This is a genomic window from Ruegeria lacuscaerulensis (assembly GCF_013034745.1).
GTDB classification, from domain to species: Bacteria; Pseudomonadota; Alphaproteobacteria; order Rhodobacterales; family Rhodobacteraceae; genus Ruegeria; species Ruegeria lacuscaerulensis_B.
The window spans coordinates 56,479-112,924 of record NZ_WQGP01000010.1; the positions used below are offsets into that span (position 1 = coordinate 56,479).

57 protein-coding genes (2 of these 57 running past the window's edge) are annotated in these 56,446 nt (G+C 60.5%); 22 read left to right on the forward strand and 35 right to left on the reverse strand.

Features of this window, described 5'->3' with window-relative positions; genetic code table 11:
• Positions 1-219 carry the 3' end of a hypothetical protein gene (locus GOV79_RS18665; protein ID WP_170791145.1) on the forward strand. 270 nt of this gene lie to the left of the window's left edge, so 219 of the gene's 489 nt are visible here — the last part of the coding sequence; the start codon falls outside the window, past its left edge; the stop codon is at positions 217-219.
• On the opposite strand, the gene GOV79_RS18670 is transcribed toward GOV79_RS18665, so the two are convergent.
• Positions 216-857, reverse strand: coding sequence for a ribonuclease T2 family protein (locus tag GOV79_RS18670; protein ID WP_170791147.1), 642 nt, complete (start codon positions 855-857; stop codon positions 216-218). The two genes, GOV79_RS18665 and GOV79_RS18670, sit on opposite strands and share 4 nt — an antisense overlap.
• Before the next feature lie 131 nt (positions 858-988).
• On the opposite strand from GOV79_RS18670, the gene GOV79_RS18675 reads away from it, so the two are divergent.
• Together GOV79_RS18675 and GOV79_RS18680 are read left to right on the forward strand one after the other, a co-directional pair.
• Positions 989-1,750 (forward strand): DUF1013 domain-containing protein, encoded by a 762-nt coding sequence (locus GOV79_RS18675; RefSeq protein WP_170774713.1) that lies wholly within the window; start codon positions 989-991, stop codon positions 1,748-1,750.
• A 53-nt stretch (positions 1,751-1,803) separates the two neighbouring features.
• Positions 1,804-2,196 carry a hypothetical protein gene (locus GOV79_RS18680; RefSeq protein ID WP_170783039.1) on the forward strand — a complete coding sequence of 131 codons (393 nt, stop codon included), beginning with the start codon at positions 1,804-1,806 and terminating at the stop codon, positions 2,194-2,196.
• A 38-nt stretch (positions 2,197-2,234) separates the two neighbouring features.
• Here the strand turns inward: GOV79_RS18680 and GOV79_RS18685 are convergent, their stop codons facing one another.
• Both GOV79_RS18685 and GOV79_RS18690 read right to left on the reverse strand, forming a co-directional pair.
• Positions 2,235-3,266 carry a permease gene (locus tag GOV79_RS18685; protein WP_170791149.1) on the reverse strand — a complete coding sequence of 344 codons (1,032 nt, stop codon included), beginning with the start codon at positions 3,264-3,266 and terminating at the stop codon, positions 2,235-2,237.
• Positions 3,259-3,567, reverse strand: a complete 309-nt coding sequence (locus GOV79_RS18690) for an ArsR/SmtB family transcription factor (protein WP_170791151.1) — start codon at positions 3,565-3,567, stop codon at positions 3,259-3,261. The genes GOV79_RS18685 and GOV79_RS18690 overlap by 8 nt, the downstream gene beginning before the upstream one ends.
• A 118-nt stretch (positions 3,568-3,685) precedes the next feature.
• Here GOV79_RS18690 and pdxR point away from each other — a divergent pair, with 118 nt between their 5' ends.
• The 6 genes from pdxR to GOV79_RS18720 all read left to right on the forward strand — a co-directional run bounded on the left by pdxR (position 3,686) and on the right by GOV79_RS18720 (position 12,692).
• Positions 3,686-5,146, forward strand: a complete 1,461-nt coding sequence (pdxR, locus tag GOV79_RS18695; RefSeq protein ID WP_170774722.1) for a MocR-like pyridoxine biosynthesis transcription factor PdxR — start codon at positions 3,686-3,688, stop codon at positions 5,144-5,146.
• A 126-nt stretch (positions 5,147-5,272) separates the two neighbouring features.
• On the forward strand, positions 5,273-7,051 hold the full coding sequence (gene xsc / locus GOV79_RS18700) for a sulfoacetaldehyde acetyltransferase (RefSeq protein ID WP_170355344.1): 1,779 nt from the start codon (positions 5,273-5,275) through the stop codon (positions 7,049-7,051).
• A 5-nt stretch (positions 7,052-7,056) separates the two neighbouring features.
• The gene (gene pta, locus GOV79_RS18705; RefSeq protein WP_170791153.1) at positions 7,057-8,070 is read left to right on the forward strand and encodes a phosphate acetyltransferase; all 1,014 of its coding nucleotides are present in this window, start codon (positions 7,057-7,059) and stop codon (positions 8,068-8,070) included.
• Between the two features lie 56 nt (positions 8,071-8,126).
• On the forward strand, positions 8,127-10,973 hold the full coding sequence (locus GOV79_RS18710; protein ID WP_170791154.1) for a molybdopterin oxidoreductase family protein: 2,847 nt from the start codon (positions 8,127-8,129) through the stop codon (positions 10,971-10,973).
• Positions 10,974-11,070: 97 nt separating this feature from the next.
• Complete coding sequence (locus GOV79_RS18715) at positions 11,071-11,820, forward strand: 4Fe-4S dicluster domain-containing protein (protein ID WP_170783045.1); 750 nt, start codon at positions 11,071-11,073, stop codon at positions 11,818-11,820.
• Positions 11,820-12,692, forward strand: a complete 873-nt coding sequence (locus GOV79_RS18720; protein ID WP_170791156.1) for a dimethyl sulfoxide reductase anchor subunit family protein — start codon at positions 11,820-11,822, stop codon at positions 12,690-12,692. The genes GOV79_RS18715 and GOV79_RS18720 overlap by 1 nt, the downstream gene beginning before the upstream one ends.
• Positions 12,693-12,789: 97 nt before the next feature.
• On the opposite strand, the gene dapA is transcribed toward GOV79_RS18720, so the two are convergent.
• Positions 12,790-13,662 (reverse strand): 4-hydroxy-tetrahydrodipicolinate synthase, encoded by an 873-nt coding sequence (gene dapA, locus GOV79_RS18725; protein WP_170791158.1) that lies wholly within the window; start codon positions 13,660-13,662, stop codon positions 12,790-12,792.
• A gap of 134 nt (positions 13,663-13,796) precedes the next feature.
• Here dapA and GOV79_RS18730 point away from each other — a divergent pair, with 134 nt between their 5' ends.
• On the forward strand, positions 13,797-15,761 hold the full coding sequence (locus GOV79_RS18730) for a lytic transglycosylase domain-containing protein (RefSeq protein ID WP_170791160.1): 1,965 nt from the start codon (positions 13,797-13,799) through the stop codon (positions 15,759-15,761).
• Here the strand turns inward: GOV79_RS18730 and GOV79_RS18735 are convergent.
• A complete protein-coding gene (locus tag GOV79_RS18735) occupies positions 15,735-16,604 on the reverse strand; it encodes a DMT family transporter (protein ID WP_170791162.1) in 870 nt (289 codons plus the stop codon). The genes GOV79_RS18730 and GOV79_RS18735 overlap by 27 nt on opposite strands.
• Positions 16,601-17,266 (reverse strand): tRNA (5-methylaminomethyl-2-thiouridine)(34)-methyltransferase MnmC2, encoded by a 666-nt coding sequence (gene mnmD, locus GOV79_RS18740; RefSeq protein ID WP_170791163.1) that lies wholly within the window; start codon positions 17,264-17,266, stop codon positions 16,601-16,603. The genes GOV79_RS18735 and mnmD overlap by 4 nt, the downstream gene beginning before the upstream one ends.
• 55 nt (positions 17,267-17,321) lie before the next feature.
• Here mnmD and GOV79_RS18745 point away from each other — a divergent pair, with 55 nt between their 5' ends.
• Complete coding sequence (locus GOV79_RS18745) at positions 17,322-18,356, forward strand: NAD(P)/FAD-dependent oxidoreductase (RefSeq protein ID WP_170791166.1); 1,035 nt, start codon at positions 17,322-17,324, stop codon at positions 18,354-18,356.
• Here GOV79_RS18745 and GOV79_RS18750 read toward each other — a convergent pair.
• The 5 genes from GOV79_RS18750 to GOV79_RS18770 form a co-directional block, all read right to left on the reverse strand.
• On the reverse strand, positions 18,348-19,139 hold the full coding sequence (locus GOV79_RS18750; protein ID WP_170791168.1) for an HTD2 family dehydratase: 792 nt from the start codon (positions 19,137-19,139) through the stop codon (positions 18,348-18,350). The genes GOV79_RS18745 and GOV79_RS18750 overlap by 9 nt on opposite strands.
• Positions 19,140-19,178: 39 nt before the next feature.
• Entirely contained in the window at positions 19,179-19,721 is a 543-nt protein-coding gene (locus GOV79_RS18755; RefSeq protein WP_170791169.1) for an NADPH-dependent FMN reductase, read from the reverse strand.
• Positions 19,722-19,833: 112 nt separating this feature from the next.
• A complete protein-coding gene (locus tag GOV79_RS18760; RefSeq protein WP_170791170.1) occupies positions 19,834-20,496 on the reverse strand; it encodes a YiaD family glycine zipper/OmpA-like lipoprotein in 663 nt (220 codons plus the stop codon).
• A 118-nt stretch (positions 20,497-20,614) separates the two neighbouring features.
• Positions 20,615-21,307: a helix-turn-helix transcriptional regulator gene (locus tag GOV79_RS18765; RefSeq protein WP_170791172.1), complete on the reverse strand. Its 693-nt coding sequence runs from the start codon at positions 21,305-21,307 to the stop codon at positions 20,615-20,617.
• Positions 21,308-21,591: 284 nt separating this feature from the next.
• Positions 21,592-22,239 carry an RluA family pseudouridine synthase gene (locus GOV79_RS18770; protein ID WP_170791174.1) on the reverse strand — a complete coding sequence of 216 codons (648 nt, stop codon included), beginning with the start codon at positions 22,237-22,239 and terminating at the stop codon, positions 21,592-21,594.
• 95 nt (positions 22,240-22,334) lie between these two features.
• Here GOV79_RS18770 and GOV79_RS18775 point away from each other — a divergent pair, with 95 nt between their 5' ends.
• Positions 22,335-22,745: a nuclear transport factor 2 family protein gene (locus tag GOV79_RS18775; protein ID WP_170774756.1), complete on the forward strand. Its 411-nt coding sequence runs from the start codon at positions 22,335-22,337 to the stop codon at positions 22,743-22,745.
• Position 22,746: 1 nt separating this feature from the next.
• On the forward strand, positions 22,747-23,451 hold the full coding sequence (locus GOV79_RS18780) for an SGNH/GDSL hydrolase family protein (RefSeq protein ID WP_170791176.1): 705 nt from the start codon (positions 22,747-22,749) through the stop codon (positions 23,449-23,451).
• Here the strand turns inward: GOV79_RS18780 and rarD are convergent.
• The 9 genes from rarD to GOV79_RS18825 all read right to left on the reverse strand — a co-directional run bounded on the left by rarD (position 23,442) and on the right by GOV79_RS18825 (position 34,125).
• Positions 23,442-24,326 (reverse strand): EamA family transporter RarD, encoded by an 885-nt coding sequence (gene rarD / locus GOV79_RS18785; RefSeq protein WP_237218069.1) that lies wholly within the window; start codon positions 24,324-24,326, stop codon positions 23,442-23,444. The two genes, GOV79_RS18780 and rarD, sit on opposite strands and share 10 nt — an antisense overlap.
• A 273-nt stretch (positions 24,327-24,599) precedes the next feature.
• On the reverse strand, positions 24,600-27,053 hold the full coding sequence (locus GOV79_RS18790) for a GcvT family protein (RefSeq protein WP_170791180.1): 2,454 nt from the start codon (positions 27,051-27,053) through the stop codon (positions 24,600-24,602).
• A gap of 88 nt (positions 27,054-27,141) precedes the next feature.
• Complete coding sequence (locus GOV79_RS18795) at positions 27,142-28,086, reverse strand: GlxA family transcriptional regulator (protein ID WP_170791183.1); 945 nt, start codon at positions 28,084-28,086, stop codon at positions 27,142-27,144.
• A gap of 4 nt (positions 28,087-28,090) precedes the next feature.
• Complete coding sequence (locus GOV79_RS18800) at positions 28,091-28,984, reverse strand: homocysteine S-methyltransferase family protein (RefSeq protein ID WP_170774764.1); 894 nt, start codon at positions 28,982-28,984, stop codon at positions 28,091-28,093.
• 14 nt (positions 28,985-28,998) lie between these two features.
• Positions 28,999-30,051, reverse strand: a complete 1,053-nt coding sequence (locus GOV79_RS18805; protein WP_170791185.1) for an alcohol dehydrogenase family protein — start codon at positions 30,049-30,051, stop codon at positions 28,999-29,001.
• A 2-nt stretch (positions 30,052-30,053) separates the two neighbouring features.
• Positions 30,054-32,501, reverse strand: coding sequence for a GcvT family protein (locus tag GOV79_RS18810; protein ID WP_170791187.1), 2,448 nt, complete (start codon positions 32,499-32,501; stop codon positions 30,054-30,056).
• A 15-nt stretch (positions 32,502-32,516) separates the two neighbouring features.
• Entirely contained in the window at positions 32,517-32,897 is a 381-nt protein-coding gene (locus GOV79_RS18815) for a GFA family protein (RefSeq protein ID WP_170791189.1), read from the reverse strand.
• Between the two features lie 4 nt (positions 32,898-32,901).
• Positions 32,902-33,525 (reverse strand): LysE family translocator, encoded by a 624-nt coding sequence (locus GOV79_RS18820; protein WP_170791191.1) that lies wholly within the window; start codon positions 33,523-33,525, stop codon positions 32,902-32,904.
• Positions 33,526-34,125: a helix-turn-helix domain-containing protein gene (locus GOV79_RS18825; RefSeq protein ID WP_237218064.1), complete on the reverse strand. Its 600-nt coding sequence runs from the start codon at positions 34,123-34,125 to the stop codon at positions 33,526-33,528.
• 102 nt (positions 34,126-34,227) lie between these two features.
• Here GOV79_RS18825 and GOV79_RS18830 point away from each other — a divergent pair, with 102 nt between their 5' ends.
• A complete protein-coding gene (locus GOV79_RS18830) occupies positions 34,228-34,494 on the forward strand; it encodes a DUF1294 domain-containing protein (protein ID WP_237215654.1) in 267 nt (88 codons plus the stop codon).
• Between the two features lie 6 nt (positions 34,495-34,500).
• On the opposite strand, the gene GOV79_RS18835 is transcribed toward GOV79_RS18830, so the two are convergent.
• Complete coding sequence (locus tag GOV79_RS18835; protein WP_170774774.1) at positions 34,501-34,953, reverse strand: free L-methionine (R)-S-oxide reductase MsrC; 453 nt, start codon at positions 34,951-34,953, stop codon at positions 34,501-34,503.
• Positions 34,954-35,047: 94 nt separating this feature from the next.
• A complete protein-coding gene (locus tag GOV79_RS18840) occupies positions 35,048-36,220 on the reverse strand; it encodes an acetyl-CoA C-acyltransferase (protein ID WP_170791194.1) in 1,173 nt (390 codons plus the stop codon).
• A 105-nt stretch (positions 36,221-36,325) separates the two neighbouring features.
• Here GOV79_RS18840 and GOV79_RS18845 point away from each other — a divergent pair, with 105 nt between their 5' ends.
• From GOV79_RS18845 to ggt, 3 genes are all read left to right on the forward strand, one after another.
• Positions 36,326-36,664, forward strand: coding sequence for an STAS domain-containing protein (locus GOV79_RS18845; protein WP_170791196.1), 339 nt, complete (start codon positions 36,326-36,328; stop codon positions 36,662-36,664).
• 32 nt (positions 36,665-36,696) lie between these two features.
• A complete protein-coding gene (locus tag GOV79_RS18850; protein WP_170791198.1) occupies positions 36,697-37,137 on the forward strand; it encodes an ATP-binding protein in 441 nt (146 codons plus the stop codon).
• 209 nt (positions 37,138-37,346) lie between these two features.
• A complete protein-coding gene (gene ggt / locus GOV79_RS18855) occupies positions 37,347-38,924 on the forward strand; it encodes a gamma-glutamyltransferase (protein WP_170791200.1) in 1,578 nt (525 codons plus the stop codon).
• Between the two features lie 24 nt (positions 38,925-38,948).
• Here the strand turns inward: ggt and hspQ are convergent, their stop codons facing one another.
• Positions 38,949-39,275 (reverse strand): heat shock protein HspQ, encoded by a 327-nt coding sequence (gene hspQ, locus GOV79_RS18860; protein WP_170774786.1) that lies wholly within the window; start codon positions 39,273-39,275, stop codon positions 38,949-38,951.
• Positions 39,276-39,355: 80 nt separating this feature from the next.
• On the opposite strand from hspQ, the gene GOV79_RS18865 reads away from it, so the two are divergent.
• Together GOV79_RS18865 and GOV79_RS18870 are read left to right on the forward strand one after the other, a co-directional pair.
• Positions 39,356-40,237, forward strand: coding sequence for an AEC family transporter (locus tag GOV79_RS18865; protein ID WP_170791202.1), 882 nt, complete (start codon positions 39,356-39,358; stop codon positions 40,235-40,237).
• Positions 40,238-40,297: 60 nt separating this feature from the next.
• On the forward strand, positions 40,298-40,879 hold the full coding sequence (locus tag GOV79_RS18870) for a transglycosylase SLT domain-containing protein (protein ID WP_170774790.1): 582 nt from the start codon (positions 40,298-40,300) through the stop codon (positions 40,877-40,879).
• Between the two features lie 12 nt (positions 40,880-40,891).
• On the opposite strand, the gene GOV79_RS18875 is transcribed toward GOV79_RS18870, so the two are convergent.
• The 4 genes from GOV79_RS18875 to GOV79_RS18890 form a co-directional block, all read right to left on the reverse strand.
• Positions 40,892-41,488 (reverse strand): LolA family protein, encoded by a 597-nt coding sequence (locus GOV79_RS18875; RefSeq protein WP_170791204.1) that lies wholly within the window; start codon positions 41,486-41,488, stop codon positions 40,892-40,894.
• Positions 41,489-41,527: 39 nt separating this feature from the next.
• On the reverse strand, positions 41,528-44,413 hold the full coding sequence (locus tag GOV79_RS18880) for a DNA translocase FtsK (RefSeq protein ID WP_170791213.1): 2,886 nt from the start codon (positions 44,411-44,413) through the stop codon (positions 41,528-41,530).
• Between the two features lie 14 nt (positions 44,414-44,427).
• A complete protein-coding gene (locus tag GOV79_RS18885; RefSeq protein ID WP_170791215.1) occupies positions 44,428-45,609 on the reverse strand; it encodes an aminotransferase class I/II-fold pyridoxal phosphate-dependent enzyme in 1,182 nt (393 codons plus the stop codon).
• A 107-nt stretch (positions 45,610-45,716) separates the two neighbouring features.
• Positions 45,717-47,045 (reverse strand): amidase, encoded by a 1,329-nt coding sequence (locus tag GOV79_RS18890; RefSeq protein WP_170791217.1) that lies wholly within the window; start codon positions 47,043-47,045, stop codon positions 45,717-45,719.
• A 53-nt stretch (positions 47,046-47,098) separates the two neighbouring features.
• Between GOV79_RS18890 and GOV79_RS18895 the strand changes: the two genes are divergently transcribed.
• Positions 47,099-48,361, forward strand: a complete 1,263-nt coding sequence (locus GOV79_RS18895; protein ID WP_237218065.1) for an FAD-dependent monooxygenase — start codon at positions 47,099-47,101, stop codon at positions 48,359-48,361.
• Here the strand turns inward: GOV79_RS18895 and GOV79_RS18900 are convergent.
• The 6 genes from GOV79_RS18900 to GOV79_RS18925 form a co-directional block, all read right to left on the reverse strand.
• Positions 48,358-48,537 carry a Trm112 family protein gene (locus GOV79_RS18900; protein ID WP_170355381.1) on the reverse strand — a complete coding sequence of 60 codons (180 nt, stop codon included), beginning with the start codon at positions 48,535-48,537 and terminating at the stop codon, positions 48,358-48,360. The genes GOV79_RS18895 and GOV79_RS18900 overlap by 4 nt on opposite strands.
• The gene (locus GOV79_RS18905; protein WP_170783076.1) at positions 48,534-49,175 is read right to left on the reverse strand and encodes an LON peptidase substrate-binding domain-containing protein; all 642 of its coding nucleotides are present in this window, start codon (positions 49,173-49,175) and stop codon (positions 48,534-48,536) included. The genes GOV79_RS18900 and GOV79_RS18905 overlap by 4 nt, the downstream gene beginning before the upstream one ends.
• 27 nt (positions 49,176-49,202) lie before the next feature.
• Positions 49,203-50,120 carry a thioredoxin gene (gene trxA, locus GOV79_RS18910; RefSeq protein WP_170791219.1) on the reverse strand — a complete coding sequence of 306 codons (918 nt, stop codon included), beginning with the start codon at positions 50,118-50,120 and terminating at the stop codon, positions 49,203-49,205.
• Between the two features lie 76 nt (positions 50,121-50,196).
• The gene (locus tag GOV79_RS18915; protein ID WP_170791220.1) at positions 50,197-50,985 is read right to left on the reverse strand and encodes an exodeoxyribonuclease III; all 789 of its coding nucleotides are present in this window, start codon (positions 50,983-50,985) and stop codon (positions 50,197-50,199) included.
• A gap of 75 nt (positions 50,986-51,060) precedes the next feature.
• A complete protein-coding gene (locus GOV79_RS18920) occupies positions 51,061-52,053 on the reverse strand; it encodes an NAD(P)H-dependent flavin oxidoreductase (protein WP_170791223.1) in 993 nt (330 codons plus the stop codon).
• Positions 52,054-52,303: 250 nt separating this feature from the next.
• Positions 52,304-52,990 (reverse strand): response regulator transcription factor, encoded by a 687-nt coding sequence (locus GOV79_RS18925; RefSeq protein ID WP_170355386.1) that lies wholly within the window; start codon positions 52,988-52,990, stop codon positions 52,304-52,306.
• Positions 52,991-53,152: 162 nt separating this feature from the next.
• Here GOV79_RS18925 and ribA point away from each other — a divergent pair, with 162 nt between their 5' ends.
• Both ribA and GOV79_RS18935 read left to right on the forward strand, forming a co-directional pair.
• A complete protein-coding gene (ribA, locus tag GOV79_RS18930; RefSeq protein WP_170774805.1) occupies positions 53,153-54,247 on the forward strand; it encodes a GTP cyclohydrolase II in 1,095 nt (364 codons plus the stop codon).
• A complete protein-coding gene (locus GOV79_RS18935; RefSeq protein WP_170791226.1) occupies positions 54,244-54,744 on the forward strand; it encodes a L,D-transpeptidase family protein in 501 nt (166 codons plus the stop codon). Before ribA ends, GOV79_RS18935 begins: the two co-directional genes overlap by 4 nt.
• On the opposite strand, the gene GOV79_RS18940 is transcribed toward GOV79_RS18935, so the two are convergent.
• Together GOV79_RS18940 and GOV79_RS18945 are read right to left on the reverse strand one after the other, a co-directional pair.
• Positions 54,728-55,387: a YggS family pyridoxal phosphate-dependent enzyme gene (locus GOV79_RS18940; protein ID WP_170791227.1), complete on the reverse strand. Its 660-nt coding sequence runs from the start codon at positions 55,385-55,387 to the stop codon at positions 54,728-54,730. The genes GOV79_RS18935 and GOV79_RS18940 overlap by 17 nt on opposite strands.
• A 102-nt stretch (positions 55,388-55,489) precedes the next feature.
• Positions 55,490-56,446, reverse strand: partial view of a porin gene (locus tag GOV79_RS18945; protein WP_170774811.1) — the 3' portion only. Its footprint extends 78 nt past the window's final position; 957 of the gene's 1,035 nt are visible here — the last part of the coding sequence; its start codon lies off the right edge, out of view — the gene reads right to left on this strand; the stop codon is at positions 55,490-55,492.

Here is a 56,446-nt window from a genome sequence, read left to right on the forward strand (position 1 = left end):
GACGGCCAGAGCTTTGATGCCACTGCCATCGGGTTCAACCAGCGCGATGTGCCCGGTGCCACCGTCTTTTTCACCGACCGCAGCTTTGTGGACGCTATCGCCAGAAACAAGACGATGACCGTCTACAACCCTGTAGGCGAAGTGGTTATGGCGATTGACCTTAAAGGCACGGCCAAAGCGCTGGACTATGCGCGGGATTGCCAGAACCGTAAGCTTTAGCGAATCGGATCGAACAACGCATCCTTGGCCGCGCAGTCGCGGATCACGTCCAGTCCACAGGGCACAGGCGACAGATCGCGGGACAGGCACAGGCGGACCTCTTCGATATAGCCCTGTTTGCAGGTGACGGTGATCATGTCGCGCTCTAGCGCGGGGTTGGCCTTGAGAAACGCCTCTTCCACCACCGAGGCAGGCAGCTTGACCGAAGCGTCCAATTGACGGAACACCTGTGGACGGGCGACGCCCTCATAAGCCCGCCGCGACAAGGCGTAGTAGTCCAATGCAGACAGGCCCGAACAGGTTCCGTGCTTTTTCCACTGGTGCCACGCCAGCCCAGAGGTGCCTTGAATATCCGCCATCTCGCGCGTCATCGCGCGCGACGGCGGCGCCTTGACCGTCGGGCAATAAGACGGCCAGCCTTGATGAAACTGCGGCCAAAGCCCGTGCAGGATCCACCCATGATCATGCCGCGCATCGCATTGATCAGAGCCGCGCGCATCACCTTCGCGGGCACACCAGTTGGGCGACCAGCTCAGCGACAGGACGTAATAGTCGAAAACGCCCGCCTTCTCTCCATCGGCCAGTGCGACCAGCCCGCTGAACGCCCACATGACCAGCGCTAGAATCCCGTGACGCATTCGCCTCTTCCCTTCTTGCCTTTGCGCGACTATATAGGCCCGAAGTTCCCCGACAACGGAAACCTGCCCCAAGACCACGGGGCCGCCGAATTCCGGCGACGGGACAGATGTATGCATTAGGAGGCAGGCTGATGGCAAAACCGCTTATGGCCAAAGCAACCGCCGTTTGGCTGGTGGACAACACCACGATCAGTTTCAAGCAGATCGCGGATTTCGTAGGAATGCACGAGCTTGAAGTGCAGGGCATCGCAGACGGCGACGTGGCTGCTGGCGTCAAGGGTTTCGACCCCATCGCCAACAACCAGCTGACCCAGGACGAGATTGACTCGGCCCAGAACAACCCGCTGCACAAGCTGAAGCTCAAGTTCAACGCCGCTGCGGCAGGTGAGGAAAAGCGCCGTGGCCCGCGCTATACCCCGCTGTCCAAACGTCAGGACCGTCCGAACTCGATCCTGTGGCTGGTTAAGTTCCACCCCGAGCTGAGCGATGGACAGATCGCCAAGCTGGTCGGCACCACCAAGCCCACCATCCAGTCGATCCGCGAGCGCACGCATTGGAACATCGCCAACATGCAGCCGATCGACCCGGTTGCGTTGGGCCTGTGCAAACAGTCCGAGCTGGACGCGATTGTCCAGAAAGCGGCCGCGAAGAAAGCCGCCGAAGGTGGCGTCATGAGCGATGATGAGCGCCGCAAGCTGGTTTCGACCGAACAGTCGCTGGAAATGGACGCCGCACCGAAAATCCCGACCGCCATCGAGGGGCTGGAAACCTTCTCGCTGTCCGATGACCCGGTCGAGGAAAAAGACGATGAGCCGATCATCGACGCCGACAGCTTCTTCAACCTGCCCAAAGGCGGCGGTAACGAGGAAGAAGACGAAGATCCGCGCTTCTGATACTTAATCAGCCCCGGTCCGAAACGGCCGGGGCTTTTTTGCACGAGATACCTATGCTGAATGCTTTGTCCTCTGTCTTCGGCCCGCACCGTGCGGTGTCGATCTATGCATTTCTGAAAACATGGGGCCTGCTGATGGTGGCGATCGTCGGCACAGTCTCGGTCGCAGCAGCGCTGCTGATACTCAACGATGACGGCGCGCATGAACACGACTCGTACCTGACGGTTGCGGTTCTGACGGCGACCCCGATGAATGGAGACTTGAAACACGGCGTCATCGCGTCGGTTCAACTGCCCGACGGGTCCACCATCTCGATCGACGAATCCAAGGAACACGTAGCTCGCACCGTCGGCGATACCGCCTGCGTCGAAAAACGCGTCTACGTTAAAAGCCAAGAGCCCCGGTACCGGTTCAAAATGCCGAGCCTCTGCGAGGCCAACCAATAAGCAATACCGCCCGGAGGCATCTCCGGGCGGTTTTTCCTTTAGATCATCTGAAAGATAACCCCTGCGATGATCGCCCCGGTGATCCCCAGCCCAAGGTAGGTCGCAAAGACCCGTGGCTTGACCAGCGACCACACTGCCGCCATCGCCGGGATCGAGCTGACCGCGCCTGCGATCATGAACGACATGGCAGCGCCTGCGCTCATGCCCTGCTCGGTCAGCCCCGCCAGCAACGGCGGTGCGACGTAAGAGTTCAGATAGGCAGGCATTCCGACCAGCGCCGCGATGACAATCGGCACAATGCCTTCGCCCCCAACCACACGCGCGATCAGGTCGGCGGGCACATAGCTAACTAGAAGCGCCTCGAGTACATAGGCCAAAGCCAGCCACTTCAGCAGGAACATCCCGTTCTGGACAAATTCTACTCGGAACCGCGTGCGGCGTTCCGGTTCCTGCCAGAATTTCCAGACCGGCTTGTCGTCCTGTTTCGGACCACAGCCGCAGCACCCGGCGGGTTTGTAAACGCGCAGAGGCTCCGCGAACGTTCCGCTACGCATCAGCGCGCGCACCACGAAGCCTCCGAACAGGCCCAAAGCAACGGCGGCGACGGCCTTGCCTATGGCAAACGGCCAACCCAGCGCGCCCGCCGTGATCAGCAGGGTCGGCGGGTCGATCAGCGGTGAGCTCAACCAAAACGCCATCACCGCCGACAAAGGCGCGCCCAGCGCCAGCAGACCGGCGATGAAGGGGATCACCTCGCATGAACAGAACGGGGCAAGGCCACCGAACAAAGCGGCGAGGAAAATCATCCGCGTCTCGCGCCCCTCAAAGGCACGCGCGACCATGACCTCGGCCCCGGTGGCTTTGAGGTAAGACAGTAACAACACGGCAAAGAGGATATACTGCCCGGTATGCGCCAGAGCCTTGCCTGCAAACGTCACCACTTCGGTCCAATTGGCCGGGTCCAGAACGGCGACCCCAATCAGAATGACCACGATCACCGCCCAAGGCGTCTTGATCAGGTCCAGCGTAACTTTCGCCGGAATCTTCGGGTTTTGTGTTAGCTCAGCCATCGTTTGCGGCCTTTCCCACTTCGTCGGCGCAGCACTCGGACAGGATAAACTGCGCCAGTTTCCTCAACTCGTCATAGTTCGCGCGGTTGATCGTGGTTCGGCCGATCTTCTCCTGCTGCACCACCCCTCCGGCGGCCAGAAACCGCAGGTGATGTGCCAGCGTTGACGGTGCAATCCCGGTTCGGTCCTGGATCTCTCCAACCGTCAGACCGACCTCACCGGCGCGGACCAGCGTTTTTAGAACCTTCAACCGGGCCTCGGACCCCATGGCAGAAAATCCCGCAGCGGCGGCTTCCCACATTTTGCAACTCCATTAAACTAGATTTATAGTTATTTAGGTTATTCGTATCGCCCCGTCAACAGTCAAAAATGCGTAAGTCCAGATTGCTCCCTCCATAAGTCCACCCTATAAGATACGCATGGGGATATCGGTCGACACTTTCTTTCTGGAACTCAACGGTCAGGGCACTCTGCAAGCGCAGATCCAGCAGATGATTGCCGAAGGTATCCTGTCGGGCCGTTTTCATGTGGGTGAGAAACTGCCCTCATCCCGCAAACTGGCTGCCCATCTGGGCGTCAGCCGGATCACGGTGACGTTGGCCTATACGGAACTTCTGGCCAATGACTATCTAACAGCCAAGGGGCGGTCGGGGTACTATGTGTCGGAAAACGCGCCGGTTCCCCCGAAATACACGCCCACCCCGCGCGGCGACGAGACTGTGGATTGGAGCACCGCCCTGGCACGCAAATTTTCGGACGGGGACACTCTGACAAAGCCCAGCGACTGGCGCGATTACCGCTATCCGTTCATCTACGGTCAGGCCGACCGGTCGCTGTTCGATCATGCCAATTGGCGCCTGTGTGCGGTGCGGGCGCTGGGGCACAAGGATTTCGATTCCCTGACAGGGGATTATGTGGATCAGGACGACCCTCTTCTGGTCGAATTCATCGCCCGCCATACCCTACCCCGCCGCGGGATCGCCGCAAGACCCGAAGAGATTCTGATCACGCTGGGCGCGCAGAACGCATTGTGGTTGGCCTCGCGCATCTTATTGAACCGCAACCGAACGGCGGTGATCGAGGACCCTTGCTATTATGCTCTGCGCGATCTGCTGAACCATTCCGACTGCAAAGTGGCGCCGGTCGCCGTGGACCGTGACGGGCTGCCACCGGATGCGCTGCCCGAGCAGACCGATGTGATCTTTACCACCCCCAGCCACCAAAGCCCCACCACCGCGACCATGCCGATCGAACGCCGCACTGCGTTGCTGGAGCGCGCCCGCGCTTTGGATGCGATGGTGGTCGAAGATGACTATGAATTCGAGATGGCCTTTTTGGGTGCACCCTCTCCGGCGCTGAAATCCATGGATCAGGACGGGCGGGTGATCTATGTAGGCAGCTTCTCTAAGTCGCTGTTTCCCGGACTGCGCCTTGGCTACATGGTCGGGTCCGCGCCGTTCATCCGCGAAGCCCGTGCCCTTCGGTCGCTGGTTCTGCGCCACCCGCCGGGGCATGTCCAGCGCACGGCGGCTTATTTCCTGTCGCTTGGCCACTACGATGCACAGATCAGGCGCATGTCCAAAGCGCTGGCGTATCGACGCGCAGCGATGGACAAGGCGGTTGAACTCCATGGTCTGACCGTCGCCGGTCGGGGGATCATGGGTGGCTCATCTCTGTGGATGTCAGCCCCCGAGCATATAGACACGACCGATCTGGCCCGAGCCTTACAAGACCAGAGCGTGCATATCGAGCCCGGCGCGCCCTTCTTTTCTGGCGCAAACCGGCCGCGGAATTTCTATCGTCTGGGTTATTCTTCGATCCCACAGGACCGAATTGATCCAGGCGTGAAACGGATCGCCGAGACGATCCGCAAAGCTTGACTTCGATCTGGACCTAACCCGCCCTGACTTCTGGCCCTAACGCGACCCTGTCCCTTGCGCCAAAACCATATCTAAAGGCGGGGCTGCCTGCCCGGCCAAACTCATATATGCGCGGAGATCAACCAGATGAAAATGACCACCGAAGAGGCCTTTGTTAAGGTTCTGCAAATGCACGGGATCGAACATGCGTTCGGGATCATCGGCTCGGCCATGATGCCGATCTCAGACCTGTTCCCCAAAGCGGGGATCATGTTCTGGGACTGCGCACACGAAGGCAGCGCCGGTATGATGGCCGACGGCTATACCCGCGCCACCGGCAAGATGTCGATGATGATCGCGCAGAACGGCCCCGGTATCACCAACTTTGTCACCGCCGTCAAAACCGCCTATTGGAACCACACCCCGCTGCTGCTGGTCACGCCGCAGGCCGCGAACAAGACCATCGGTCAGGGTGGTTTCCAGGAAGTCGAGCAGATGAAACTGTTCGAAGACATGGTCGCCTATCAGGAAGAGGTCCGCGATCCGACCCGCGTGTGCGAGGTTCTGAACCGCGTGATCATGCAGGCCAAACGCGCCAGCGCCCCTGCGCAGTTGAACATCCCGCGCGATATGTGGACTCAAGTTATCGACGTCGACCTACCCGCGATTGTGGAATTCGAGCGTCCCTCGGGCGGCGAAAGCGCCGTGGCGCAGGCGGCCGAGCTGCTGTCGAACGCCAAGAATCCAGTGATCCTGAACGGTGCGGGCGTGGTTCTGTCCGAAGGCGGCATCGAAGCGTCGAAAGACCTGGCCGAGCGTCTGGATGCGCCGGTATGTGTCGGCTACCAGCACAATGACGCCTTCCCCGGCTCGCACCCGCTGTTCGCTGGCCCGCTGGGCTATAACGGTTCAAAGGCGGGTATGGAGCTGATTAGCGAGGCCGATGTGGTTCTGTGCCTCGGCACCCGTTTGAACCCATTCTCGACACTGCCGGGCTACGGCATGGAATACTGGCCGGCGGATGCCAAGATCATTCAGGTCGACATCAACCCGGATAGGATCGGCCTGACCAAAAAGGTCTCGGTTGGCATCATCGGCGATGCGGCCAAGGTGGCCAATGGCATTCTGGCAAATCTCAGCGACACAGCTGGCGACGCCGGTCGCGATGAGCGCAAGGCGAAAATCGCTCAGAAGAAATCCGCTTGGGCGCAGCAACTGTCCAGCATGGACCACGAGGATGACGATCCAGGCACCACATGGAACCAGCGCGCTCGCGCAGCCAAGCCCGACTGGATGAGCCCCCGCATGGCGTGGCGCGCGATCCAGTCCGCCCTGCCGAAAGAGGCGATCATCTCGTCCGATATCGGCAATAACTGCGCCATCGGCAACGCTTATCCGTCCTTCGAAGATGGCCGCAAATATCTGGCCCCGGGCCTGTTCGGGCCCTGCGGCTATGGCCTGCCCTCGATCATGGGGGCTAAGATCGGCTGCCCCGACGTGCCGGTTGTGGGCTTTGCGGGTGACGGTGCCTTTGGCATCGCGGTCAACGAACTGACCGCCATTGGGCGCGAAGAATGGCCCGCGATTACGCAGATCGTCTTCCGCAACTATCAGTGGGGGGCGGAGAAACGTAACTCGACCCTGTGGTTCGACGACAACTTTGTGGGCACCGAGCTGGACACCAAGGTCTCTTACGCCGGTATCGCGCAGGCGTGCGGTCTGAAAGGCGTGGTGGCACGCACCATGGACGAGCTGACAGCGGCCCTGAATCAGGCCATCGAGGACCAGAAGAACGGCATCACTACCCTGATCGAAGCCATGATCAACCAAGAACTGGGTGAACCCTTCCGCCGCGACGCGATGAAGAAACCAGTGGCCGTTGCAGGCGTCACCGCCGATGACATGACCCCGCAGGCCGGGGCGTAATCCGCGTGAAGCCTCTGCGCGCCATTCTCGGGACAGCAAGCGCGTCGGACAAGATCATCGCCCTGTCCGAGGGCGACGATCCCCGCGTTGTCGAAGGGGCCGTCAAGGCCGTGAAAGAGAATGTTGCGCGGATCATACTGATCGGAGACAGGGCCGAGGTTTCGGCCCTTCTCAGCGCACACGAGGGATATGACCCGGATTGGATCGACATTCATGACCCGGCCACCTCTGACCTGACGCGCGGCCTTGCACAGGCCCTGCATGAGCGGCGCAAGCACAAGGGCCTGACGCTGGATGAGGCGCGCCAGCAAATCACCAACCGCCTGACCTATGCTGCCATGCTGGTGCAACAGGATGTCGCCGACGGCACGGTCGGCGGAGCGGTCGAAACCACCTCGGACACCGTGCGCGCCGCGTTGCAGATCATCGGCACCGCGCCCGAGGCCGCGATGGTGTCCAGCTTCTTCCTGATGCTGTTCTGTCAGGACCATCACGACGTCAAAGGCGCCCGCATCTTCGCCGATTGCGGTCTGGTCGTGGACCCTGACGCGCAAGAGATGGCGGAAATCGCCCGTGCCTCGGCTGACTCCTACACCACCCTGACTGGCGACACAGCGCGGGTTGCGATGCTGTCCTTTTCGACCTCGGGCAGCGCGGACCACCCCAAAGTTTCCAAAGTGGTCGAGGCCACACAGATTGCACGCGCCAAGGACCCAACCCTGCTGATCGACGGAGAGCTGCAATTCGACGCTGCCTTCGTTCCCGAAGTCGCCGCCACCAAGGCCACGGACTCACCGCTCAAGGGTGAGGCAAATGTCTTTGTCTTCCCCAGCCTGAATGCTGGGAACCTCGGCTATAAAATCGCCCAGCGCATCGGTGGGGTCGAGGCCATCGGCCCAGTACTGCAAGGGCTGGCGAAACCCGCGAACGACCTGTCGCGCGGCTGTTCGTCCGAAGACATCCTGCACATGATCGCTGTCACCGCCGTTCAGGCGCAACACAATGATGCCGGGACATAAGTCGTCTTAAGGTATGAAAACGAAAAAATTATTCCGATTTTTCGCAAAACGTGGGAATGATCGGGTCGCAAGCTGAAAAGGGGGCGCATTTGAACCAGCCAGTGATCGACACCTCGCCCAAGGTTTCCGACGAGGTCCGCAAGACCACCTGCTACATGTGCGCCTGTCGCTGCGGCATCAATGTCCACATGAAGGACGGCAAGGTTGCCTATATCGAAGGCAACCGCGACCACCCTGTAAACAAGGGCGTTCTGTGCGCAAAAGGCAGCGCCGGGATCATGCAGGTCAACGCGCCCTCACGCCTGCGCAAACCGCTGCGCCGAGTTGGCCCACGCGGCTCGGGCGAGTTCCGCGAGATCGAGTGGGACGAGGCGATCAGCACCGCTGTCGGCTGGCTGAACGAGCTGCATGAGACCGCCCCGCAGAAACTGGCCTTTTTCACCGGCCGCGACCAGAGCCAAAGCTTCACCAGCTTCTGGGCGCAGAATTTCGGCACTCCCAACTATGCAGCCCATGGCGGGTTCTGCTCAGTCAACATGGCGGCGGGCGGAATCTACACAATGGGCGGCGCGTTCTGGGAGTTCGGCCAGCCCGATTGGGACCACACCAAGTTGTTCATGCTGTTTGGTGTGGCCGAAGACCATGACAGCAACCCGATCAAGATGGGCATCGGCAAGATCAAAGCACGCGGCGCGCGGGTGATCGGGGTGAACCCGATCCGCTCGGGCTATAACGCGGTGGCCGACGATTGGGTCGGGATTACGCCCGGCACCGACGGTCTGTTCATCCTGTCGCTGATTCATGTGCTGATGAAAGCGGGCAGGATCGACCTCGACTATCTAAGCCGCTACACCAACGCGCCTGTTCTGGTGAACGCCGCCGAAGGCCCCGAGAAGGGGCTGTTCCTGCGCGACGACGACGGCAAGCCACTTGTCATCGACCGCGTGACTGGCGAACCAACTGCCTTTGACAAACCCGGTGTCCGTCCGGACCTGTCAGCCACCTATGACAAAGACGGCGTTACGCACCGCCCGGTCTTTCACCTGATGGCCGAGAAATACCTGTCCGACGACCACGCCCCCGAAAAAATCGCCGACCGCTGCGGCATCCCGGCCAAACGCATCCGCGCGATTGCGGCCGAAATCGCGCGCGTCGCCTTTGACGAGGCGATCGAGCTGGACCACGAATGGACCGACTTCCGGGGCGAAAAACACTCGAAAATGACAGGCCGCCCGGTCAGCTTCCACGCCATGCGCGGCATCTCAGCCCATGCCAACGGTTTTCAGACCTGCCGCGCCCTGCACGTGCTGCAAATCCTGCTGGGCACGGTCGAAGTCCCCGGCGGTTTCCGCTTCAAACCACCCTACCCCAAACCGGTCGAGGCGCACCCCACCCCGCACGGAGACCGCCGCCCCGGTCGCCCTCTGGAAGGCCCGCACCTTGGCTTCCCACGCGGCCCCGAAGACCTGCTGCTGGACGAACACGGCAACGCGCAGCGCATCGACAAGGCGTTCACCTGGGAAAACCCGATGTCGGCCCATGGGCTGATGCATATGGTGATCTCGAACGCCGCCGCTGGTGATCCCTACAAGATCGACACGCTGTTCATGTATATGGCGAACATGTCGTGGAACTCCTCCATGAACACCAAGGGCGTGATGGAGATGCTTTCGGCCAAAACCGAAGACGGCAAATATGTCATCCCCAAGATCATCTACTCGGATGCCTATTCCTCGGAAATGGTGGCCTATGCCGACCTGATCTTGCCCGACACCACCTATCTCGAACGGCACGACTGTATCTCGCTGCTGGACCGCCCGATCTGCGAGGCCGATGCCGCCGCCGACGCGATCCGCTGGCCAGTGGTCGAGCCCGACCGCGACGTGCGCGGGTTCCAGTCGGTTCTGATCGAACTGGCCAACCGCATGAGCCTGCCGGGCTTCACAAACGAAGACGGCACGCCCAAATGGAAGGACTACGCCGACTATATCGTCAACCACGAACGCAAACCGGGCATCGGACCGCTTGCGGGTTTCCGGGGCGAGGATGGCGACAAAGAAGGGCGCGGCGCGGTCAATCCAGACCAGCTGAACCGCTATATAGACAATGGCGGTTTCTACGTCGCCCATATCCCCGAAGGTGCGGATTACTACAAACCGTGGAACACGGCCTATCAGGACTGGGCGGTCAGCATGGGCCTCTATGACAGCCCGCAACCCTATCTGTTTCAGCTCTACTCCGAGCCGATGCGCAAGTTCCAACTGGCCGCCGAAGGGCACGGAGACAAACAACCCCCCGAGCAACTGCGTCAGCGCCTCAAAGACACGATGGACCCGCTGCCCATCTGGTACGAGACCGACCAGCAGGGCAACGAAGGCTTCACCATCAACGCCCTGACCCAACGCCCGATGGCGATGTACCATTCCTGGGGCACCCAGAACGCGTGGCTACGGCAACTCCATGGACGCAACCCGCTCTACGTGCCGACCAAACTGATGCGTGAACACGGGCTACAAGACGGCGACTGGGCCAAAGTCACCTCGCCCCACGGCGAAATCACCGTTCCGGTGATGGAGATGGCCGCGCTCAACGACAACACCGTCTGGACGTGGAACGCAATCGGCAAACGGAAAGGCGCATGGGCCCTGCAAGAGGACGCGCCCGAAGCCACCAAGGGCTTCTTGCTGAACCACCTGATCCATGAACTCCTCCCCCCAAAAGGCGACGGAATGCGCTGGGCCAACTCGGACCCGATCACCGGGCAGGCCGCGTGGTTCGACCTCAAGGTGAAGATCGAAAAGGCCGATCCGCCATCCGACGCCGAAAGCCAGCCGGAATTCGCCCCGATTCAGTCCCCAGTCGGCACCGGCCCCAAGGACTTGGCATGGAAGGTTGGCAAATGAGCAGGGTCCAATCTTCATCTGGCCAAAAATATCCCGGGGAGCGCGAGGGGCTGGCCCCTCGCACCGACCCTCACCACCTACGCGGAGGTCAAAGCACATGACCCAGCTCCCCTCATCGACCGACCGCAAAATGGGCCTCGTCATCGACCTTGACACCTGCGTCGGTTGCCACGCCTGTGTGATCTCTTGCAAAGGCTGGAACACCGAAAACTACGGCGCGCCACTGTCGGATCAGGACGCCTATGGGGCCGACCCCTCGGGCACCTTCCTCAACCGCGTGCATTCCTACGAGGTGCGACCCGCTGAAGGTCCCGCACAACTCATCCATTTCCCCAAGTCTTGCCTGCATTGTGAGGATGCCCCCTGCGTCACCGTCTGCCCCACCGGGGCCAGCTATAAACGGGTCGAGGACGGGATCGTTCTGGTCAATGAAAGCGACTGCATTGGGTGCGGGCTTTGTGCGTGGTCCTGCCCCTATGGCGCGCGCGAATTGGATCAGGCGGAGGGCGTGATGAAGAAATGCACCCTCTGCGTGGATCGCATCTATAATGAGAACCTGCCCGAGGTGGATCGCGTGCCGTCCTGCGTGCGCACCTGCCCCGCCGGCGCTCGTCATTTCGGAGACCTCGGCGACCCGGAAAGCGATGTCAGCAAGCTGGTCGCCGAACGCGAGGGCATGGATCTGATGCCCGAAATGGGCACCAAACCCGTGAACAAATACCTGCCGCCGCGACCCAAGGACCAGATTGAGGACCAGATCGACATCCTCGCCCCGCTTCTGGCCCCAGTCGCTGAAGAACCCAAAGGCTTCCTTGGTTGGCTCGATAAAACACTGGAGAAGCTCTGATGCATCCAGCCCCTTCCGTCATCATCTTCACCACACTTTCAGGCCTGGGATTTGGGTTGCTGTTCTTTCTGGGCCTCGGGATGCCCGACGTTTCGGGCTGGGTGGCCTTTGTGTTTTTTGTCATCGCCTACGGCCTGTCGGTCGGAGGGCTGATGGCCTCGACCTTCCACCTTGGCCACCCGGAACGGGCTTTGAAGGCATTCACCCAATGGCGTTCCAGCTGGCTCAGCCGTGAGGGTTGGTGTGCTGTGATCGCTTTGCTCGTGATGGGGCTTTATGCCATTGGTCTTGTTTTCTTTGGCCAGCGTTGGGGGCTTTTCGGCCTTATCGGCGCCGGATTCGCCTTGGCGACCGTTTTCACAACCTCGATGATCTATACCCAACTCAAAACGATCCCGCGCTGGAACATGAAACTGACACCAGCCATGTTTCTCAGCTTCAGCCTTGCTGGTGGGGCGCTCTTGGCGGGTCAGACGAGCCTCGCAGTTCCGCTTTTGCTGGCGGCGGCGTTTGTTCAGGCATTTTATTGGTGGCTAGGGGACAAAGCCTTTGCCACCTCTGGCACAGACCTTGGCACTGCCACCGGTTTGGGTGCACGCGGCGCGGTACGGGCCTTTGAACCGCCGCATACGGGAACCAACTACCTTCTGCGCGAATTCGTCTTTGTGGTGGGTCGCAAACACGCCGAGAAACTGCGCATCATCGCGTTTGTTCTGGCCTTCATGGTCCCGGTGTTACTGCTGGTTCTGCCGTTCAGCCATTTCTTTGCCGCCTTGGCGGTTTTGTCTCATTTGGCAGGAGTTGCGGTGTCACGCTGGTTGTTCTTTGCGCAGGCCGAACATGTTGTTGGGCTGTATTACGGCAAACGATAGGGCATGAGGGGGCCAGCCCCCTCTTGAGCCTGCGGCTCAATTCACCCCCGGGATATTTATGGCCAGATGAAGTTCGGACCCGAGTTGAGGCCCGGCGTTACAGCAGGCCCGCGTGTTTCATCGCAGCCTCGATCGCGGCTTTGGTGCTGTCTTCCAATTCCGTGAGCGGCGAGCGGACCTCGGTGCTGCACAAGCCCAGTTTGGACAGTGCGTATTTGGCACCGACAAGGCCGGGTTCGATGAAGATCGCCTCGTGCAGAGGCATCAGACGGTCCTGATAGTCCAGCGCCTTGGCATAGTCGCCCGCGAGCGTGGCCTGCTGGAACTCGGCGCAGAGTTTGGGGGCTACGTTTGCAGTAACCGAGATGCAGCCGACGCCGCCATGGGCGTTGAAGCCCAGCGCTGTGGCGTCCTCGCCCGACAACTGGCAGAAATCCGGACCGCAGGTGGCGCGTTGCTGGCTGACCCGTGCCAGATCGCCTGTCGCATCTTTGACGCCGATAATACGCGGCAACTTTGCCAGCTCGCCCATGGTATCGGGTGACATGTCGATGACCGAACGACCCGGAATATTGTAGATGATGATCGGGATATCTGCGCATTCATGCAACGCGCGGAAATGTGCGATCAGCCCTTTTTGCGTAGGCTTGTTGTAGTATGGGGTCACGACAAGAGCCGCATCTGCCCCAACCGTTTGAGCAAATTGCACAAAGCGGATGGCTTCGACCGTGTTGTTTGAACCCGCGCCCGCGATAACCGGCACGCGTCCGGCGGCGGCCTTGACCACCTCGGCCACGACGGTTTCATGTTCATCGTGGCTGAGCGTGGGGCTTTCACCCGTCGTGCCTACAGGGACCAATCCGGTCGAGCCTTCCTGAATGTGCCACTCGACCAAGTGTTTGAGCGTATCCAAGTCCAACGCGCCGTTTGTGAACGGGGTGACGAGGGCTGGCATTGAGCCTTTGAACATGACACGCTCCTTGGTGTGCGGTTAGCAATTTTTTGCCTCGCGCGGCATCACAATCTTGGCGATGTGTGTTGATCCCGGCGGTGCAAGGTTTATCCTGAATGGCTCTATCCTTGGTTGGTTGGGAAATGCAAGGCATGACACGCGTTCTGGCGCTTTTGACAGCTGTGATTCTGATTTCATTCGGGCAAGCAAGGGCCGACGCGGTGGGTGATCTGCGCGCCGGGATGAATGAGATGCGCAAGGGTGACTGGAACGCAGCGTTGCGCGAATCCGGTGCACGAGGATCGGTGTCGCGCGATATCATCGTCTGGCATTGGCTGCGTGAAGGGTTCGGGACCTCGGGCGATGTACTGGTATTTCTGGATCGACGTCCTGATTGGCCTGGCCTGGCCTGGTTGCGGCGCAAGAGCGAGCCAGCCTTTACCGGGGCTGATCCCGACCGGGTGGTGAAGTTCTATGACGACCTCCCTCCGCAAACCGCTGAAGGGGCGCTGAACTACGCCGTGGCACTAAAGGCCAAGGGACGCACCGGGGATGCCGAGGCCGATATCGTGACCGCATGGCGGACCATGCCCATGGGGGCGGGTCTGCAAAAAAACTATCTTGAGAATTTTGAGGCGATGCTGCGGCCTCATCACACGGCACGGCTGGATCGGATGCTGTGGGATGGCCATCTGGTCAGTGCGGGGCAGATGCTGCCTTTGGTTAGTGCCGATCAGCGCAAGCTGGCCGTGGCGCGGATCGCCTTGCAAAAACGCCAGCCCGGCGTGGATGGCAAGGTTGCCGCAGTGCCTAAATCACTGGTGGATGCGCCAGGGCTGGCCTTTGACCGCTTTGTCTGGCGCGACAAGAAAGAGCTGGACGACAGCGCGATTGACCTGATGCTGGCGCGCTCGACTGGGCCGGATGCGCTGGGGGAGCCGGATAAATGGGCCGAGGGCCGCCGCCGGTTGGCGCGGCTTGAGATGCGCAATGGCAGCGCCTCGAAGGCCTACAAGATCGCGGCCAATCACCATATGACGCCTGAAAACGGCTATGGCTATGCCGATCTGGAGTGGCTGGCCGGGTTTCTGGCGCTGCGGAAACTGAATGACCCGGCAACGGCGGTGCGGCATTTCCAGAACTTTTCGGATGCGGTGGCGTCTCCGATCTCGAAAGGGCGCGGCGGGTATTGGCTGGGGCGGGCCTATGCGGCGCTGGGGGATGCGGACAAGGCTTATGCGGCCTATGCGATGGGGGCGGACTACCAGACTTCGTTTTATGGTTTGCTGGCGGCCGAACAGATTGGGCGTCCGTTTGACAGCGAATTGGCCAACCCGCGCCGGGCACCACATTGGAAGCAGGCGGATTTTGCCGATTCCAGCGTGTTAGAGGCCGGTTTATTGCTGTTGCAGGCGGGTGAGGACAACCTGTCGGAACGGTTCCTGACTCATCTGGTCGAAAGCCTGGACTCCACGCAAGCCAACCAACTGGGCGATTTGGCCATTGAACTGAAAGAACCCCATCTGGCCGTAATGATTGCCAAGCGCGCGGCCACAGTGGGCATTGTTTTGCCTGCGGCCTATTACCCGGTGCATCCGGTGGCTGATCTGGGTCTTCCGATGGCCAAAGAGATGACGCTGGCCATTGCCCGTCGCGAAAGCGAATTTGACCCCGTCGTGATCAGCGGCGCAGGTGCGCGGGGACTGATGCAGGTGATGCCCGCCACCGCCCAGAACGTGGCGCGGAATCTGGGCATCCTTAGCGGGCACAAGACCTCGAGCCTCACGTCGGACTGGCAGTATAACGCCAAGCTGGGGGCGAATTACCTGTCCGGTCTGGCCGAGGACTTCAACGGCAATGTGGTGATGATGGCGGCTGGCTATAACGCCGGGCCGGGCCGTCCGATCTCGTGGATGGAACGCTATGGCGACCCGCGGGCAGGCGAGATTGACGTGGTCGACTGGATTGAGACCATCCCCTTCAGCGAAACCCGTAACTACGTGATGCGCGTGGCGGAAAGCTTGCCGGTTTACCGCGCACGGCTGGGGCAGCCCGCCCTGCCGGTGCCGTTCTCGCAAGAGCTGACGGGTTCAACCCTGGCGGCGTTCGCGCCATAGGGTAAAGAGGCCCGCCGCAACGACCAAAGCTGCGCCCAGAATGACCTCGGCGCGCAGGGCTTCGCCAAAGATCGAGATACCGATGATAGCGGTCCAGACCAGATGAAAATAGGCAAAAGGTTGCACCGCGCTGGCCTCGGCCAGCTCATAGCATTTGATCAATAGCCAGTGACCCGAGACACCTCCGACGCAAAGCAGTAACATCCACGCCCAATCGGCACGGGCCATCGGCTCCCAGAACCACATGCCGACCAGGGTCATCGCCACTGCCCCGGCTATGCCGGTCCAAAAGAAACTGGTGGCCGCACTGTCCTTGCGGGCAGCATAGCGGGTCAGCAGGCCATACAACGCAAACAGAAAGGCCGAGATCAGCGGCACGATGGCCCACGGGTTGAACACGCCCATCCCCGGTTGCAGGATGATCAGAACGCCGACGCACCCCACACCGATCGCCAGCCAACGTCGCCAGCCAACCTTTTCGCCCAGAACCGGCCCGCTGAGCGCTGCCACCAACAGCGGATAGCAGATGAACACCGCCATGCTGTCGATCAGGCCCAGCACCGTAAAGGCGAACACGGCCACGCAAACCTCGACCGCGAGCAAGACGCCCCGGAAGACCTGCAAGCCCAACTGGCTGGTCTGTGCCGCTGCCTTTAGCCCTCCGGGCGCGCGTGCGGCCAATGCGATCACAAAAACCGCAAAGAACCAATAGCGGATCATGACGACCATGTAGGTGTTGTAGGTCGCCGCCAGATGGCGCGAGATCCCGTCCTGCAACGCAAACACAACCGTCGCCGCGATCATCAGCGCGATACCGGCGCGGATATTGTTCTGCTGGCTCATTCCTTCACCGCGCGGGTCATGTGACGTTTGCGGCCATATCCGGGGGCTCGGGCCACCGTGAAGCCCGCATCGGCCAGTCCGCGCCGAACAAATCCGGCCGCCGTATAGGTCGCCGCAGTGCCGCCTTTGGCCGTGTGATCCGCCACCTGTTGCATCAGGTCTGAGCCCCATAGTTCAGGGTTTTTGGCAGGCGAGAACCCGTCTAGAAACCACGCATCCGCTTGCCCGGACCACGCAGGCAGAGTCTTCCGCGCATCGCCCTCGATCACCTCGAGCCGCAGGGTGCTCAGATCACAAGCCCCACCCTGCCATGCGCTTAGAAACCGCTCGGCCCAAGGGGTCAGATCGGGAAAGGCGTCCAGCGCGCGGGCCATGTCATCGCGACCCATGGGGTAGGCCTCGAAACTGGTGAAACTCAGCGGGGTTGTCTGGCCCGAGATCTCCCACGCAGACCAGACCGTCAGCATGTTCAGCCCGGTGCCGAATCCCAGCTCGGCTATGCGGAACCTCGGCGCGAACCGTGCAGGCAGATCATTGCCCGCCAGAAAGACATGCCGCGTTTCCTCCAGACCGTTCTGGAGCGAGAAATAGGGATCGTCGAAACGGTCCGAGACGGGGATTTGCCCGTCCCGCCATGTCAGTTCGGCACGCTGGTCTGCCATCGGGGAATCCTGTAGCTAAGCGGCGCGACACTGAACAAGGAAATGAGGTTTGGCAATGGTCGATGTGACGGTGCGGGGCGCGGGTATCTTTGGCCTGTCCATCGCTTGGACCTGCGCCCGACGTGGCGCCAAGGTGCAGGTGGTGGACCCGTTTGGCCCCGGCGCAGGTTCCAGCGGCGGGTTAGTGGGTGCACTGGCCCCGCATGTGCCCGAGAACTGGAACGCCAAGAAATCCTTTCAATTCGACAGCCTGATCATGGCCGAGCCGTTCTGGACGCAGGTTGAGGCCACGGGCGGCGTCTCGCCCGGTTATGGGCGATTGGGGCGGCTGCAACCCATCGCGGATCAACGCACGTTGGATCTGGCCCACGCTCGCGCGGTGACAGCGGCCGAACTATGGCAGGATCGGGCCGAGTGGCGTGTGGTCAGGACCACAGAGGTCGGCGCATGGTGCCCGCCCAGTCCGACCGGATTTGTGATCCACGACACGCTCAGCGCGCGGATGCACCCGCGCCGGGCCTGTGCCGCGTTGGTCGCAGCGTTGCAGGTGATGGGTGTACATGTGCAGTCCGATGCGCCGGACGCAGGTCAGGTTGTCCACGCCACCGGTTTGGCCGGTTTACAGGAACTAAATACCGCCTTGGGCAAGACGGTCGGCAATGGCGTAAAAGGACAAGCCGCCCTTTTGCGATTTGATGCCGGAGAGGTGCCGCAACTTTTTGCCGATACCATTCACCTTGTCCCCCATGCGGATGGCACGCTGGCGATTGGGTCGACCTCTGAACGTGAATATGACGATCCAAACAGCACCGATGAAGCACTGGACGGCGTGCTGGACCGCGCCATCCGGGCTGTGCCGCTGCTGCACGGGGCTGAAGTGATCGAACGCTGGGCCGGGGTTCGCCCACGCAGCAAAAGCCGCGCCCCGATGCTAGGGGCACATCCATTGCATCAGGGGCAGTTCATCGCCAACGGAGGGTTCAAGATCGGATTCGGCATGGCCCCGAAAGTGGCCGATGTCATGGCCGATCTGATGCTTGAGGGACGCGACACGATCCCTGAGGACTTCCGCCCTGAGGCCTCACTCTGACCGGGGATGCGCCTCAGCCTGCATACATAGGCGCCCGTCGGGGCCGCGCACCCACAGGTCCGATCCGTTCCGGCACAAGGTTGCGGTTTCAAAATGCATCAGCGGCGACGACGCCCGGAAGGAAAACCGCGCCAAAGGTCCCATCTGTGCCTCGGCAAACAGCATCAGCAACTGCGCCAATAGCGGGCCGTGAACGACCAGCCCCGCATATCCTTCGACATCGCGCGCGTAATCCAGATCATAGTGGATACGGTGGCCATTGAAGGTCAGGGCCGAGTATCGAAACAGCAACGTGGTGTCGAAGGCGACTTGCTGCGCCTCGGTCTCATCTGTCCGCGCCTTCGGGGGTGTCGGGGCCGGGCCAGTTGGGTCTTCGCGGTAGACCAGATCCTGCCATTCGGTCACGCACAGCTTGCCTTGCTGCCAGATCTCATGGCGCAGGGTTACAAAACCCAAAGGCCCGCTGCGCCCGGTTTTCCGCGCGGTACTTTCGCAGACCGAGCGACGCTCGGCCCGCTCACCGGCAACCAGAGGGGTGTGGAAGCTCAGCCGCCCACCCGCCCACATACGGCGTGGCAAGCCCATATCGGGGATCAGGCCGCCTCGCTTCGGATGACCGTCGCGACCCAGTCCTTGTGGCGGCTCGGTCGTCCAGAAGAAAAGCTGATGAAAGAAGGGCGGCAGTTCTGTGCCTGCCGCGATGGAGGGCTTCTGACCCAGCGCGGCCTGCATCGCACAGGCGCGCACCGGGTCGATCATATCAGTCTGGATGTCCTGTTGCATGGGGCCAGACTAGGCATCCGGCCCGTCCCGAACAACTGGTCAGAGGCCTGCTTCGGCCCGCAATTTTTGCATCAGGCTCCGCAGCATGTTCTCGTATCGGTCGCTGCGTAGCCGGCCAGCCTCGTCAAACTCATTCGAGCTGTCTGCCAGATGGAATTCGGGCCCTTGTAGAATGCGCGGCTGAAACGGCACCATAAAGCCGCGCAGCACCATCTGGGCGCGCTCACCCCCGGCGCGACCTGCGGCAGCCGACATCACGGCAACCGGCTTGTCAGCCCATGGTTTTGTCTTGGTGCGGCTTACCCAATCCAGCGCGTTTTTCAGAACACCCGACGGCCCTTTGTTGTATTCCGGGGTCGAGATAATCACCGCATGGGCCTGCGCGATCTGGTCGGACAGTGTTTGAACCGCTGGGGGAATACCCTGGTGCGCCTCCAGATCACCATCATAAAGGGGAAGGTTCAGGTCAGCGTCAATGAAAGTGCCCGCCTCGAACAGGCGTGCCGCCTCGTGCAGCAGCTTGCGGTTGGTGGCGTCTTTGCGCAATGAGCCAGAGAGGCCCAGCAGGATCGGTTCGGACATGAGGAAACTCCGGGTTGTTCGTTTCCTTTTAGTTAGTCCAAGAATGCTGCGCGCCAAAGCATGGTTGACGCGCAGTCAATGTGCATAAATCGCTCTTATCAGATCGGCCCCGTCAGTTGGGCGTGATCTCGATATCCACGCGGCGGTTTTGCGCTTTGCCCGCGGCGGTCAGGTTCGAGGCGACAGGACGGTTTTCACCCAGACCGATCGTGGTGATCCGCGATCCGTTCACGCCATTGGCTTGCAGGATATCCGCGACCGAGCGTGCACGGCGTTCGGACAGACCCTGATTATAGGATGCCTCGCCATCACTGTCGGTATGGCCGATGACCTGAATATTCGAGTTGGGATATTTGTTCAGGTTCTGCCCGACCTTCACCAAGTCGGCCCGCAGCGCCGGGCGCACTGTGGCGCTGTCGGTGTTGAACGTGATGTCATTTGGCACGGTCACGATCAGGCGGTCGCCGGCATTGACGATGATGATACCGTCATTGGCCAGTTGCTGGCGTAGCTCGGCGGCCTGCTGGTCCAACTGGTTACCGATGATACCGCCACCGGCAGCCCCGATGGCCCCACCGGCCAGTGCACCCAACAAGGGGTCAGAATCATTGGCAATCGCGCCGACACCAGCGCCGATCAGACCACCCAGAATCGCGCCTTGCTTGGCGTTTTGATTGGGATCAGCGGGCAGGTTCAGCGTACCGGGGTCCGTGCAGGCCCCCAGAACCAAAGCCGAGCTGAGCCCGGCGGCAACAAAAAACTTGGAAATCGTCATAAGTTCACCTTCTGCTCCGGCACCCGTTTGCCGGGGCCACGTTCTTTCCCCCATTGTATCGCGCCACTTGGGCGCAGGCTCAAGCAACAATCGGGTGAGCGTGGCGGGATGACGCCGTTCAATGCGGTGGCGTGGGATCTGTCCAATAGTCCTGTTCCTGCCAGATCGCGCGCAAAGGCGCGCCTTGCCCGCAAAAGTGATCCTCGGTCGGGGCGCAGGCCCAGATGCGGTCGGTGCGGAAATGGCGAAACCCGTTGCGCAGCTCGCACCACGCCGCCAGCATGGTGCATTCGATGTGGTAGATCAGCGCGACAGGCCGCACGATACGTTCGGTCCGCTGGCCTTCGGCGTTCACATAGGTGATGCGCAGTTTGCGTTCCGAACGGATCGCCTCACGGTAATTGACAATCGGGACACATCCCTTGGCAGGGTCATCCATTGGCGCGCCCCAGGGGGCTACTTGCAGCCAATCCGCAGGCGCACGCAGGGCTTCGATCTTGCGACACACCCGGTCGGCGGCCTGTTGCAAGGTGCTGTCACCCGTTCGGGCCAGCATGGACAACCCCACCCACAGGGCTTCAACCTCTTCGGCGTCGAAATTCAGCGGCGGCAGGTCATACCCGCGCCGCATCATGTAACCGACTCCGGCTTCGCCCTCGATCGGTGTGCGTTGCGCCTGAAGCGCGGCGATGTCGCGGTACACCGTACGCACCGACACTTCAAGCTTTTCGGCCAGCGCCTCGGCTGTGACCGGCGCGTCTGTGGCGCGCAGGATCTGGATGATTTCAAACAAGCGGGTCGAGCGGCGCATCGGCGTCTCCGGGGTTGATCTGCTGACACCTTAACACAGCCCCCTGACAAGGTGGTGTCAGCAGAGACCCGCCAGATTGGACCTGAAATGAAGGAGGTCCCCATGCCAAGCCGCGACAATCATGTGATGATGACACTGCAATTGGGCCCATGGTCCCAAGGCCACAGGCTGCGCGCCTTCGAGATCGAGCGCGAGATCATGGCCGCCCGCCAACCTTGCGTCTCTCGTCGGCGCAAAAGACGATTATCCCTTGGGAACTTGAAACTGCTTTGGGTTGGGCTGTTCTAAAAGTCTGCCTTGGCGCGAAATTTCATCGATGCGCCTCCATCGGGGCTTTTTAGCCTTAACTCCTCGGAATGCAGCATCAGGCGCGGGAAGTCCCGCGCCGGACCCTCGGCATAAAACGGGTCACCTAGAATGGGATGGCCCAACACCTGCATATGCACCCGCAACTGGTGCGAGCGGCCGGTTTTCGGAAACAGCCGGATTCGGGTCGTCTGACCCTCATGTTTTACTACGCGCCAGTCGGTCACGGCGAGCTTGCCGGTTTCATGACACACCATCTGGCGCGGACGATTGGGCCAATCGACGATCAGCGGTAGGTCAACGGTGCCGGTCTTGTCAGCAACCTGCCCCCAGACGCGGGCGACATAGGTCTTGCGGGTCTGACGCTTTTCGAACTGCATACTCAGATGACGCTGCGCATGGGGCGTCTGCGCAAATACCATCACGCCCGACGTATCCCGATCCAGCCGATGCACCAACAGCGCCTGCGGGAACGCGGCCTGAACCCGCGTCAGCAGGCAATCGGCCAGATGGTCGCCCCGGCCCGGCACGGATAGCAGCCCCGAAGGTTTGTTGACCACGATCAGGTGGGCATCTTCGTGCAGCACATCTAAGGGTGTCAGGGGGGGATCATAGGCGTCGCTCATGCGCGCCTGCCTATCCTACAGCGCAACCTCCCGCAACGTCGGGCTTGCCTGAACTCAACAGTTCAGCAAATCTGGCCCAAAGCGGAGGAGAACACATGCACCCCACAATCGCCCGCATGCAAGAGGTCGTCGCCAAAGGAGACGAAACCCTGATCCATGAATTGCTGGCCGAGGACGTGCGCTTCTCGCCCCCAACCTACTACAGCACATGGACGGGCCGCGAACCCGTGGCCGCCGTGCTGGGGCATGTGGGGCAGGTGTTTTCTGATTTCCGCTATCGCCGGATCATGGGAGAGGGCAAGGACTGGGCGCTGGAATTCCAATGCAAGGTCGGAGAACTGGATGCGGTGGGTGTTGACCTGATCACACTGAGCGACGATGGTCTGATTCAGGAATTCGAGGTCGTCATGCGCCCCTACAAGAGCGTTGGCGCCTTGCGCGAAGCGATGATGTCGCGCGTTATGACCGACGCGCGGTTCCTCAAGTTCAAAGACGCGCTCAGTTAAGATGCCCTTCGCCGCCGATCAATTGCTGCGGGTCCCGCTGCTGCCGGTCTTGGCGGCACAAGGGCTGGCCGTGCGGCGCAACGCGCGGCTGCTGCCCGAACCGACGGGCCCCCGTGCCGGGCGTTTCGGCTGCGGTCCGCGCCTGCGCTTGCTGATTGCCGGTGACAGTTCGGCTGCTGGGGTGGGCGCTGGCACACAAACACAAGCTCTGTCAGGATGCGTGGTGCGCAATCTATCCCGTCACTACTGCGTCGAATGGCAACTGGAGGCCACCACTGGCCACACCACCGAAGACACGATCGCCCGACTGGAGGGCCTAGACGGTCCCTTCGACATGGCAATCACAGCCCTGGGCGTCAACGACGTGACCCGTCTTGTATCTGCGAAGGTCTTCGCAGACCGACAGGCCCGGTTGATGGAACTGTTGACCGGCCCACTAAGGGTGCGTCGCGTTGTTGTGATGGCGGTTCCACAGATGCACCGCTTTCCCGCGCTGCCCCACCCTCTGGCCTGGGTGCTGGGTCAACAGGCAGCCAGGCTGGACCGGGCGCTTCAAAAGGCTGTCGCACAATATGCGCAAGCCCGGCACCTGGCCCTCGACTTACCGGACGACCCTGCACTGGCCGCACCGGATGGCTACCATCCCAGTCCCAAAACCTATGCGATCTGGGCAGAGGCCGCCGCCCATCTGCTGCATCAAGGCTGAGCGCGCATCTGCCGGATCATCGGGATCGAATAGATAACAAGTGCAGCCCAGACCATCGGAAAAGCGATCATGCGGCCTTGGTCGATCTGCTCGCCGAACATAGTGATAGCGGTGATGAAGATCATGGTCGGCGCGATGTATTGGAGAATCCCCATCGTAGACAGGCGCACCAGCTTGGCCCCATTGGCATAAACCAACAACGGAATCGCGGTTACGATACCACAGCCAAGCAGCAGCATCGTATCCGAAGCCGACACCCCAAAGCGCCCCGTCCCCTGCGCGCCCAGCCACGTCACATAGGCTAAGGCCGGGATCAGCAGGATCAGCACTTCAAGCAAAAACCCCTGATTTGGCCCAATGGGAAGCGAACGTTTGAAGAAGGCGTAGAACCCCCAGCTCACCATCAATCCCAAGGCTGCCCATGGCAGGCTGCCCGCCTGCCAGATCAGTACCAAAACGCCCGTCGCTGCCAATCCTACAGCGACAAGCTGCGCACGGTTCAACGGCTCCCGCAGCAACACAGCGCCCAGCGCAATGCTGAACAACGGGTTGATGTAGTAACCCAGCGCCGCATCCAACGCGTTCCCGCTCGCAATGGCCCAAACATAAATCGCCCAGTTCACTGAGATCAGCGCCGCCGTCAAACACGCCATGCCCAACATCTTCGGATTGCCCAGCGCCGCCTTCAAATCTTGTGTTCGTCCCAACACGACCAGCAGCGCCCCGGCGACCGGTACTGACCAGATGATCCGATGCGCCACAATCTCAACCGGCCCGACATGCGCCATCGCTTTCATGTAAAGAGGCAGAAAGCCCCACAAAACATAGGCCGTTACTGCTAAGGCCAACCCCTTTGGCGTATCTTCACGGTTCATTGGTGTGGGGGTATCTGCCACGTTTGGTCTCCGGTTGGTGCCCATTTCCTCTATGGCAAATCAAATGGTTTTGGGAACCAGGAAAACTGTGAAGAACCCTATCAAGAAATCTGATACGTCGCACCCAAGTCTGAGCATCAAGATGCGAGGCTCTGCCTCGCGCTCCGGGATATTTATTGCCAGATGAATGAAGGATTCCTGCTTCATTTGGCTTCAAATATCCCGGGGGAGTCGCCCGGAAAGGGCGGCGGGGGCAGCGTCCCTAGCTACGGCTCAAACTTTTGTACGCTCGGACTTGGGATCATACATCGGCTTCAGGGATGCTTCGGCTTTGACCTTCACGCCGCAGACGTCGATCTCATAGCTAGAAGCCAGTACATCGGCGGCCTTTTCACCCGCGCACGGCACATACCCCAGGCCGATGGCCGCGCCCAGCGTGTGACCGTAGTTGCCCGAACTCAGATATCCCACATATTCGCCATCCCGCAGAATGGGTTCATTGTGGAACAACAGCGGCTCAGAGTCGGTCAGTTTGAACTGAACCAACCGGCTTTGCGGTCCACTTTCTTTACGGGCAATAACCGCCTCACGACCGATGAAGTCACTGCCCTTGTCGGTTTTAACGGCAAAACCCAACCCCGCATCGACCACGTGATCCTCGCAAGTAATGTCATGGCCGAAATGGCGAAAGCCCTTCTCGATCCGGCAAGAGTCCATCATATGCATCCCGCAGAGTTTCAGACCCATATCTTGCCCGGCCTCGTACAAGGTTTCGAACACATGGCCCGCCATGTCGGAGGAGACGTAGATCTCCCACCCCAGCTCGCCCACGTAGGTGACACGGTGCGCCCGGGCGAGGCCCATGCCCATCTCGATCTCTTGCGCTGTGCCAAACGGGTTGGCCGCGTTCGAGAAATCAGCGGACGAGACTTTTTGCAGCAACGCGCGTGCGTTGGGGCCCATGACGGCCAGAACGCCCTCACCTGCGGTGACATCGGTGATGACCACGTTGAATCCACCCGCGTGGCGTTGCATCCAGGTTTGATCGGCCAAGCGCGTGGCTGCGGGGGTGACCACCAGATAGGCGGTCTCGGTCAGGCGGGTGACGGTCACGTCTGCCTCGATCCCACCGGTGCGGTTCAGGAACTGGGTGTAGACGATCTTGCCATTGGGCACTGAGTAATCGCCACCTCCAATGTAGTTCATGAACGCCTCGGCATCCGGCCCTTCGACGCGGATTTTGCCGAAAGAGGACATGTCATACATGCCCACATTCTCGCGCACCGCGCGGTGTTCGGCGGCAGAGTTTTCGAACCAGTTCTGACGTTTCCAGCTATAGTGGTATTCGCGTTCTTGACCTGCATTGGCGAACCAGTTGGCGCGCTCCCACCCGGCCAGTTCACCCATGACGGCACCGTGTTCCAGCAGGTGATGGTGGAACGGCGTGCGCCGCACGCCACGCGCGGTGGCCTTTTGGCGATAGGGGTAATGGTCGGCGTAAAGCAGGCCCAGCGTTTCCTTGGACCTTTCAAACAGATACTTCTTGTTGCCTTGAAACGGCTGCATCCGACTGATATCCACATCGCCCAGATCAAACGGCTTCTCACCGCTATCCATCCACTCGGCCAGCGCCATGCCTGCGCCGCCTGCGGATTGGATACCGATCGAGTTGAACCCGGCAGCGACCCAGACATTGTCCATCTCAGGCGCGAGCCCCAGATGATAGGCGTCGTCGGGCGTGAAGGATTCCGGCCCGTTGAAGAAGGTATGAATCCCCGCCTCGGCCAGCATTGGCATCCGATTGACCGCCGCCTCAAGGATCGGCTCAAAGTGGTCGAAATCCTCGGGCAACTGGTCAAACTCGAAACTGTCGGGGATGCCCTCCATCGCCCAGGGTTTTGCGTTGGGTTCAAACGCGCCCAACAGGATTTTACCCGCGTCTTCCTTGTAATAGGCGCACTCATCCGGCACGCGCAGAACCGGCAGCTGGGTCAGGCCGTCAATGCCTTCGGTCACGATATAGAAATGCTCACACGCGTGCAGCGGGACGTTCACGCCTGCCATGCGCCCGACCTCATGCCCCCACATGCCCGCGCAATTCACCACCATATCGCATTCGATATGGCCCGAGGCGCTGCCGTCATCGGCAATCCAGTCAACGCCCGTGACTGTACGCCCCTGCTTGACGATCTCGGTGACTTTCACCCGTTCCTTGACGATCCCGCCGCGTTGCCGCGCGCCCTTGGCCAGCGCCAGTGCGATATTGGCCGGGTCGCCCTGCCCGTCCAGCGGCAGATAGACCGCGCCCTTGACGTCTTCGACATTCAGATGTGGGTACATCTCCTTGACGCGCTCGTTCGAGATTTCTTCGACCTCGACCCCAAAGGCGCGGGCCATGGCGGCCTGGCGGTAGATCTCTTCCTTGCGTTCCTCGGTCAAAGCTACGGTGATCGAGCCGCAGCGTTTGAACCCCGTGGCAACACCGGTTTCTTCTTCGAGCGAGCCATAAAGTTCCTGACTATATTTCGCCAGTTTGGTCATGTTCGCCGTCGCCCGCAACTGTGCGATCAGGCCGGCGGCGTGCCATGTGGTGCCGCTGGTCAGCTGCTTGCGCTCCAGCAGAACGACATCACTCCAGCCCTTCTTGGTCAGGTGATATGCGACCGAGCATCCAATGACGCCGCCGCCGATAATGACCACGCGGGCCTTTTGGGGAAGATCAACCATCCTGAAATCTCCACTCTGTCAGGTTTGGCCAAAATGCCACGAAGGATCGACAATAAATGCGCCAAAAACGTCACAATACTAGTAATTTTCACCGATATGTCGCGCGCTTTTCCCGGCGCAGAACAAACGGCGTGACGCCGAAAAAGCTTTTGTAAACCGAGGAAAAACCGTTTGGGAATCCACAGGCAAGGCCGATCTCGCGCACACTCATGGTGGTGTTCAGAAGCAGGTTATTGGCCTTGGCCAGCCGCATCTCGCGGTAGAAACCGTTGGGGGTGGTGCCGAAGAAGGTCTTGAACTTCCGCTCAAGCGAGCGGTTGGACAGATGCAGTTCCTCGACGATCTGATGGATCGGCAGGGGATCTTCGATATTGGCCTGCATCAGCTTGATGCACTGGTCCAGTTTGGCATCCCCGGTGGCGGTCAAACGCGTGCCGGAAAACGGCTGCATCGAAGAAAAATCGCGGATGTTCTCGTGCAACATGATATCGGCCACGGTCATCTTGGCGGGCCCCGAGATGTGACGGCCAATCACCGACAGCGCCACATCCGTCGTCGCCTCCATCCCCGCGCAGGTGACGACGGCGCCTTGCTGGGTGGCGATGGAGAGCTTGGCCTCGAACCGGGCGCCGCGTTCGCGCAGGAATGAGGCGTTTTCCCAATGGGTTGCCATATCCTCGGTCCCGTGTTCGTCGATGTAACGACTGGCGGCTTCGGCCAGCAGAAACACCTGTGCGCCGCGATATGTGTAATCCGAAACCACGCGGCCCAGCGAAAGGTCGGGATGGTCAGGGTCGGTATTGCCGATAACAAACAGGTAATCCGCCTTGGGCTGGGTGCAGACAGCCTCGGTCTGGATCATCGCATCGCTGCTGGAATGGATCGCTCCACCCTTCAGGGATTTATACGCATAGGTAAAGGGCGGGTGCGGACAGACGCGATTGGCCAGACGCAGCACCTCGACCAGCGACGCCAGTTCCAGCAGCACATAGCCAGGGGCGACGAGGATATCGAAATGCTGCTGTGCCGCCATCGCCCTAGACGATCCGGTGTCGGGCGGCGTGCAGCGCGTGGGCCAGCGCCTCGATATGATCGGGGCCGACCTCGCAGCAGCCGCCGACAATGGTGGCCCCGTGTTCGACCCACTTCATCGCGAAATCGGCATAGGCTTCGGGGGTCAGGTCACGACGTTCTTCCAGCGCATCAACAGTGGGGGCGTCTTCCAAAAACCCTTGCGTGATGCCCGTGAAGCCATTGGCATAGGCCCCGTAAGGGCGGCCCATCGTTTCAAGGATCATCAGCGCGGGCATCACCGATTCCGGGCGAGTACAGTTGATCAGAACCGCATCGGGCGCGAAGCGATCGACCAGCGGCGCAACCTGCGCCAGATGCTCACCCGAACGCAGGCGGGTGCCGTCATTGTCCATCACTGACAGCGCCAGCCAGACGGGTTTGGTTGCGCTTTCCGTCCCGCGCAACGCGCCTTCGGCCTCTTGCAGGGACGAGACGGTTTCCAGCAGGAATAGGTCCACCCGGTCGTTCATCATCTGCACCAGTTCGGAAAATTTCACCGCTGCATCGTCTACATCGGGCTTCAGGTCTGGTCTGTACGACGCCAGCAGAGGCCCCAGCGCCCCCGCAATCCGTTTGTGGCGTGATCCGCGCGCACGTTCGGCCTGGGTCAACGCTTGGTCAATCAGATGAGGCAGTTGATCCTCGATCCCTTCCCGCACCAAGCGCGAGCGGTGGACGGCATAGGTATTGGTGGTGGCAACCGTCGCGCCCCGTTGGAAGTAATCCGCGTGGACCTGACCCACTAGGTCGGGTTGGTCGATCATCACGCGCGTCGACCACAGAGGTGTGGGTTTTTCGCCGCCGCGTTTGACCAATTCCTGCCCGATCGAGCCGTCCAACAGGGTTATATCCGCCATAGCTTTACCTTTCCTCAGGGAATGAGAACCAGTTTTCCCGCAAATGTTTTGGACTGAAAGTCCGCTTGCGCTTTGGTGATATCTCTTAGCGGATAGGTTTTTGAGATCAAAGGTTTGATCCGGCCTGCATTCATCAGTTCGACTAATCGTCCGAAGACCTCGAACGCCTGATGGGTGCAGCCGTGGATGGTGATGTCGCGCAAATAAATGTCGCGCAGATCGGCCTGAACGATGGGGCCGGCGATGGCACCAGATACCGCATACTGCCCGCCGGGCTTCAGCGACAGGATCAGGTCGGGCCACGCGGGACCGCCGACGACGTCGATCACCACATCGAACATGTCTTTCGGCAAGGGCGCGTTACGGTCAAACGTATCCGTTGCCCCTTGATCTTTGACCACATCGGCTTTGGCTGGGCTGGTGACACCCCACACGGTCGCTCCGCGCAGCCGGGCCAGTTGCACAGCGGCCAGACCGACCCCGCCCGAGGCCCCGGTGATCAGTACCTTGTGGCCTGTAGTCACGCCTGCACGGGTCAGAAGGTTCTCGGCTGTTCCAAAAGCGCAGGGAATGGCCGCGATCTCGGCATCAGATAGCGGAGACGCTGAGACGTCGTACAGGTCCGACGCTTCAACCAGGCAATATTGCGCGAAGGCCCCGTCGATCTCAGACCCCAGCGCGATGAAGCCGGTCGGATTGCCGGGGCGTGGGCGCGGCAGGTTGATCGGGCAGGTGACGCGCTGACCGGGTTGGAACCCAGTCTCGGGTCCGGCAAGTTCAACGATGCCGCACAGATCGCCGCCCTGAATGCGCGGGAACTCAAGCGCACCGCCCCAACCGCCCGCGTCGACCTCATGATCCACAGCATCTGTCGCGCCGGTCACATCCGAGGAATACCAGCCGACGCGCGTGTTGATGTCGGTGTTGTTCACCCCGGCTGCCGCGACCCGGACCAGAACCTGACCGGGTCCGGGTTGCGGCACGGGAATATCCGCGCGAAATTCCAGCGCCTCGGGCCCGCCGTGGCGGGTTAGGTGAACGCCCTGCATAACGCGCGGAACAGCCATGGTCAGGCCCGCAGCCGGTCGTTGGCCGGATCCCAGAGGGGTTGATCCTCTTGCACCACAGCGGGGTATTTCTGACCGTAGATTTCGACCTCCAACGCGGTGCCCGGATTTGCCAGTTCCGACTTGATCATACCCAGCGCGATGGATTTGCCCACGCGATAGCCCCATGCGCCGGACGTCGTCTCACCCACGATCTGATCGCCTTGCCAGATGCAGGACATATAGGGCGCGTCGCAGTCACCTGCCTCGACCGTCAGAGTCACGAACGACTTCTTCACCCCCTGCTGCTTTTCATTCAGGATCGCGGCCTTGCCGGGGAAATCCTGCGGCTTGTCTAGTTTGACAAAACGCCCAAGCCCGCCTTCCAACAGCGAGTAATCGGTGGACAGATCGCCCTTCCACGCGCGGTAGCCTTTTTCGATCCGCAGCGAGTTCAGCGCATACATGCCAAACGGCGTGGCACCAGCCTCAAGGATCGCGTCATAGATCGCAGGCATGTCGTCGTTCAGAGCGTGAACCTCCCAACCCAGTTCGCCAGCAAAGGATACGCGGATCAGATAGGCGGGTTTCCCTGCCACAGTGGCGGCCTGATGGGTCAGCCAGCCCAGCGACAGGTCGGCATCGGTCAGACCCGACAGGATCTCACGCGATTTTGGGCCGGTGACGATCAGCGTGTCGCGTGTGGTGGTCACATCCTCGACACTGACACCTGAGGGCATCGCATTCACCAGAATGTCCCGGTCATGCCATTGCGCGGTGGCGGCGGTGATCATGACGAACTCATCCTCACCCAGACGCAGGCAGGACATTTCGGTCAGGATGCGGCCCCGGTCGTCGGCGATATAGACCAGATTGATCCGGCCCACCTTGGGCAAACCGCCAGTAACCAGCCCGCGCAGCGCCTCGGCAGCACCTTCCCCCTTGACCATGAAGCGCGAGAAGCCCGGCAGGTCCAGCACGCCGCAATGATCACGCACGGCCTCGCATTCTTCTTTGATCCGCTGCTCCCACGGGCCCGAGCGGCCCCATGTATGCGTCGCATCCAGCGAGGTATCGTCGCCCGGCTTGGCGAACCAATTGGCGCGTTCCCAGCCGTTATAGGCACCCATCACGCCACCCAGTTCCTTGATCTTGTCATGGACCGGAGACAACTTCTTGTCCCGCGCTGCAGGCCATTCATGATGCGGGAAGTGCATGGCGTATTCGTTGCCGTAGACCTCCATACCCTTCTGATTGCAGTAGTCCTGATCGGTGTAGTCGGTGTAGCGGCGTGGATCGACGGCCCACATATCCCATTCGGTCGCGCCATCGACGATCCATTCGGCAAGCACCTTGCCTGCGCCACCGCCCTGCGCGATGCCGAAGGTAAAGGTGTGCGCCTCAAACGCGTTGCTTACGCCGGGCATCGGCCCGATCAGAGGCAACCCATCCGGCGCGTAAGGGATCGGGCCATTGATGACACGTCCAACGCCCGAAGTTGCCATCAGCGGCACCCGCTCCATCGCGTCAGTGACGATGTCTTCGATCCGGTCCAGATCATCGTTCCAAAGCTGGAAGCTGAAATCCTCGGGCATCGGATCGTCTTCGGTCATCCAATGGCCCTTGCAGTTGGGTTCATAGGGACCAAGGTTAAAGCCGTTCTTCTCCTGCCGCAGGTAATACGAGATATCCACGTCGCGCAGCAGCGGCAGCTTGCCGCCGTTTTCCTTCGACCATGCCTCAACCTCGGGGATTTCGTCGGTCAGCAGGTACTGGTGGCTCATGACCATCGCAGGCACCGTGCGCCCGCCAAAGGGTTTGAACCATTCCCCCACGCGCTGCGCATAGTATCCGGCGGCGTTGACCACATAGTCACAGTCGATATCGCCCTTATCGGTGTGAACGGTCCATGTGCCATCGTCGTGCTGTGTCACCCCGGTTGCCGGGCAGAAACGGATGATCTTTTGCCCCATGTCCCGCGCGCCTTTGGCCAGAGCCTGCGTCAGCTGCGCCGGGTCGATGTCGCCGTCGGTCGGATCGTACAGAACGCCCTCAAGATCATGGGTTTCAAGGAAGGGATAGCGCTCTTTGGCCTCTTCCGCTGTCCACATCTCCATCGGGATGCCCTGATAGCGGCCCATGGACAGGGCGCGTTCGAACTCCTGCATCCGTTCCTTGCTATGCGCCAGTCGGATCGAGCCCGAGACGTGGTAGTTCATCGGGTAATCGACCTCATCCGCCAGCCGCGAATACAGCTCGGTCGAGTAGCGCTGCATGTTCATGATCGCCCATGAGGTCGAAAAGGTCGGCACATTGCCCGCCGCGTGCCACGTCGAGCCCGCTGTCAGTTCGTTCTTTTCCAGCAGAACGCAGTCGGTCCAGCCCTTCTTGGCCAGATGGTAAAGCGATGAACAGCCGACGACGCCGCCGCCGATGATGACCACACGGGCCTTGGTTGGAAAATCACTCATGGTTTTGCTTCCCTGTTAGTGTGCCCGCTGGGGCAGATCGTCTTTGATGTCGTAGTAGTCGCCCTTGTCGGCGACGAAGATATGTTGGGCGAGTTTCAAGCCGGTGGGCTCGTCCAGAGACCCTATTGAAACCGCAATCGTGTCCTCATCATTATGCTGCCAAAACAGGAACGAGCCGCAGGCGCTGCAAAAGCCGCGCTTGGCGATGTCCGAGGCGCGATACCAACCCAGCGTCTCGCTGGAGGTAAAGCTGAGGTTGTCCTGATGGGTTTCGCAGGAGGCCCAGAGATGACCCGATTGCCTGCGGCATTGGCCGCAATGGCAGGCGTTGGGTGCGGCGAGGTCTCCGTCGATGGTGAACGCCACCTTGCCGCAGAGGCAGGAACCGGTGTGCATGTCTTTACCCCCTTGCTGTAGGCGTTGCGCTGGTACCCAGCAACACACCGTAGATGATGAAACAGGTCGCCATCACGCGGCGGACCCAGATATTGAACACAGCGCCCAGCGCGGCCTTGCCCATCAGCGCGCCCAACAAGGTAAATCCGGTGTAGCTGAGCGTTGTGATGACCAGAGCGGTGGGCATGATCACTCCCATCTGCTGCCAGACCGGAACCTCGGGTTGAACGAATTGCGAAAACGCCGCCAGATACCCGGCCACGCTTTTGGGATTGATGGTCGCCACTGCCAGTGCGTGCAGATAGACGTGGCGCGCGGGTCGCTCGGACGCGGGCGCGGGTTTGCTGGCATTGATCCAGCTGCGGATGCCCATCCAGATCAAGAACCCCGCGCCGATCAGTTTGGCGATGAAAAACCCGGTGGGTGACGCCGCGATCAGCGCCGTGACGCCCAGCGCGGACAGGATCAAAAAGGCGCTGGCCTGTGTCAGGATCGCCAGCACGCCCAACATAGCCCTGGCAAAGGGCAGGCTCATTCCGTTTGAGATGCAATTGACCGCATTCGGCCCCGGTGTGGTGACGAACACCATCCAGAACAGAGCGAATATGGTCCAGGCCTCGAAGCTCATTCAATACACCGGCGGGGCGATGACCCAGATGGCCACGGCGGGCTCATCATAGGGGTTCGCCCAGTGATAGGGTTCGTGTTTGATACGGAAACTGTCGCCCGGCCCGACCGAGAACTGCCGTCCTCCAATCGTTAGGTCCAACCGCCCCGAGATCATATAGCCCACCTCTTGCGTCGGACGATTGGCAGGGGTCTGCATCTGCGAGCGGGGCTCGAAGGTGGAATGCACCATCTCAAAATCATCGGTCAGATCGGGTGAGAGCAATTCCTCGATCAGTCCTTCCTCACCCGATCCCATTGGACGGCGCGAGCCTGCGCGGACGACATATCCCTGTTCGGCCGCCGGGGCGGCAGAATGGGCAAACAGCATCGACATGGGCACGCCCAGACAATCGGCCATCTGTCGCAGGTCCGAGATGGACGGGTCAGACATATCCCGCTCGACCTGGCTCAGCCAGCCGACCGAGCGGCCCAACCGCGCCGCGATCTCGCTCAGCGTCAGTCCGCGCGCTTTGCGCAAGGCGCGGATATCGGCACCGAGGGTCGCGCTTTGGGGGGCCTGCGAGTTCAATTGCCGCTCCGCGTTGTCGTGAAATTTCATCCCTGTTTTTCACGATGGCGCGAATCGATGAAAAAACCAAGCGTTTTTTCACTTGGGTCACGCGGCCGGGTTCGGTATCGGTCACGCATGTGGATAGCAGTGATGTATCTGTGGGCGATCAATACCCTGACTCTGCTGGCCTTTGGCTGGGACAAACTTCGCGCGCGGCGGCGCAAGCGCCGGGTGCCGGAACGCCGCCTTTTGTGGCTGGCGGCGCTGGGTGGCGGCCCCGGAGCCGTGGTTGGGCGCTGGATTTTTCGCCACAAAACCCGCAAAGGCCGGTTTTCAGCATGGCTGTTTGCAATTCTGATAGTTCAGGCCGCTGCTTGCTATGCGGCCTTCACCTATCTGCCCCCGTTGCTGGGCTAACCGACCTTAACGCGCAAACACATCGCGCAAGATGGCAGCGAGCTCATCAGCATCCGCTTGGGTAAACGCATCTGGTAGATCGCTGTCGATATCAAACACCGCGATCACCTCACCCTGCGAGTCAAAGACAGGCAGTACCAGTTCCGACCGGGTCGAGGACGCACAGGCGATATGACCAGGAAAAGCCTCCACATCGGGTACAATTTGCACTTCTCCGGTGCGGGCTGCTGCTCCACAGACGCCGCGTGCAAACGGGATCACCAGACAGCCATGTCCGCCCTGATACGGCCCGATCTTCAACACCTCGGGCTCGGTCACGCGATAAAACCCGGTCCAGTTGAAGCGGTCATCGCTGTGATGCACCTCGCAGGTGACAGTGGCCATCAGGGCGACCTGATCCGTTTCGCCTTCGGTCAGGGCGGCGATGGTTTTTGCGAGGGTGGAATAGTCAACGGTCATGGCAGCACTTTGAGGCAAGGGTATCAGGGGGCGCTGCCCCCTCATGAGCCGGTGGCTCAATTCACCTCCGCCGTATTTGGAACAAGAAGAATGGTCAAACGCGTTCTATGGCAATGGCGGTGCCTTCGCCACCCCCGATGCAGATGGCCGCAACGCCGCGTTTGAGGTTTCGTTTCTCGAGCGCATTCAGCAATGTGACCATGATCCGCGCGCCGGATGCGCCGATGGGATGGCCCAGAGCGCACGCGCCGCCATTCACGTTCACCTTGTCGCGCGGCAAACCCATTTCGTGCATGAAGGCCATGGGCACGACGGCGAAGGCCTCGTTCACCTCCCACAGGTCCACATCATCAGTGGTCCAACCGATCTGCGTCAGCAGTTTTTGCGCGGCAGGCACCGGGGCAGTCGTAAACAGGCCGGGGGCCTGTGCGTGGCTGGAATGGCCCAGAATACGGGCGCGGATGGTCAGGGCTTGCGCCTGGGCGGCTTCCTCCGACGCCAGCACCAAGGCCGCAGCCCCGTCCGAGATCGACGAGGCATTGGCCGCTGTCACCGTTCCATCCTTGCGGAAGGCCGGTTTCAGGGTCGGGATTTTCTCGGGCCGGGCCGAAAGAGGTTGCTCGTCGGTGGATTGTGTGACGTCCCCTTTGCGCGTTTTCAGGGTAACAGGCGTGATCTCATCCGCAAAGGCGCCGGTTTCTTGTGCCTCGAGCGCGTTCGACAGAGACTGCAGCGCGTAGTCATCCTGTGCCTCGCGGGTGAACTGATAGGCCTCGGCACAATCCTCGGCGAAGGTACCCATCAAACGCCCCTTGTCATAGGCGTCCTCGAGCCCGTCCAAAAACATGTGGTCAACCACCTGCCCATGGCCGATCCGGGCGCCGCCGCGCATTTTGGGCAACAGATAGGGGGCGTTGGTCATGCTCTCCATCCCGCCAGCAACCATCGTGTCTGCGTGCCCCAAGGCGATCTGGTCATAGGCCATCATCGCAGCCTTCATTCCCGACCCGCACATCTTGTTGAGGGTGGTCGCGGGAACCTCTTCACCCAGACCGGCGGCGAAACCTGCCTGCCGCGCAGGGGCTTGGCCCTGACCCGCGGGCAGGACGCAGCCCATCAGCACCTCGTCCGCAGTATCGGCCCCGGCGCCCTGCAAGGCGGCGCGGATTGCCGTTCCGCCCAGATCAGCGGCGCTGATGCCATCGAACATCCCTTGAAACCCACCCATCGGGGTCCGTGCTGCACCTGCGATTACAACTTGCTTCATCGGGAGGCTCCTTTTCTGCTTTTCCGTATGGATGGATACCGAATGGTAAGAATTGGCGTCTAGCGTATTTCTACGCATGATTTGCAATTCAGAGGACCGGCGCGCATGAGCCTGACCAGCAAAACAACCGACTCGGCCCAGATTATCACGGTGCATTCCGACCGGATCGACGCCGCCATGGCCATCCAATTCAAGGAAGAGATGCGGCAAGAGGCCGAAGGCGGTGCTGCGCGGGTGGTGCTAGATCTGACGAGGGTGGAATTCATCGACTCCAGCGGTCTCGGGGCGATCGTCGCCGCCATGAAACAGCTTGGCAGTGATCGCAGGCTGGATCTGGCGGGGTTGCACCCCTTTGTCGAAAAGGTTTTTCGCCTGACCCGTATGGACACGGTTTTCAAGCTATACCCGACGCTGGGCGACGCGCTTGCGTCCACCGCCGACTGAGCCCGCAGATCGAATGAATAAGCGCCCTGCCCATGTGTACCGGTAACTGCCTGGATCTTCAGTTCTCAGCCACAGCGTCCGATGCCAGCGCGGGCATCGCTCAGCTCAGCGCCTGCCTGAAAGCGCAAGGCCTGCCCGCGCACAAGGCGGGGGACGTAAAAATCGCGCTAGCCGAGGCAATCAACAACGTGGTCGAGCATGCCTATGCCGGGGTCACACCCGCTCAGGTCAAGGTGCGGTGTCGGCTGAACCAAGACTGGCTTGAAATACTGATTTCGGACACCGGCAACCCTCTGCCCGGATTTCGGGTGCCCGAAGGCATGCCGGCGGCGCTGGGGTCATCGCGCGACGAACTGCCCGAGGGAGGATTTGGCTGGTTCCTGATCCATGAATTGACCAGCGATATCCGGTATGAGCGCAGCAACGGCTGCAACAGGCTGTCCCTGCGCTTTGATTTCCCGGACGCCGAGTGACAGGCAAAAGGTCACAATAACGCCCAAATCGAACCATTGTCGCGCCGCAAATCAGGGTCATACTTTTACCTGTAGCTCAGATAGCTTCCCTCGGCGCCAAGTGTCACAGCCCCCACCCAGTGAACGGCGCCGAGGAATTTCCCCTTGATTTGACTGGACAATAGATCGACGCGCGATACCTTCGGCGCGAGTTATTGGGGAATACTTTTATGCGCGATTTTCACGTTCCGGGTCGGTCCGAAGTCCTGTCAACGGAAGGCATGTGCGCAACATCGCACCCGCTGGCTGCGCAAGTTGCGATAAGCATTCTGGAACAGGGCGGTAATGCGATGGATGCCGCGATTGCGGGCGCAGTTCTGCTGGGACTGTGCGAGCCACAGATGACCGGATTGGGCGGAGATTGCTTTGTCCTGTTCAACCGTGCTGGTGAAACCAAAATCCGCGCCCTTAACGGATCAGGCCGCGCTCCCGCGATGGCCAATGCGGACGCCTTGCGCTCACAGGGTCTGAATGCGGTTCCCCTGACCTCGCCCGAGGCGGTGACAATACCAGGCGCGGTCGATGCCTTTTGCCACCTGGCCGAAACCGAGGGCCGGATCGGGTTGGATTCGGTCCTTAGCCCTGCCATCCACTATGCGGATACCGGCGTGCCTGTGGCCCCGCGCGTGGCTTTGGACTGGAATATTGGAGCAGCCACGCTGCAAGGATCCGCGCGAGATCACTACCTGATCGACGGCAAGGTCCCCAAAACGGGGCAAATCTTCCGCTCTCCGGGTCAGGCAGAAGTTCTACGCCAAATCGCACAACACGGGCGCGATGCGTTTTATACCGGCGACATTGCCGAGGACATGGTTGCCGCACTGTCGCAATTGGGCGGTGTTCACACGATCGAAGATTTTCGGACCACCCAATGTACCGTCACCCTACCAGTCAACAGCAGCTACAACGGTGTCGAGATGTACGAACACCCCCCCAACGGTCAGGGGGCGACGGCGCTTTTGTTGTTAAATATCCTGAAAAATTTCGACCTTTCCGGGATGGAACCGTTCAGCGCGGAACGTATTCATATCGAGGCCGAGGCCTCAAAACTGGCCTATGACGCGCGTAATCGCTTTATCGCCGATCCTGATCACGCCACGCAGGCTGAAAAGTTCACCGATCAGGCGCTGGCAGATCAGCTCGCCGCCCTGATCGATCCTAAGCGGGCGATGCCAGCCGCCGCTCCGCTGACCGAGGCGATCCACAAGGATACGGTTTATATTACCGTCGTCGATCGGGATCGGATGGCCGTGTCTCTGATCTATTCGATCTTTCACAGTTTTGGGTCGGGCATCGCCTCACCGAAATACGGGATACTGCTTCAAAACCGGGGCGCTGGCTTTACCTTGCAGGCCGGACATCCGAATGAGATGGGGCCGGGCAAGCGCCCGATGCACACAATCATTCCCGGTATGCTGAAACAGAACGACCGCATCACCATGCCATTCGGCGTAATGGGCGGATCGTTTCAACCCACCGGACACGCACGCCTGTTGTCCAACCTGACGGATCACGGGTTGGGATTGCAGGACAGCATCGACGCCCCGCGCGCCTTCGCCGATGGAAACGTTATGAAACTGGAACGCGGAATTCCGCCCAGCGTCGTGCAACAATTGTCAGATCTGGGCCACAACGTTCAAATCCCGGAAACGCCACTGGGTGGAGCGCAGGCTATCCGAATCCGCGATGACGGTGTTCTGGAAGGTGCCAGCGACCCCCGAAAAGACGGTTGCGCTCTTGGCTACTGATCCTGAACGCGCACGATGCGCCGATCAGTTTAGGTGGAAATGCAGCGGGTATGCGCCGTTTTCAAACGGGCCGAACATGTCTGGAATATCAGGATGTTCCACCGGCTCGCCGGACTGATCGGCAACCAGATTTTGTTCAGAAACATAAGCAACATAGAAGGATTGGTCGTTTTCGGCCAACAAATGATAGAACGGCTGATCCTTGATCGGGCGGCTATCTTCGGGGATGGCCTGATACCATTCTTCGGTGTTCGAGAATTCCGGGTCCACGTCAAAAATCACCCCTCGGAAGGGATGTTTCTTGTGACGGACCACCTGGCCCAATTTGTACTTGGCATGTGTCTTCAGCATATCTTCAGCCCCCAAAGAACTTACTACTCTTTTCCCGGCGGAAATGCCAATCAATGATCGGATTTTAAGGGAAACAGTCTGTGAACCTTCTACTAACAGTGTTCGAAATTGCGGCTCCGGTCTTTCTTTTGGCCGGGATCGGATTTGCGTGGGTCAAGCTGGGGTTCGAATACCGGCTGCAATTTGTGACCCGTCTGGGCGTTACGCTGGCGGTGCCCTGTCTGATCTTTGTCGCCCTGATGCAGACCGAGATCACAGCCACCGAGTTGACGCGGTTCACGTTGGCGGCCATCACCGGACATGTGGTGCTTGCGGTGGCCTTTGGCCTGTTCGTGCGGCTCAGCGGCTTGGATCGCCGCACATTTCTGGCCCCGCTGATCTTTGGCAACACAGGCAATCTGGGGGTGCCGCTGTGCATCTTTGCCTTTGGGCAGGCGGGGCTGGGATTTGCGGTGGTTTTTCTGGCTGTAACGGCGCTCTTTTCCTTTACCTATGGGATCTATCTTGTGGCGGGCAAAGGTGCGTTCGGCAAAGCCGCGCGCGAACCGATGGTCTGGGCCACCCTGCTGGGTGCCCTGTTCCTGTGGCGCGGTTGGGAAACGCCCGTTTTCCTGACCAATACGCTGGACCTGCTTGGGCAAATGGCCATCCCCCTGATGCTGATCACGCTGGGCGTGGCGATCGCGCGGCTGACCTCGCGCAGTTTGGGACAGGCGCTTTGGCTGTCTGCGCTGAAACTGGCGGTGTGCTTTGGGCTGGGCTGGGGCATCGCGCTGGCATTTGACCTGGATAGCGTCGCGTTTGGCGTTCTGGTCCTGCAAATGTGCACCCCGGTGGCTGTGACCTCGTACCTGCTGGCCGAACGGTTCGAAGCGGACGCAGACGCCGTCGCAGGCCTGGTTATGGTGTCAACTGTCCTGTCTGTGGGCGCGTTGCCTTTAATTCTAGCTATTGTGTTGTAGCGATTGTGATTTCCTAAAGGCTCAATCTGCGCTAGAATGAAGAAAAAAGGCACGAGGCACATGAGCAGAATTCTTATCGTACTCTTCGGGGTGCTGCTTTTGGCATCCTGTAGTGGTGGCTCCAAACAGCCGCCCAGCAAGCTAAATGACGCGTGCAGCATTGCGCGTGAACGTCCTGATTTTATCAAAGCCTTCAAAAGCACCGAGCGGAAATGGGGTGTCCCCGTCCACGTTCAGATGGCGACGATCTATCAGGAAAGCCGCTATCGCCACGATGCGCGCACCCCGCATAAATACGTGTTGGGTGTCATCCCGATGGGCCGTCAAAGCAGCGCCTATGGGTTCAGTCAAGCTTTGGACGGCACGTGGGAGGAATACCAGCGCGAAACCGGCAAGCGCCGCGCCAAGCGCGACCGTATCCGCGACGCGTCGGATTTCATCGGTTGGTACATGAACAAAACCAACCAGCGCAACGGCATCCAGCTGCATGACACCCGCAACCAGTATCTGGCCTATCACGAAGGCCATACCGGCTACGCTCGTGGGAGCCATTACAGCAAAACATGGTTGTTGAACGTGGCCAATGATGTGGACGCGCGCGCCAAACTCTATCAGGCACAGCTGGCGGGCTGCCGAATTTAACAGCCCAGCGGGTCAGCGATCGCCTGACCCGCTCCGCGTCCTTTTCGTGAACAGGTCGCTGTTCAGCTTGCCATCAGTTTCCAGCTGCCCCAGCAGAACGGTCGTTTGGCTGCCTGCGTTATCGTGGATCACCCATTTGCGCAGTTCGACCGGATCACCGGTAAACATCAGCTCGATCCGACCCGAATCCGGGTTCTTGGGATCCTGCGCCGTCACGACCGTGGCGGTACCGTCAAAATCGTGACCGACCACCATATTGGCCTGTCCCAGATTCACATTCCGCGCCAGCACCAGCGACAGGGGCGTACGTTTTAGTGGATATTGCTCAGCCGGCTGGTTGGACTTGGGATCAAATATCTGAACGGTTCCAGCCCGCGCCAGTACCACTGCGCTGTTGGGCGGATCATATTCGAACCGCATCTTGCCAGGGCGTTCGATCCACAATTTCCCGGTGCTGAGCGAGCCATCGTCGTTGACCTGCGTGAACGTGGTCTCAACGGTTTTCAGCTCGTTCAGGTAGTTTGATATCTGCGATAGCGGCAGCTTGTCCGCCGCCCACGCGGCGGGTGCGGACAATGTCAAAGCAAGGGCAAAAGCAATCTGTTTCATGAGGCACAGATAGGCCTTCTGCCCTTGTTATTAAATATCCTATTGCTCGGGGACGAGGATTTCGCGCTTTCCGACGTGATTGGCAGCGGAAACAACGCCTTCGTCCTCCATCTGCTCAACCAGACGCGCGGCTTTGTTGTAACCGATGGCAAGTTTCCGCTGGATATAAGAGGTCGAGCACTTGCGATCCTTGATCACAATCGCCACAGCCTGATCATAGAGAGCGTCCTCGCCATTGGTGTTGCCACCGGTATTCAGGCCAAGAACTGCATCGATATTGTCGGCCTTTTCCTCGGCCGGACCATCGACGACACCGCTCATGTAATCGGGCGGGCCGAACTGTTTCAGGTGGTTGACGATTTCTTCGACCTCTTCGTCCGACACGAACGGGCCGTGGCAGCGAGTGATCTTGGCCCCGCCAGCCATATAGAGCATGTCGCCCTGCCCCAGCAGTTGCTCGGCACCCATCTCGCCCAAAATGGTGCGGCTGTCGACTTTCGAGGTCACCTGGAACGAGATCCGGGTGGGGAAGTTTGCCTTGATCGTACCGGTGATCACATCGACCGAAGGCCGCTGCGTCGCCATGATCAGGTGAATACCCGAGGCCCGTGCCATCTGCGCCAGACGTTGGATGCAAGCTTCAATCTCTTTGCCCGCGACCATCATCAGGTCGGCCATCTCGTCGACGATGACGACAATGTAGGGCATCGCCTCGGGCGCGAATTCTTCGGTCTCGAAGGTGGGTTCGCCGGTTTCATCGTCAAAGCCCGTTTGGACCGTGCGGCTGAACATCTCGCCCTTGGCCAACGCATCCTTCACACGGCCATTATAGCCCGCGATATTGCGCACGCCCATCTTGGACATCTTGCGATAACGATCCTCCATCTCGCCAACGACCCATTTCAGGGCGACAACCGCCTTTTTCGGGTCGGTCACAACGGGCGACAGCAGATGCGGGATACCGTCATAAACAGACAGTTCCAGCATCTTGGGGTCGATCATGATCAGGCGGCATTCATCAGGCGTCAACTTATAGAGCAGCGACAGGATCATCGTGTTGATCGCCACCGACTTACCGGACCCCGTGGTCCCTGCGATCAGCAGGTGAGGCATCTTGGCAAGGTTCGCCACGACTGACTCACCGCCGATATCCTTACCCAAGGCCAACGGCAGCGCATGGTTGCCGTCGCCGAAATCACGGCTGGCAAGGATTTCACGCAGCACCACCATCTCGCGATTTTCGTTGGGCAGTTCGATGCCGATGACCGAGCGCCCTGGCAAGGTCGAAACACGCGCCGACAGCGCCGACATCGAGCGTGCGATATCGTCGGCCAAACCGATCACACGGCTGGCTTTCAGACCGGGCGCGGGCTCTAGTTCGTACATAGTAACAACCGGACCCGGGCGAACACTGACGATCTCCCCCTTGACGCCATAGTCATCCAGAACGTTTTCCAGCATCCGGGCGTTTTCCTCCAACGCTTCATCGCTGAGGTGATGGCGTTGAATGTTCGCCGGGTTGGCCAGCAGGCCCAAAGGCGGCAATTCGAAATCGGAATGCTTGTCCTCGAACGACAGCGCAGGCTGCGCTTCGGCCTGCGCGCGGCGCGAAGGCTGAGGCGCGCGGCGCACAGGTTGCGCGACAACCGGTTTGCGTGGCTCCGCCACGGGGATTTTCATCGCGGGCCGAGACTGCAGCGCAGGCTCGGGCGTGTCCTCGAATACGGCGTCGTCATAGTCCGGCTCGGGCGCGAAGTCCTGATGTAAGGGCTCCTGCCATTCGGTCGGTTCTGCCGTCAGCATCGACTTGGGCGGCAAACCAGTCGAAGTCATCGGCGGTTCCGGCGGCAATTCGCCCGCATCTGAGTTCAGGATCAACGGATCAGGCCCACGCCCCCGCCCCTTGGTCAGCGGCAGGTTCGGGTCATATTCGGGCGCCATCTCACCCGCGGCGACCTTGCGGTTGCGTACAGCGGCGGAAATCTTCGACCGGATGCGGTCCTCGCCTGGCATCTCGTCAACATCGACCAGAGATTCCCGGTCAATGAGTTCGGGCTCGGGCATCGGATCGGGGCGGCGGATCAGATCGGGGATGCGTGACAGCAGGCCCGGTTTCGCGGGCTCGGGCGCGGTCAGCGGCGGTTCGTCAAAGACCGGGTCGGCGTAGGCCAGTTCATCTTCGAATACAGCCTCCGCGGCCTCGGCGCGCGCGACCTTGCGCTCATCCCATTGCGCTCGGCGATCACGGGCGGCCTGCGCGGTCGCGGCGGCCCCACGACCCAGCAGGTTCATCAACCCGTCATAGGACATAACCAAACCCAGCAGAAACGCCCGGAATCCTTTGCGCACATCGTCGCGCGTGAAGCCCAGAACAAAAACGCCCAGCGCCAGCATTCCGAGCGCCATGGCCAGTGACATCAGCTTGACCATGAAATGCGATGCGACCGGCAACAGTGTCAGCAACGCGCCCATGACGGTGTCGCCAAACAGCCCGCCCAGACCAAAACTATGGGTCGAACGCCAAGCCTCATCGGGCACCAAAGTCGCTGCATAGACCGAGACGACGGCAATCCAAATCGGCGCAAAGATCAGCCGTGCAATCGCGCGATCCTCGCCAAAATGCCCGGCAAAGCGCACGCCCCAGCCGATCAGGACCAAGGCGATGCTCCAACTGCCCCAGCCCACGATCATGAACAAGGGTGCCGCGATCGAGGCCCCAATCCGCCCCATCCAGTTCTGCACCGGCGCATCGGTCGAGACCATCCAGTTCGGATCATCCGGCGTGTAGGACCAGATCATCGCCGCCGAGGCCAACCCCAGCAGGATCAAGGCAATCCCGATCAGCTCTTTGCTGCGCCGTTCAATGGCGGCTTGCGTTGTACTGTCCAGCAATGGATCGCGGTTGCGCGCGTTCAATGATGCCATTTTGCCCTCGTACCTCACGAATAGATGCAGTCGCGGAGCGTAATCAGCCCCTGCTGCAACTCTGTTTTTGGAGCCACAAGCGCGGCCCGAATAAAATGCTCGCCCGGGTTTTGCCCCGGATCGCCTTGGGAAAGATATGCGCCCGGCAGAACCCGAACCCCGGTTTCACGCCACAGCTTCAATGCGGTCTCTTCGCCGTTGTCGACCGGTAGCCACAGGAAGAACCCGGCCTCGGGTGACATGTAACCTTGCACGCCCGCAAACACCTCATCCGCGATAGCGTATTTTTCCTGATAAAGCGCGCGGTTTTGGATGACATGCTCTTCGTCGGCCCAAACACGTGCAGCGGCGGCCTGCAACGGCAGGGGCAGTGGCGATCCGGCATAGTTGCGCAGCTGCTTGACCCGTTTGATCGTATCCGGCCCGCCCGCAATCAGACCCGAGCGTAACCCTGCCAGGTTCGACCGCTTCGAGAGTGAGTTGAACAGCACCACACGTTCGGGGTCTGCGCCCATCTCTTGCGCGACGGTCAGGGCGCCCACTGGTGCCTCTTCACGGTAAATCTCGGAATAGCATTCATCCGCAAAGATGCGGAAATCGTACTTTTCGGCCAACCCGATGAGTTCGGCCCAATAGTCGCGCGAGGCCACAGCGCCCTGCGGGTTGGCGGGCGAACAGATATAAGCCGCGACAGTGCGGTTCAGCACATCCTCGGGCAGGCCTACATAGTCGGGCAGATGGCCAGTGGCGGCAGTGGCCGATACAAAAACAGGTTCCGCCGCGACCGAGATCGAGGCTACCATATAGACCTGATAGAACGGGTTCGGGCACAGGATGACCGGCTTCCGGCCATTCTTTTCCTCGGGGCACAGCGCCATGGCGGCGTTATACAACCCCTCGCGCGTGCCGTTCAGTGCCATCACGTTGGTGTCGGGGTCCATCGTCACGCCATAGCGGCGCGCGATCCAGTCGGTGATCGCGCCACGCAGCTCGGGTGAGCCTTCGTTGGGCGGATAACCTTGAAACCCTGCGGCATTCTCAGAGATGACATCCGTCACCCAGGCCGGGAAATCATGCATCGGCGCGCCGATAGTCATGTGAATCACATCGCCGCCCGGCTGATGGTGGTCCAACAGGGTGCGCAGACGCGGGAAAGCGTATTCCGGTAGGTTCGAAAACCGCTCGGGGAAATTCATATCTACTGCCTCAAGTTCGGGATCATACCGCCCCGTTTTAAGGCAGGTTACAGGCCGCACCCCACTTCGTCCAGACAAAGTGGCGGCGAATCAGGGGATTGTGGCATTCAGGCCAATGCCGCCTCGGCCGCTGATCCGATCCGTAGCAGAGCCTCCTCGGACCCCGGATAGCCCATCATCATCAACCCGCAGCCCGGTGTTCCTGTCGGCAAGGTCAGCGCGGCCAGACCCATCAGGTTGCCGATCCGCGTGTTGCGCAGGGCCAGCAGGTTTTCGGTGACGTAGTAGTCGTGATCGGTCAGCAAACGCTCCAGATTGGGCGGCAGAATCGGCGCTGTTGCAGCCAGAACAGCATCAAACCCGGATGTGGCCGCATCCCAGGCAGCGCGAGAGGCCTTCAGCTTGGACCACGCCGCGATGTAATCCGCACCCGAGACATTCTTGCCCGTGCGGAACCGTTCGAGGATTTCTGGATACATCGCATCCGGGTTGGCTTCGATCACATCGCGCCACAGCCCATAGGCCTCGGTCGTATAAAGCACACCAGACAGCGCCATCGCATCCGCCAGTTCGGGCACTTCCAGCGGCACGATCTCGGCCCCTGCATCGCGCAGACGCTCCAGCGCGCTGTCATAGGCGGCTCGAGGAGCGTCGCGCAGGTCATCCTTGGCGATGTTTTGCAGATCGGCAAAGCGGCGGCCTTTCAGGCTGGCCCCACGCAGGTCGGCGGGTGTACCGCCTTCCAACAGGGCCAGCATATGCGCCGCGTCCTCAACCGACCGGGCCAGCGGGCCCACAGTGTCGAAGCGCAGGCACAGTGGTACCGTGCCTTCAAGGCTGACCCGCCCTGCAGTTGTTTTCAGACCCACCAGATTGTTCCATGCGGACGGAATACGCACCGAGCCTCCGGTGTCGGATCCAATCCCACAAGCCGCCAAGCCCCACGCGACCGAGGCTGCCGCGCCCGAGGATGACCCGCCCGGCACGGCATCCACATCATCAATGCAGGGCGGTGTGTCGGTGATGGGGTTCAGACCAAGGCCCGAGAAGGCCAACTCGCTCATATGGGTTTTGCCCAGACACACCGTGCCCATGGCCGTGGCGTTGCGCACGACAACCGCGTCCGCCTGCGGCACCCGGCCTTTCAGCAGGGCCGATCCGGCCTCGGTCCCGGTGCCCGCGGTATCGAACAGGTCTTTCCAGCTGATCGGCACCCCGTCCAGCAGTGACCGGCGCAGACCCAGCGCAGCGCGATCCTGCGCGGCTTTCGCCTCGGCCCGGGCGCGATCATGGGTGACGCGCGCATAGATGCGGTCGCGGTAGGGATGGGCGTCGATGGCGGTCAGATAGGTCTCGGTCAGCTCGACCGGGTCAATCTGGCCCATGCCGATCCCCCGCCCCAGATCACACGCCGTCATGGTCAGCCAGTCCTGCATCCCTACCCCCTTGGAAATTCTGCTATGAGGCGACGGTAGCGACAGGACCGCACATGGACAATCCCGAAAGGGCGCGCATATTGCGAGGCATGGAACACAAGACCGATATCCTGATCGTAGGCGGCGGCCTGAACGGCCCGGCTTTGGCTTTGGCGCTGGCCCAAACAGGGCATTCTGTCACCGTGATCGACAGCTTGGCCCAGAAAGTCCGCAAGAACGCTGCGTTTGACGGGCGTGCCTATGCACTGGCGCTGGCCTCGCAACGGCTGCTGGATGCTGTGGGCGTGTGGGATAAGGTCTCTGATCACGCCCAGCCGATGCTTGAAATCAAGGTCACGGATGGACATGCGGGCGCGGGCCCATCGCCGTTCTTCATGCATTTCGACCATGCCGAGATCGAAGAGGGTCCGATGGGCTTTATGGTCGAAGACCGCCACCTTCGTCGTGCCTTTCTGGACGCCATGGCCGAAGAGACCCGGATCACGCAGATCAACGGACGCACGGTTGTCGCGCAAGAGGCTGACGCGACCGGCGTGACCGTGAAACTGGATGATGGCGCGACCGTGACGGGCGGGCTGCTGGTGGGCTGCGATGGCCGCCGCAGCGGCACCGCTGCGCGCGCGGGCATCAAGCGGACGGGGTGGGATTACGGTCAAACCGCGCTGGTGTGTGCGATTGAACATGACCTGCCCCATCACGGTATCGCGCATCAGTTCTTCATGCCGCCCGGCCCGCTGGCCATCCTGCCGCTGACCGGCAATCGCAGCTCGATCGTCTGGAGCGAACGGGCTGAAACTGCCGAGCGCATCAATGCCCTGCCCGAGGCCGACTATATGCAAGTCCTGCGCCCCCGCTTCGGCGATTTTCTGGGCGACATCCGGCTACAAGGCGATCGGTTCACCTACCCGCTGAACCTGACCATCGCCAATTCCTTTATCGGCGACCGCATGGCGCTGGTGGGCGACGCCGCCCACGGTATGCACCCAATCGCAGGGCAAGGCCTGAATGCCGGTCTGCGCGATGTGGGCGCATTGGCCGAGGTTCTGACCCTAGCTGGGCGACGGGGTGAGGATATCGGATCGGTGCTGGTGTTAGAGCGTTATCAGGAGTGGCGGCGCTTCGACACGGCCTCGCTGGCGATGGCGACAGACGTGTTCAACAAGCTGTTTTCCAACGACAATCCGCTTCTGCGTGCAGGCCGCGATATCGGGATGGGAATCGTCGGATCGCTGCCAGGCCTACGACGCGGCTTTGTGCGCGAGGCCGCCGGGTTGACCGGGGACCTGCCCAAATTGCTGCAGGGTCGCGCGATTTAGTCCAGCTCGCGCGCCTCATCCACCAGCATCACCGGAATGCCATTGCGGATCGGAAAGGCTAGACCGGCGGCTTTCGACACCAGTTCTTGTTTGTCCGCATCATAGTGCAGGGTCGTGTGGGTCTGCGGGCAAATCAGCGCCTCGAGCATGTGACGGTCAAACGCGTGTTCAGTCATTGCAAATGTTCCTCGCTCGATCCGCCGCGCATGGCGAATTCGATCAATGTTACCAACGTCTCGCGCCGGGTCCGTAAGCACGGGGCCTCAAGCAGGGCTTGTTTCTCTTCAGGGTCGAAATCCAGCAGCATGGACAGCGAATTTACCAGCAACTCATCATCCGCGTCTTTCAGCGTGTCCCAATCGGTTGAAAGATTCTGCGACGAAAAGAATTTTTCCAACAGATTCAGGAACCGCGGTCGATTGAACCCGTCATCCTGTTCGGTTTTGCCCAAGTCCCGGTCGAACCCGTCCCATGACACCGCGCACCGCCGATAAGGGGTAAAAGCGTCGAGTTCAGATTTCACCCGAAACCGGGAAATGCCGGTCAGCGTGATCAGATAGCGCCCATCCTCGGTTTCAGAGAACTGAGTGACGCGTCCGGCGCAACCGATCTGATGCAGTTTGGAGTCGTTGCTCTGACAGGGGTTCGGCTGCACCATTCCGATCAACCGCTCGGGCGTTTTCAGAGCATCGTCCAGCATCTGCAAATAGCGCGGCTCGAAAATGTGCAGCGGCAGGCGCGAACGGGGCAACAGCAACGCCCCGGGCAAAGGAAAAACGGATACCGTTTCCGGCAGGTCGGCGGGATGCATCATAGACCGGAGTGTAGCTCTGTTCAGAAATTAGGCAAATATCATCGAGCTAAGTTTACGCCGCCCGTTCAAAACAATCGGGTCATTTGGCTTGAGCGCATCAAAGATCGTGAAGAGCTGCGCCTTGGCGGCGCCGTCATTCCACTCGCGGTCGCGGCGAAACAGGTCCAGCAATTGCGCGACGGCCTCTTCCACGTCCCCGTTCGCGTGCAGCGCCTGCGCCAGATCAAAGCGTGCCTGATGGTTGTCTGGGTCCGCCTCAACCGCCGCAGTCAGCTCGGCCACGGGACCCGCATCCGCAGCCTGCTTGGCCAGTTCCAACTGCGCATGGGCGGCTTCCAGTTCCGGAGTGTTGGAGATTTCGGCCGGGGCACCGTTCAGAATTGCCTCGGCCTGTTCCAGATCATCTGCGGCGATATGCGCGCGCACCAGACCGCCGTAAGCGCCGGCATGGTTGGGATCTTCGCCCAAAATCGCGGCAAAAGTTTGGGCCGCATCGCTTGCCACGCCCTCGGCCAGCATTTCCTCGGCAGCGGCAACGGCTTCGTCCAACTGACCACCGGGGCTTTCGCCGCCTGCCGCCTCGATCACCCGATCAACGAACGCTTTGATCTCGGACCCCGGCAGCGCGCCCTGAAACCCGTCGACAGGCTGACCCTTGAAAAAGGCATAGACCGTCGGGATCGACTGAATGCGCATTTGCGAGGCGATCATCTGCGCCTCGTCCACGTTGATCTTGACCATCTTGACCGCGCCCTTGGCGGCGGTGACGGCCTCTTCCAGCATCGGGCCCAGCGTTTTGCACGGGCCACACCACGGGGCCCAAAAATCGACGATGACCGGCACCTCTTGCGAGGTTTCCACAACGTCGGCCATGAAAGTGGCCTCGGACCCTTCCTTGATCAGGTCGGCAGCGGCAGAGTCGGGGGCGGTATTCAGAAGATCCATGGCTGTCACTCTTTCGTTCGTACTTGCGCCCTATATGCAACCGCAACAGGCAGAAACCAAGGGCTGACTTGCGCGATTATAGGTCGAATGTGGCAAAGACCGGGGCGTGGTCGCTGGGTTTTTCCCACCCGCGCGCGTCGCGAAGAACGCGGCTGGAATGTCCCGCGTTCGAGATATCGGGCGTGGCCCAGACGTGATCCAGTCGCCGCCCCTTGTCCGCTGCCTCCCAGTCACGCGCGCGGTAGGACCACCAGCTATAGAGCTGCCCCTCGGGGATATCCTGACGGGTAACATCAACCCAACCGCCTGCATCTTGCGTCTCAGCCAGCGCCTCGACCTCGATCGGGGTGTGCGAGACAACCTTGAGCAGTTGTTTGTGCGACCACACGTCATCTTCGCGTGGGGCGATGTTCAGATCGCCGACCAGAATGGATTTTTCGGGCTTTTCAGCGCGAAACCAATCGCGCATGTCGGCGAGGTAATCCAGCTTTTGCCCAAACTTTTCATTCACCTCGCGGTCGGGCACATCGCCACCTGCGGGGACATAGAAGTTCTGGATGGTCACGCCGTTTTCCAGCCGTGCCGCAATGTGGCGGGCGTGGCCGAGACTGGCGAAATCCTTGTCGCCCACCTCCTCCATAAGGATGCGGGACAGGATGGCGACACCGTTGTAGCCCTTTTGCCCCCGCGCAACCATGTGGGTATACCCCAGTTCGGCGAAGCCTTCGGTCGGGATCTTCTCGACCGGGGACTTGCACTCTTGCAGACACAGCACATCTGGGGCCTCTTCCTGCAACAATTTCAGCACGATAGGCTCGCGCAGGCGGACCGAGTTGATGTTCCAGGTGGCAAGAGTAAAGGGCATAGCGGATTCCTCTGTCGCGGTTGGGCGCGACGTTAACGCGGTGCGGGGCGGGGTGCCATCGGAAAAACCGGTATGTCAGAGCCGCGAAGGCGCCGCATTCAGCAGGGCTTGCACCTCGTTGAATATCTCATCGACGATCTGTGCGGCGGGCATCACCTCGCGCACCATCGAAACGCCTTGCCCGGACCAAAGCGACATTGCCTCGACATCGCCCTGTGTTTCGGGCAGCGGGGTATAGCTTTGGTACCGCACCACGGCCTCACCATCAGGACGGTGGCCGATAATTTCCTGTTCGTTGGGACGCTGGCCCGGCGCGGCGGACCCTGCGTCTTTCCACTTTTGTGCGGTGGAATTGGCCAGCGCCCGATGCGGGGCTTGCGGCCATTTCACATCATAGAGGTCGTAGTACCATTCGGTCTGCGCCTCGGTCGCGTTCAGGACGCGGCGGCGGTATTCGTCATGAATCGTGGCCTCAACGCTGGCTAGAAACCGGGTGCCGACCCAAACGCCCGAAGCCCCCAGCATCAACGCAGCCGCCATGCCGCGCCCATCCGCAATGCCCCCCGCCGCAACAACCGGAACCGAAACCGCGTCCACAACGGCGGGAATCAACGCCATGGTGGCGACCTGGCCCCAGACGTGGCCTCCGGCCTCCCACCCCTGGGCGACAATGATATCTGCGCCAGCCTCTTCCGCCGCCTTGGCCTCGGCTGCGTTGCCGACGCTGGCCATCACCAGTAAGCCGCCCGTTTTGGCTTTGGAAATCGCCTCAGGCTCCATCCCCCAGAACAGCGAAACCGCGTGAACCTGTTTGTCGATACAGGTCTGAAGCTGTTCCTCATACGGAAATTCAAGGTTGATATTGACCGCAAAGTTCCGGTCCGTCAGAGCACGCACCGCGTCAATGCCGCTTGCGACCTGCGCCGCGGGCTTGCCCCACAACGGGATGACGCCATAGCCGCCCGCATTGCAGACAGCCGCCACCAGATCCGGGCCCGCCGCGCCCCCCATCGGCGCTGACAAAATTGGCTTTTCAATCTTCAACAATTCACGAATGTCACTGGACAAATCCCATCCCCCCCAAAACGATGGGCCGAGTTGGCACCGGTACCGGGGGACAAGTCAAGCGCGTCCGGAATTTGGGTGGTCACGGACGGTGGCCGAACGTCATACAGCCTCGTTCCACAAAAAAAGGCCGGGCCATCAGGCCCGGCAGTCCAACAGGGAGGTGCATGTCATAACCCGGACATGCGCGGGTTGGGAGTAACCTAATGATGACTTCAGGGTATCACTTTGATCCACATCAATCCACTGACAGTTAAGAGACCAGACGATATCCACCCGATTCTGTGACCAAAAGGCGTGCATTGGACGGATCGGGCTCGATCTTCTGACGAAGGCGATAGATGTGGGTTTCCAGCGTATGGGTGGTGACACCAGCGTTGTAACCCCACACTTCATGCAGCAGCACGTCGCGCGCGACCACGCCATCCGCCGAGCGGTAGAGGAACTTAAGGATGTTCGTCTCTTTCTCGGTCAGGCGGATTTTGCGATCCTCCTCGGTGATCAGCATCTTCATCGCAGGCTTAAACGTATAGGGCCCAAGAACAAAGACGGCGTCTTCGGACTGTTCGTGCTGGCGCAGCTGGGCACGGATGCGGGCCAAAAGAACCGGGAACTTGAACGGCTTAGGAACATAGTCATTGGCACCGGCATCCAGGCCCAGAATGGTGTCGGCGTCGCTGTCGTGACCGGTCAGCATCAGGATCGGGCTTTTGACGCCCTGCTTGCGCATCAGGCGGCACAGCTCGCGCCCGTCCGTATCAGGCAGACCGACGTCCAGAATAACAAGGTCATAAATCGCCTCGCGGGCTCGCTCCATGGCCGAGGCACCATCTGACGCTTCGAACACGTCAAAGTCTTCTGTCATCACGAGCTGCTCACTCAGCGCCTCGCGCAGGTCTTCATCATCATCCACCAGCAGGATTTTCTTAAGCTGTGCCATTCCCGGTCCTCCTAAGCCTTTTCGGACACTTGCGTGTCGAATATGCAATCAACAAGGTTTGCTGCAATCGTCTCACGCCCTCGTGTCCGGCGAGTAGGAATTATTTCACATTTCCTGCGGATCAGGATACAGAAAGAGGCTGATCGTTACAGGGTAACATAAATGAGTCTTATCCCCGACATATCGGAACTGCTGGCACGCGCCCGCGCGGACCTGCGTATGGGTGTCCCGGTCGTGCTAACGGATGACAGTGGGTTCAGCGTGCTGGCCATTGCCTCAGAAACCCTGAGCGCCCAACGGCTTGCGGATTTGCGCAGCCTTGGCGGCGAGCCAGTGGTTGCAATCACCGTAAGACGAGCTGAGACTCTGAAAGCGCGGGCCTATGACGGTGATCTCGCGCGGGTGGTCATTCCGGCAGATACCGATATCGGTTGGGTTCAGGCTGTGGCCGACCCTTCGGACGATCTGAACGCACCTATGAAGGGCCCCCTGATGACGGAACGTCAGGGTAATGCCAATCTGCACCGCATCGCCATTGCGCTGACCAAATCAGCGCGTCTGCTGCCCGCAGCCGTTGTGGTCCCGGTCGAGGACGGGCGCGCATTTGCCGCTGCGCACGGTCTGACCTGCATCGACCACACTCGCGCCGCACCGCATCTGGCCGATCGCAGCATCCTGAATGCCGTTGTCGCCGCGCGCCTTCCGATGGAGGTGTCCGAGGCAGGCCGGTTGCACGTATTCCGCCCCGAAGATGGCGGCGAAGAACATTACGCCATCGAAATCGGCCGACCGGACCGAAGCAAACCAGTATTGGCGCGGCTGCATTCGGCCTGTTTCACCGGCGACCTGATGGGCAGCTTGAAATGCGATTGCGGCCCGCAACTGCGGGGGGCACTGGCGCAGATGGGTTCGGAGGGCGCCGGGGTGCTGCTCTACCTCAACCAAGAGGGGCGGGGTATTGGGTTGGCCAACAAGATGCGCGCCTATTTCCTGCAAGATCAGGGGTTCGACACGGTCGAAGCCAACCACCGGCTGGGTTTCGAGGATGACGAGCGTGATTTCCGATTGGGTTCGGATATTCTGAAATCGCTGGGATTCAACTCGGTCCGATTGCTGACGAACAATCCTGCCAAGATTGCGATGATGGAGAAAACCGGCATCGCCGTGACCGAGCGTGTACCGCTGAAGGTGGGCGAAACCGCGCATAACCGCGGATATCTGGCAACCAAGGCGGCCAAGTCCGGCCACTTGCTGTGACCCCGCAAGATCTGGTTCTGACCCCGCGCGGCGTTCGGTTTGTCGGGCGTTTGTTTCCTTGCTCAATCGGCAAAGGCGGGCTGAGCAACGACAAACGCGAGGGCGATGGGGCGACCCCGACCGGCATTCATCACATCGTCGGGCTTCTGTACCGACCGGATCGTGTTGTGGCGCCGACCTCTTGGGCGATCCCGACTGGACCGCAGGATCTGTGGTCCGATGACGGAAGCGATTCTCGATATAATCAACTGGTACGCGCGCCCTACCCGTTCAGCCACGAGAGACTGCGCCGCGCTGATCCGCTCTACGATGTTGTGCTGCTGACGGATTGGAACTGGCCCAATGCAGTTCCGGGTCGTGGGTCGGCCATTTTTCTGCATCAATGGCGGCGACCCGGATTTCCGACCGAAGGTTGCATTGCCTTTCGGCGCGATCATCTGCACTGGATCGCGCAAAGGGTGCTGCCCGGGACGCGGGTAGTTATTCCTCGGGCCTGACGCGTTCGCCAAAGATCGCCGAGCCGACACGCACATGGGTTGCACCCAAGGCGATGGCCTTTTCGAAATCGTCGCTCATACCCATCGACAGCCCCTCAAGCCCATTGCGGGCGGCGATCTTCGCCAGCAATGCAAAATGCAGTGCAGCTTCTTCATCGACCGGAGGGATGCACATCAGCCCGACGACCGGCAGATCCAGCGCCCTGCATTCGGCAATAAACGTGTCAGCTTCGGATGGTTTAATGCCAGCCTTTTGCGCCTCTTCCCCCGTGTTGACTTGAATGAACAGGTCAGGGCATGCGCCCACTTCTTGCGCCAACCGTGCTAGTGTCTTGGCCAGCTTGGGGCGATCAACTGAGTGTATTGCGCTGAACAGCTCGGTCGCCTGACGGGCTTTGTTGGTTTGCAAAGGGCCGATCAGGTGCAAATCGACATCGGGATATGTTTCCATGAAACCGGGCCACTTTCCGGCCGCTTCCTGCACCCGGTTTTCCCCAAAGCACCTGTGGCCCTGCGCCAGAACGTCCAGTATGCGGTCGTTCGGCTGGACCTTGGACACCGCGATCAGTTTGACACTGCCAGCAACGCGCCCTGCGGCAGCCTCGGCCTTGGTGATACGGGTTGAGATATCGTGCAGCGGCATGGGTTCCCTCGAATTGACCTGAGCGCAGGAAAACACCATGTCGGCGCAAAAGAAAAGGGCAGGCCCGAAGACCTGCCCTTAAACCTTGCGGTTCAGCTCAACTTAGAAGTTGAAGCGAGCACCGAAGTCTGCGCGCAGAGTCGAGTCTTCGCAGATGTCGCAGTCGCTGTTGCCGATACCACCTTGCAGCGATGCACCGCCACCCAGGTCGTAGATCGCGCCGATACCGTACTGCTGAGTGTCAGCATCTGCGTTACCGTCACCGTAAGCTGCGGTCAGGGTCAGAGCGGAGCCAACATTGTAGGCTGCCGAAACACCCCATGCAGTGCCGTCGGTTGCGTCGATTTCGGTTTTATCGTCAGCGATGAACACGGTACCCGAGAAGTCGCCGAAGTCAGCACCCAGGGTCAGAACCAGCAGGCTCGGATCTTCGAGGCCGAGGTCACCAGCGTCGGTTTGACCATAAGCGATCGCCGCGGTGATGTTGTTGAAGGTGTAGGTCGCGCTGATGTCCCAGCGGTCCAGATCAATCGCTTCGCCATTCAGACCACCGGTCAGCTGGTCGTAAGACGCGCCGAACGCGAAGTCACCAACAGCATACTGGAAGAACACAGCGTTCGAACCTGCGCCGGTCGACGAGAAGGCCAGGAAGTCATAGTTCACGCCCGAGTACTGGCCGATGAAGTTTTCCAGACCAGGCTCGTTACCGTAGTAGTTTGCCAAGTTGTCGAAGGCGCCCGATACGTTGCCCGCGTCAACACGCAGACCACCGTACTGAACGGTGAAGCGTGCACCACTCAGCTGAGCTTCGCCAGCTTCGCCGTTACCGGCGTTTTCGTCAGCTTGCAGACGAACACGAGCCGAGAACTCAACGCCGCCATCGGTTTCAACGATGCCGTCGATGTTCAGACGGAAACGCGAGATCAGGATCACGTCGTCGGTGTCAACAACGGCAGTGCCGGTGCCAACATTGATTGCACCAGATGCGGTGGTGGTGACGGTGATGTTGGTCACGGCACCGGAACGATCTTCCAGGTACCCAATACCGAAGCGGCCGTA

Coding starts and splice junctions, on each gene's coding strand:
- GOV79_RS18670 (WP_170791147.1), bottom strand. CDS start 857: ATGCGTCACGGGATTCTAGCGCTGGTCATGTGGGCGTTCAGCGGGCTG.
- GOV79_RS18675 (WP_170774713.1), top strand. CDS start 989: ATGGCAAAACCGCTTATGGCCAAAGCAACCGCCGTTTGGCTGGTGGAC.
- GOV79_RS18680 (WP_170783039.1), top strand. CDS start 1,804: ATGCTGAATGCTTTGTCCTCTGTCTTCGGCCCGCACCGTGCGGTGTCG.
- GOV79_RS18685 (WP_170791149.1), bottom strand. CDS start 3,266: ATGGCTGAGCTAACACAAAACCCGAAGATTCCGGCGAAAGTTACGCTG.
- GOV79_RS18690 (WP_170791151.1), bottom strand. CDS start 3,567: ATGTGGGAAGCCGCCGCTGCGGGATTTTCTGCCATGGGGTCCGAGGCC.
- pdxR (WP_170774722.1), top strand. CDS start 3,686: ATGGGGATATCGGTCGACACTTTCTTTCTGGAACTCAACGGTCAGGGC.
- xsc (WP_170355344.1), top strand. CDS start 5,273: ATGAAAATGACCACCGAAGAGGCCTTTGTTAAGGTTCTGCAAATGCAC.
- GOV79_RS18710 (WP_170791154.1), top strand. CDS start 8,127: ATGATCGGGTCGCAAGCTGAAAAGGGGGCGCATTTGAACCAGCCAGTG.
- GOV79_RS18715 (WP_170783045.1), top strand. CDS start 11,071: ATGACCCAGCTCCCCTCATCGACCGACCGCAAAATGGGCCTCGTCATC.
- GOV79_RS18720 (WP_170791156.1), top strand. CDS start 11,820: ATGCATCCAGCCCCTTCCGTCATCATCTTCACCACACTTTCAGGCCTG.
- dapA (WP_170791158.1), bottom strand. CDS start 13,662: ATGTTCAAAGGCTCAATGCCAGCCCTCGTCACCCCGTTCACAAACGGC.
- GOV79_RS18730 (WP_170791160.1), top strand. CDS start 13,797: ATGACACGCGTTCTGGCGCTTTTGACAGCTGTGATTCTGATTTCATTC.
- GOV79_RS18735 (WP_170791162.1), bottom strand. CDS start 16,604: ATGAGCCAGCAGAACAATATCCGCGCCGGTATCGCGCTGATGATCGCG.
- mnmD (WP_170791163.1), bottom strand. CDS start 17,266: ATGGCAGACCAGCGTGCCGAACTGACATGGCGGGACGGGCAAATCCCC.
- GOV79_RS18745 (WP_170791166.1), top strand. CDS start 17,322: ATGGTCGATGTGACGGTGCGGGGCGCGGGTATCTTTGGCCTGTCCATC.
- GOV79_RS18750 (WP_170791168.1), bottom strand. CDS start 19,139: ATGCAACAGGACATCCAGACTGATATGATCGACCCGGTGCGCGCCTGT.
- GOV79_RS18755 (WP_170791169.1), bottom strand. CDS start 19,721: ATGTCCGAACCGATCCTGCTGGGCCTCTCTGGCTCATTGCGCAAAGAC.
- GOV79_RS18760 (WP_170791170.1), bottom strand. CDS start 20,496: ATGACGATTTCCAAGTTTTTTGTTGCCGCCGGGCTCAGCTCGGCTTTG.
- GOV79_RS18765 (WP_170791172.1), bottom strand. CDS start 21,307: ATGCGCCGCTCGACCCGCTTGTTTGAAATCATCCAGATCCTGCGCGCC.
- GOV79_RS18770 (WP_170791174.1), bottom strand. CDS start 22,239: ATGAGCGACGCCTATGATCCCCCCCTGACACCCTTAGATGTGCTGCAC.
- GOV79_RS18775 (WP_170774756.1), top strand. CDS start 22,335: ATGCACCCCACAATCGCCCGCATGCAAGAGGTCGTCGCCAAAGGAGAC.
- GOV79_RS18780 (WP_170791176.1), top strand. CDS start 22,747: ATGCCCTTCGCCGCCGATCAATTGCTGCGGGTCCCGCTGCTGCCGGTC.
- rarD (WP_237218069.1), bottom strand. CDS start 24,326: ATGAACCGTGAAGATACGCCAAAGGGGTTGGCCTTAGCAGTAACGGCC.
- GOV79_RS18790 (WP_170791180.1), bottom strand. CDS start 27,053: ATGGTTGATCTTCCCCAAAAGGCCCGCGTGGTCATTATCGGCGGCGGC.
- GOV79_RS18795 (WP_170791183.1), bottom strand. CDS start 28,086: ATGGCGGCACAGCAGCATTTCGATATCCTCGTCGCCCCTGGCTATGTG.
- GOV79_RS18800 (WP_170774764.1), bottom strand. CDS start 28,984: ATGGCGGATATAACCCTGTTGGACGGCTCGATCGGGCAGGAATTGGTC.
- GOV79_RS18805 (WP_170791185.1), bottom strand. CDS start 30,051: ATGGCTGTTCCGCGCGTTATGCAGGGCGTTCACCTAACCCGCCACGGC.
- GOV79_RS18810 (WP_170791187.1), bottom strand. CDS start 32,501: ATGAGTGATTTTCCAACCAAGGCCCGTGTGGTCATCATCGGCGGCGGC.
- GOV79_RS18815 (WP_170791189.1), bottom strand. CDS start 32,897: ATGCACACCGGTTCCTGCCTCTGCGGCAAGGTGGCGTTCACCATCGAC.
- GOV79_RS18820 (WP_170791191.1), bottom strand. CDS start 33,525: ATGAGCTTCGAGGCCTGGACCATATTCGCTCTGTTCTGGATGGTGTTC.
- GOV79_RS18825 (WP_237218064.1), bottom strand. CDS start 34,125: ATGAAATTTCACGACAACGCGGAGCGGCAATTGAACTCGCAGGCCCCC.
- GOV79_RS18830 (WP_237215654.1), top strand. CDS start 34,228: ATGTATCTGTGGGCGATCAATACCCTGACTCTGCTGGCCTTTGGCTGG.
- GOV79_RS18835 (WP_170774774.1), bottom strand. CDS start 34,953: ATGACCGTTGACTATTCCACCCTCGCAAAAACCATCGCCGCCCTGACC.
- GOV79_RS18840 (WP_170791194.1), bottom strand. CDS start 36,220: ATGAAGCAAGTTGTAATCGCAGGTGCAGCACGGACCCCGATGGGTGGG.
- GOV79_RS18845 (WP_170791196.1), top strand. CDS start 36,326: ATGAGCCTGACCAGCAAAACAACCGACTCGGCCCAGATTATCACGGTG.
- GOV79_RS18850 (WP_170791198.1), top strand. CDS start 36,697: ATGTGTACCGGTAACTGCCTGGATCTTCAGTTCTCAGCCACAGCGTCC.
- ggt (WP_170791200.1), top strand. CDS start 37,347: ATGCGCGATTTTCACGTTCCGGGTCGGTCCGAAGTCCTGTCAACGGAA.
- hspQ (WP_170774786.1), bottom strand. CDS start 39,275: ATGCTGAAGACACATGCCAAGTACAAATTGGGCCAGGTGGTCCGTCAC.
- GOV79_RS18870 (WP_170774790.1), top strand. CDS start 40,298: ATGAGCAGAATTCTTATCGTACTCTTCGGGGTGCTGCTTTTGGCATCC.
- GOV79_RS18875 (WP_170791204.1), bottom strand. CDS start 41,488: ATGAAACAGATTGCTTTTGCCCTTGCTTTGACATTGTCCGCACCCGCC.
- GOV79_RS18880 (WP_170791213.1), bottom strand. CDS start 44,413: ATGGCATCATTGAACGCGCGCAACCGCGATCCATTGCTGGACAGTACA.
- GOV79_RS18885 (WP_170791215.1), bottom strand. CDS start 45,609: ATGAATTTCCCCGAGCGGTTTTCGAACCTACCGGAATACGCTTTCCCG.
- GOV79_RS18890 (WP_170791217.1), bottom strand. CDS start 47,045: ATGCAGGACTGGCTGACCATGACGGCGTGTGATCTGGGGCGGGGGATC.
- GOV79_RS18895 (WP_237218065.1), top strand. CDS start 47,099: ATGGACAATCCCGAAAGGGCGCGCATATTGCGAGGCATGGAACACAAG.
- GOV79_RS18900 (WP_170355381.1), bottom strand. CDS start 48,537: ATGACTGAACACGCGTTTGACCGTCACATGCTCGAGGCGCTGATTTGC.
- GOV79_RS18905 (WP_170783076.1), bottom strand. CDS start 49,175: ATGATGCATCCCGCCGACCTGCCGGAAACGGTATCCGTTTTTCCTTTG.
- trxA (WP_170791219.1), bottom strand. CDS start 50,120: ATGGATCTTCTGAATACCGCCCCCGACTCTGCCGCTGCCGACCTGATC.
- GOV79_RS18915 (WP_170791220.1), bottom strand. CDS start 50,985: ATGCCCTTTACTCTTGCCACCTGGAACATCAACTCGGTCCGCCTGCGC.
- GOV79_RS18925 (WP_170355386.1), bottom strand. CDS start 52,990: ATGGCACAGCTTAAGAAAATCCTGCTGGTGGATGATGATGAAGACCTG.
- ribA (WP_170774805.1), top strand. CDS start 53,153: ATGAGTCTTATCCCCGACATATCGGAACTGCTGGCACGCGCCCGCGCG.
- GOV79_RS18940 (WP_170791227.1), bottom strand. CDS start 55,387: ATGCCGCTGCACGATATCTCAACCCGTATCACCAAGGCCGAGGCTGCC.